This window comes from Phormidesmis sp. 146-33, from assembly GCF_052939515.1.
This window is the reverse complement of the sequence record NZ_JBJPHU010000020.1, coordinates 1-45,788: the sequence shown is the minus strand read 5'-3', so window position 1 is coordinate 45,788 and position 45,788 is coordinate 1. Positions and strand designations below refer to the sequence as shown.

37 protein-coding genes are annotated in these 45,788 nt (G+C 49.1%); 26 read left to right on the top strand and 11 right to left on the bottom strand.

All coding sequences use genetic code 11. From position 1 onward, the window contains the following. The 4 genes from ACJ2PR_RS10560 to ACJ2PR_RS10545 form a co-directional block, all read left to right on the top strand. A partial coding sequence (locus ACJ2PR_RS10560) for a hypothetical protein (protein ID WP_446876974.1) occupies nucleotides 1-261 on the top strand: 261 nt, incomplete at its 5' end. 107 nt (nucleotides 262-368) lie between these two features. Then, nucleotides 369-866, top strand: a complete 498-nt coding sequence (locus ACJ2PR_RS10555; RefSeq protein ID WP_446866052.1) for an N-acetyltransferase family protein — start codon at nucleotides 369-371, stop codon at nucleotides 864-866. Nucleotides 867-943: 77 nt separating this feature from the next. After that, a complete protein-coding gene (locus tag ACJ2PR_RS10550; RefSeq protein ID WP_446876973.1) occupies nucleotides 944-1,150 on the top strand; it encodes a glycogen debranching protein in 207 nt (68 codons plus the stop codon). 125 nt (nucleotides 1,151-1,275) lie between these two features. After that, entirely contained in the window at nucleotides 1,276-1,911 is a 636-nt protein-coding gene (locus tag ACJ2PR_RS10545) for a potassium channel family protein (RefSeq protein ID WP_446876972.1), read from the top strand. Nucleotides 1,912-2,040: 129 nt separating this feature from the next. Here ACJ2PR_RS10545 and ACJ2PR_RS10540 read toward each other — a convergent pair whose 3' ends face one another. Continuing rightward, complete coding sequence (locus ACJ2PR_RS10540; RefSeq protein ID WP_446876971.1) at nucleotides 2,041-3,630, bottom strand: cation:proton antiporter; 1,590 nt, start codon at nucleotides 3,628-3,630, stop codon at nucleotides 2,041-2,043. A 150-nt stretch (nucleotides 3,631-3,780) separates the two neighbouring features. On the opposite strand from ACJ2PR_RS10540, the gene ACJ2PR_RS10535 reads away from it, so the two are divergent. Both ACJ2PR_RS10535 and rpmB read left to right on the top strand, forming a co-directional pair. Next, entirely contained in the window at nucleotides 3,781-5,055 is a 1,275-nt protein-coding gene (locus ACJ2PR_RS10535) for an acetylornithine/succinylornithine family transaminase (protein WP_446876970.1), read from the top strand. 87 nt (nucleotides 5,056-5,142) lie between these two features. Further along, nucleotides 5,143-5,379, top strand: coding sequence for a 50S ribosomal protein L28 (gene rpmB, locus ACJ2PR_RS10530; RefSeq protein ID WP_446856624.1), 237 nt, complete (start codon nucleotides 5,143-5,145; stop codon nucleotides 5,377-5,379). A 431-nt stretch (nucleotides 5,380-5,810) separates the two neighbouring features. On the opposite strand, the gene ACJ2PR_RS10525 is transcribed toward rpmB, so the two are convergent. Beyond that, nucleotides 5,811-6,068: a hypothetical protein gene (locus ACJ2PR_RS10525; RefSeq protein WP_446866048.1), complete on the bottom strand. Its 258-nt coding sequence runs from the start codon at nucleotides 6,066-6,068 to the stop codon at nucleotides 5,811-5,813. Between the two features lie 66 nt (nucleotides 6,069-6,134). Between ACJ2PR_RS10525 and hpsA the strand changes: the two genes are divergently transcribed. From hpsA to ACJ2PR_RS10500, 5 genes are all read left to right on the top strand, one after another. Then, nucleotides 6,135-11,717: a hormogonium polysaccharide biosynthesis protein HpsA gene (gene hpsA, locus ACJ2PR_RS10520; protein ID WP_446876969.1), complete on the top strand. Its 5,583-nt coding sequence runs from the start codon at nucleotides 6,135-6,137 to the stop codon at nucleotides 11,715-11,717. Between the two features lie 31 nt (nucleotides 11,718-11,748). Further along, nucleotides 11,749-12,522 (top strand): type IV pilus modification PilV family protein, encoded by a 774-nt coding sequence (locus tag ACJ2PR_RS10515; RefSeq protein ID WP_446876968.1) that lies wholly within the window; start codon nucleotides 11,749-11,751, stop codon nucleotides 12,520-12,522. Continuing rightward, nucleotides 12,516-13,619: a PilW family protein gene (locus ACJ2PR_RS10510; protein ID WP_446876967.1), complete on the top strand. Its 1,104-nt coding sequence runs from the start codon at nucleotides 12,516-12,518 to the stop codon at nucleotides 13,617-13,619. Before ACJ2PR_RS10515 ends, ACJ2PR_RS10510 begins: the two co-directional genes overlap by 7 nt. Before the next feature lie 37 nt (nucleotides 13,620-13,656). Then, nucleotides 13,657-14,190 (top strand): prepilin-type N-terminal cleavage/methylation domain-containing protein, encoded by a 534-nt coding sequence (locus tag ACJ2PR_RS10505; protein ID WP_446866044.1) that lies wholly within the window; start codon nucleotides 13,657-13,659, stop codon nucleotides 14,188-14,190. A gap of 196 nt (nucleotides 14,191-14,386) precedes the next feature. Beyond that, nucleotides 14,387-14,974: a pilus assembly FimT family protein gene (locus ACJ2PR_RS10500; protein WP_446876966.1), complete on the top strand. Its 588-nt coding sequence runs from the start codon at nucleotides 14,387-14,389 to the stop codon at nucleotides 14,972-14,974. 5 nt (nucleotides 14,975-14,979) lie between these two features. Here ACJ2PR_RS10500 and glgB read toward each other — a convergent pair whose 3' ends face one another. Both glgB and ACJ2PR_RS10490 read right to left on the bottom strand, forming a co-directional pair. Then, complete coding sequence (glgB, locus tag ACJ2PR_RS10495; protein ID WP_446876965.1) at nucleotides 14,980-17,277, bottom strand: 1,4-alpha-glucan branching enzyme; 2,298 nt, start codon at nucleotides 17,275-17,277, stop codon at nucleotides 14,980-14,982. Nucleotides 17,278-17,599: 322 nt separating this feature from the next. Then, nucleotides 17,600-17,899: a 30S ribosomal protein PSRP-3 gene (locus ACJ2PR_RS10490; RefSeq protein WP_446856616.1), complete on the bottom strand. Its 300-nt coding sequence runs from the start codon at nucleotides 17,897-17,899 to the stop codon at nucleotides 17,600-17,602. Nucleotides 17,900-18,007: 108 nt separating this feature from the next. Between ACJ2PR_RS10490 and ACJ2PR_RS10485 the strand changes: the two genes are divergently transcribed. Then, a complete protein-coding gene (locus ACJ2PR_RS10485) occupies nucleotides 18,008-18,826 on the top strand; it encodes a TIGR01548 family HAD-type hydrolase (RefSeq protein WP_446876964.1) in 819 nt (272 codons plus the stop codon). Here the strand turns inward: ACJ2PR_RS10485 and ACJ2PR_RS10480 are convergent. Together ACJ2PR_RS10480 and ruvB are read right to left on the bottom strand one after the other, a co-directional pair. Next, nucleotides 18,816-19,676, bottom strand: a complete 861-nt coding sequence (locus ACJ2PR_RS10480) for a tetratricopeptide repeat protein (RefSeq protein WP_446876963.1) — start codon at nucleotides 19,674-19,676, stop codon at nucleotides 18,816-18,818. The genes ACJ2PR_RS10485 and ACJ2PR_RS10480 overlap by 11 nt on opposite strands. 15 nt (nucleotides 19,677-19,691) lie before the next feature. Further along, a complete protein-coding gene (gene ruvB / locus ACJ2PR_RS10475; protein ID WP_446876962.1) occupies nucleotides 19,692-20,879 on the bottom strand; it encodes a Holliday junction branch migration DNA helicase RuvB in 1,188 nt (395 codons plus the stop codon). Between ruvB and ACJ2PR_RS10470 the strand changes: the two genes are divergently transcribed. The 6 genes from ACJ2PR_RS10470 (at nucleotide 20,869) to ACJ2PR_RS10445 (ending at nucleotide 31,636) form a co-directional block, all read left to right on the top strand. Further along, nucleotides 20,869-21,453, top strand: a complete 585-nt coding sequence (locus ACJ2PR_RS10470) for a hypothetical protein (protein WP_446876961.1) — start codon at nucleotides 20,869-20,871, stop codon at nucleotides 21,451-21,453. The two genes, ruvB and ACJ2PR_RS10470, sit on opposite strands and share 11 nt — an antisense overlap. Before the next feature lie 132 nt (nucleotides 21,454-21,585). Then, nucleotides 21,586-22,434: an ABC transporter permease gene (locus ACJ2PR_RS10465; RefSeq protein WP_446876960.1), complete on the top strand. Its 849-nt coding sequence runs from the start codon at nucleotides 21,586-21,588 to the stop codon at nucleotides 22,432-22,434. Between the two features lie 232 nt (nucleotides 22,435-22,666). Then, entirely contained in the window at nucleotides 22,667-23,773 is a 1,107-nt protein-coding gene (locus tag ACJ2PR_RS10460) for a radical SAM/SPASM domain-containing protein (RefSeq protein ID WP_446876959.1), read from the top strand. Between the two features lie 153 nt (nucleotides 23,774-23,926). Beyond that, on the top strand, nucleotides 23,927-25,213 hold the full coding sequence (locus ACJ2PR_RS10455; RefSeq protein ID WP_446856609.1) for an ABC transporter ATP-binding protein: 1,287 nt from the start codon (nucleotides 23,927-23,929) through the stop codon (nucleotides 25,211-25,213). Continuing rightward, complete coding sequence (locus ACJ2PR_RS10450; protein ID WP_446876958.1) at nucleotides 25,206-27,074, top strand: methyltransferase domain-containing protein; 1,869 nt, start codon at nucleotides 25,206-25,208, stop codon at nucleotides 27,072-27,074. The genes ACJ2PR_RS10455 and ACJ2PR_RS10450 overlap by 8 nt, the downstream gene beginning before the upstream one ends. A 140-nt stretch (nucleotides 27,075-27,214) precedes the next feature. Then, nucleotides 27,215-31,636 carry a glycosyltransferase gene (locus ACJ2PR_RS10445; protein WP_446876957.1) on the top strand — a complete coding sequence of 1,474 codons (4,422 nt, stop codon included), beginning with the start codon at nucleotides 27,215-27,217 and terminating at the stop codon, nucleotides 31,634-31,636. Nucleotides 31,637-31,794: 158 nt separating this feature from the next. Here ACJ2PR_RS10445 and ACJ2PR_RS10440 read toward each other — a convergent pair whose 3' ends face one another. After that, on the bottom strand, nucleotides 31,795-33,096 hold the full coding sequence (locus tag ACJ2PR_RS10440) for a class I SAM-dependent methyltransferase (protein ID WP_446876956.1): 1,302 nt from the start codon (nucleotides 33,094-33,096) through the stop codon (nucleotides 31,795-31,797). Between the two features lie 308 nt (nucleotides 33,097-33,404). Here ACJ2PR_RS10440 and ACJ2PR_RS10435 point away from each other — a divergent pair, with 308 nt between their 5' ends. From ACJ2PR_RS10435 to ACJ2PR_RS10415, 5 genes are all read left to right on the top strand, one after another. After that, on the top strand, nucleotides 33,405-34,319 hold the full coding sequence (locus tag ACJ2PR_RS10435; RefSeq protein ID WP_446876955.1) for a DUF4214 domain-containing protein: 915 nt from the start codon (nucleotides 33,405-33,407) through the stop codon (nucleotides 34,317-34,319). Between the two features lie 149 nt (nucleotides 34,320-34,468). After that, the gene (locus ACJ2PR_RS10430) at nucleotides 34,469-35,440 is read left to right on the top strand and encodes a GDP-mannose 4,6-dehydratase (protein WP_446876954.1); all 972 of its coding nucleotides are present in this window, start codon (nucleotides 34,469-34,471) and stop codon (nucleotides 35,438-35,440) included. Between the two features lie 14 nt (nucleotides 35,441-35,454). Continuing rightward, on the top strand, nucleotides 35,455-36,600 hold the full coding sequence (locus tag ACJ2PR_RS10425) for a glycosyltransferase family 4 protein (RefSeq protein ID WP_446876953.1): 1,146 nt from the start codon (nucleotides 35,455-35,457) through the stop codon (nucleotides 36,598-36,600). A 15-nt stretch (nucleotides 36,601-36,615) separates the two neighbouring features. After that, complete coding sequence (locus ACJ2PR_RS10420) at nucleotides 36,616-37,683, top strand: glycosyltransferase family 4 protein (protein ID WP_446866029.1); 1,068 nt, start codon at nucleotides 36,616-36,618, stop codon at nucleotides 37,681-37,683. Between the two features lie 489 nt (nucleotides 37,684-38,172). Beyond that, the gene (locus tag ACJ2PR_RS10415) at nucleotides 38,173-38,529 is read left to right on the top strand and encodes a hypothetical protein (protein WP_446876952.1); all 357 of its coding nucleotides are present in this window, start codon (nucleotides 38,173-38,175) and stop codon (nucleotides 38,527-38,529) included. Here ACJ2PR_RS10415 and ACJ2PR_RS10410 read toward each other — a convergent pair. Next, nucleotides 38,526-38,849, bottom strand: coding sequence for a hypothetical protein (locus tag ACJ2PR_RS10410; RefSeq protein ID WP_446866027.1), 324 nt, complete (start codon nucleotides 38,847-38,849; stop codon nucleotides 38,526-38,528). The genes ACJ2PR_RS10415 and ACJ2PR_RS10410 overlap by 4 nt on opposite strands. Before the next feature lie 233 nt (nucleotides 38,850-39,082). After that, entirely contained in the window at nucleotides 39,083-39,367 is a 285-nt protein-coding gene (locus ACJ2PR_RS10405; RefSeq protein WP_446866026.1) for a DUF427 domain-containing protein, read from the bottom strand. A 338-nt stretch (nucleotides 39,368-39,705) separates the two neighbouring features. Here ACJ2PR_RS10405 and ACJ2PR_RS10400 point away from each other — a divergent pair, with 338 nt between their 5' ends. From ACJ2PR_RS10400 to ACJ2PR_RS10390, 3 genes are all read left to right on the top strand, one after another. Then, the gene (locus ACJ2PR_RS10400) at nucleotides 39,706-41,622 is read left to right on the top strand and encodes an AMP-dependent synthetase/ligase (RefSeq protein ID WP_446876951.1); all 1,917 of its coding nucleotides are present in this window, start codon (nucleotides 39,706-39,708) and stop codon (nucleotides 41,620-41,622) included. Between the two features lie 59 nt (nucleotides 41,623-41,681). After that, nucleotides 41,682-42,131 (top strand): YlqD family protein, encoded by a 450-nt coding sequence (locus ACJ2PR_RS10395; RefSeq protein ID WP_446856597.1) that lies wholly within the window; start codon nucleotides 41,682-41,684, stop codon nucleotides 42,129-42,131. A 434-nt stretch (nucleotides 42,132-42,565) separates the two neighbouring features. After that, nucleotides 42,566-43,849: a dihydrolipoamide acetyltransferase family protein gene (locus ACJ2PR_RS10390; RefSeq protein WP_446876950.1), complete on the top strand. Its 1,284-nt coding sequence runs from the start codon at nucleotides 42,566-42,568 to the stop codon at nucleotides 43,847-43,849. Nucleotides 43,850-43,934: 85 nt separating this feature from the next. On the opposite strand, the gene ACJ2PR_RS10385 is transcribed toward ACJ2PR_RS10390, so the two are convergent. Beyond that, a complete protein-coding gene (locus ACJ2PR_RS10385) occupies nucleotides 43,935-44,891 on the bottom strand; it encodes a fasciclin domain-containing protein (RefSeq protein WP_446876949.1) in 957 nt (318 codons plus the stop codon). A gap of 155 nt (nucleotides 44,892-45,046) precedes the next feature. Beyond that, on the bottom strand, nucleotides 45,047-45,634 hold the full coding sequence (locus tag ACJ2PR_RS10380) for a Uma2 family endonuclease (protein WP_446876948.1): 588 nt from the start codon (nucleotides 45,632-45,634) through the stop codon (nucleotides 45,047-45,049). Nucleotides 45,635-45,788 lie beyond the last annotated feature (154 nt).

Genomic DNA, 45,788 nt, shown 5'->3' with positions numbered 1-45,788 from the left:
ACAGAACCATTGCAGTTCAAAACTCGATCGTTGCGGTTCAAAACAGAACCATTGCAGTTCAGAACTCAATCGTTGCGGCTCAAAACAGAAACATTGCAGTTTAGAACTCGATCGTTGCGGTTCAAAACAGAACCATTGCAGTTCAAAACTCGATCGTTGCGGTTCAAAACAGAACCATTGCCGCTCAGAACTCGATCGTTCCGCTTTGTAAACTGTTCGTTCCATAATCGACTGACAACACTGACAACAATGGAGGCTTAAGCGCTGTATCAGTCAACCAGATTTTCTAAAGTACATTTAGAATTCAAAGCATTTCTGAAGTAATGTGAGCAGAGCGCTTTCGTTTTGGATTCAACTCAAAATTATTCATGTCAGACACAAGCTCTTTTACGATTCGATCGGCTAATTCTACCGATGTCCTTGCAATTTTCTCGCTGATTCGAGCGCTGGCAGACTACGAAAACCTGTCTGATGCGGTCACGGGCAGTTCTGAAATGCTGGCAGAACATTTATTTGGATCTCGACCTTGTGTAGAAGCGATCGTTGCCCAATCTTCGGAGCAAATTATTGGCTTTGCGCTGTTTTTTCCCAACTATTCCACGTTCTTGACAAAGCCGGGATTGTATCTAGAAGACCTGTTTGTTTTGCCAGACTATCGAGGCAAGGGAATTGGGAAAGCGCTGCTGTCTCATCTCGCTCAGTTAGCAATCTCTCGTGATTATGGGCGATTGGAATGGAGCGTCTTGGACTGGAACGAACCCTCGATCGCCTTCTATCAGCGCATGGGTGCCACAGTTCTTCCAGACTGGCGAATCTGTCGAGTCACAGGGGAAGCGATCGCCAAAATGGCCAACGAGAATCCTTAAGAGACTCCGACTAATTTAATTTTCAAGCCCCCTATCCTGTAGAACCAGAGAATCGGGAGTTTTGGGAGGAAGCGATCGTGGCAATTTGGATAAACGAACAAGTCGATCCGGGTGGACTGCTCTACGCATGTATTGCTTGCTGTGACGAAACTCAAGCCCAGCAGTGTCACCAATCTTTTGAAGAAAATCTGACCGACACACAAAAAGCGACAGGCTGGACGGCTCGAATTCGCATCGTCGAGTCCTGGGACGAAGTGCCCGTCAACGCCCTCAAATTAGATTGAGTCAAATCGATTGAGTCAAAAAATTCTCTCTGCGCCATTCTCTGAGATCTCTTAACTTATAGAGAAGTTTTCAGAGGATTTGTCATGTACGTACTCATCGGGGGCGCAGGCTTGATTGGCTGAGTTTGGCGCAAAAGCTAGTCGAGCTAGGACACACGATCGCCCTGATTGACATTGATCCCGCCGCCTGTCGGTATGCTCGCGAACAACTGGGCGTAATGGCATTTGAGGGCAGTGCCGTTTCAACCGAGGTGCTGATCGAGGCAGGAATTCGCAAAGCCGACGCGCTGGCCGCCGTGTTGCGAGACGATGCGCTCAATCTGGCAATGGTGACGCTTTCTAGACATTACGGAGTGCCTCACATTTTGGTGAGAATGCGCCATCGAGACTTTGCAGAGCCTTATCGCTTTGCAGGAGCGACCCATGTGATCAACGCGATCGACCTCGCCGTTTCCACAATGGTCAACGTCATCGAATATCCCGAAGTCGAGTCGATGATGCACTTTGAGCAAGGTCAGATCGAAGTCGTCAAACTTGCCATCTCCGCAAACTGCAATGTGGTCGGTCGCAGTCTCGCCGAAGTCGCCCAAGATCCCAAGTTTCCCACAGGTTCGCTAATCATCGGCTACCAACCCCAAGCGCACATGGACTTAATGATCCCCAACGGCAGCACAGTTTTAGACCCCGAATCGACGGTGCTAATCGCCACCAAACCAGGAGCCATGCACGAGATTATCGATTTCATTCAAAAATGCGTTTAGTGCGAAGCCGCCCTTCATCAAATTCACTTTTGCCTCAAAGCCTCTGTCTTAAAGTCCCCCAGAATTGGGGGGTTGGGGGGCAGAAGCTCTCACTACCGAAGCGAAAGAACTCCATTGAAGTGACATTATTCAATCGTCTTCTAGCGTCAAGAGTTGTTCATCGATCGCCTTCAACCTCGATCGCACCACTTCTTCTGAAAGAATTCGCTTGCGAAGGGCATCATTGAGCGCATTTTTCTCAGCGAGCAACAATCGACGGCGCACGGCTTCAAATCGAGTACTTGTCTCCAAATTGGAGAATTTATCCTCACGACGATTATAAAAGTCACGGAGCGATCGTTCTGCCGCCGCCACTTTGACCTGATAGCCTGATCGCATCTCTTCGTAAATCGACTTGGGCAAAACGCCGCCTTTGAGCAAGGTATCTAATTCTTCTTGCGCGGCTTTTGAGGTCATCAGTTGAGACTGCAATCCCTCGATCCACTGCTGAGACTCAGACGTGTGAGACAACTTTAATCGCTGTACCAGCCACGGCAAACTAACTCCCTGCCCGACCAGTGAGAGCAAAACAGTGCCAAAGACGATCGCGATCAAAAATTCACGTCCCACTAGAGAAGATGGCAAACTCAGAGCCAGCGCCATTGAGAGCGATCCTTTGATGTTGCCCAAAAACAAAACGTGCTGCCAGCGAAAGGGAATGGGGCGATCAAACTTTCCGACCACCGCCAACATCGAATACACCGAGAGAAACCGTCCCGTCTGATACGCAAGGACAGCCAAAAGAACCGCAGGCAGCGTTCTCCCCAGAGTCGGCAAATCGATTTCTAGCCCAATCAGCAAAAAGATAAAGGTATTGACCCCAAATCCGGCATACTCCCAGAAGCTCAAAACCGTCACTCGACTAGAGGCGGACACACTGCGAGACAGTTCCAAATTGCCGATCAGCAAGCCTGCAATCACGACCGCAACGACTCCAGACACCCCCAAAAATTGACCAATTTGAAAAGCACTCAACGCGATCGCCACTGTCAACAAAATGCTGCTTAAAGGGTCATCTTCTGACCGAACATACAGCCCAATTCCCAGATATCCGAGAACGATCCCCACGGCTAACCCACCAACAAGGACGATTGCCAGTTCCCTAAGTCCTTCGATCGCCGTGACGCTGCCCGTGTTGTTGAACTTAAGGATCAGCCCAAAAATCACTAGCGCAATCCCGTCGTTAAACAGACTTTCGCCTTCGACGATCGTGATCAACCGCGACGGCACCGACACTTCTTTAAAGACTGCAATTACAGAAACCGTGTCAGTAATCGCCAAAATCACCCCTACCAACAGCGCTGGAATCCACTCCAGACTCAGCCCATATTTCAGCCCGATCGCCGTCACCCCACAAGAAATCACGACACCGGGGCCAGCCAGCATCAAAATCGGCTTGAGAGTACTTCGCAAACGGCTGATGTCAGTGTTGATCGCCGCCTCAAACAACAGAATTGGCAGAAACAAATTGATGATCAGCGAAGAATCCAGTCCAATCCGCCGCGGGAGCCACTCAGCGATCGCCAGTCCCGCTACAACCAATCCTGTTACATAGGGCACCCGTAACCGTCGAGACAACAACGCCACGATCGTCGCCACCAGCAGCAACACAATCAGCACCGTCACCAACTCAGAAAATTGCCCCTGATCACTGCCGACGATCGCCATCACTTGTCTCATGCACCTCATCTCCCACCTAACGGTTCGGTCTCCCTGTCAAAGATCCCTAACACAGACCCCCTATTCTGCAATCCGTTTCTTAAACTAAACTGAGCAGAGGTTTACACATGACCTCTTGATCAGAATTCTTGCGCTTAAGGAATAAATTCAGTGAGTCCAGACCTCCTAACTCTCCCTACTGTTGCTCCAGTCGCTGCTTCCAGCCCTTTCTCTTCGGCTGAGTTTGATGAGTATGTGATGTCAACCTACGGACGCTTCTCACTGACTTTAGAGCGCGGGGCAGGCTGTCGCGTCTGGGACGATCAGGGGCGTGAATACCTCGATTTTGTCGCTGGGATCGCTACCTGTACGCTAGGTCATGCCCATCCTGCAATGGTTGCTGCGGTCACTCAGCAGATCCAAACGCTACACCACGTCTCAAACCTGTACTACATTCCTCAACAAGGAGCGCTGGCCAAGTGGCTGGTCGAGCATTCCTGCGCCGATCGTGCCTTTTTCTGCAATTCGGGAGCCGAAGCGAATGAAGGGGCGATCAAGCTGGCTCGTAAATATGCTCACACGGTTCTCAACATTGAGAATCCCATTATCCTAACGGCTCACGCCAGCTTCCACGGTCGCACCCTCGCCACCATCACCGCCACAGGTCAGCCCAAATATCAGCAAAACTTTAGTCCTCTGGTGCCCGGTTTCCAATATGTCCCCTACAACGACATTGCCGCGCTGGAAGCCACGATCGCGCAACTAGATCAGGGCGATCGTCAAGTCGCTGCCATCTTACTCGAAGGGCTTCAAGGAGAAGGTGGCGTGCGTCCGGGTGATCTCGACTACTTCAAGCGGATTCGCCAAATTTGTGACGAGACGGGCATTTTGCTCATCCTGGACGAGGTACAGGTCGGCATGGGTCGCACAGGGCAACTCTGGGGCTACGAAAATTTGGGCATTGAGCCAGATATTTTCACTGCGGCAAAAGGACTGGGTGGAGGAATCCCGATCGGGGCAATGCTCTGCAAATCTTTCTGTGATGTCTTTAAACCTGGAGATCACGCCAGCACCTTTGGGGGCAATCCGTTTGTCTGTGCTGTGGCGTTGTCGGTGTGTGAAACGATCGAACAAGAAAATCTGTTAAAGAACGCTGAGTATCGAGGCGGACAATTGCGTTTAGGATTGCAAAAGATCGCCAAAAAGTTTCCCACTCTGATTCAAGAAGTGCGCGGCTGGGGATTGATCAACGGGTTAGAACTGAGTGCGGATGCATCATTTACGTCGATCGAGGTGGTCAAAGCAGCGATGAATGAAGGCGTTCTTCTGGTTCCGGCGGGCCCCAAGGTGGTGCGATTTGTGCCTCCGTTGATTGTGACGGCTGAGGAGATTTATCTGGCGCTGAGATCGCTCGATCAAGCCTTCACCGCCCTGACCAAAGCCTGATTTTCTGCAATCCCTTTCACAGCGGGAAAGAACCTGTATAGAATAAGGGACTGTACCCAACCCATCCTACGAACTCGGAGCCAAACAATGTCACGCAAATGCCAACTGACGGGCAAGACTGCCAACAATGGAATGGCGGTTTCTCACTCTCACCGTCGCACCAAAAAGCTGCAAGAAGCCAATTTGCAGTCTAAGAGAGTCTGGTGGCAAGAAGGCAATCGCTGGGTCAAACTGCGCCTTTCGACCAAAGCCATCAAAACGCTTGAGCGCAAGAGTCTCAGTGCTTTTGCTAAAGAAGCCGGGATTGATTTGAGCCGTCTGTAGGGCTTGCAACAGTGCTTGCAACCATTTTATTTTCCTGACTCTGGGGTGGATGAAGTACGTCTGCCCCAGTTTTGATCTATCTATGGCGCTTGACGGGTAGGTTTAGGGCAAAGTCAACCTGTTTGCCTACCGTTCAAAGTAGTTATCTTGTCCAAAATCTATGATTTAACTCAGAAAACTCAATATAGTTAGGACTTCTGCTTAGGATTGGTCAAGATTTTGTTAAGTCAACCCAATTTCTACGGATTCCAAGCTTTTTTTCGTTCAGTTGATCGCTATTTCAAAGCACCTGGGTAATATTGTTCCAACAACCATAATCCGCTGATCGACTTAAAATAAAATTCAATCCGAGTATGATATTGGCGAGAGCGACTGCTTGATCATGAAAAATTCATCGATTTTGACCTCTTTTCTCCACATCCACTGATTATCTACTGACTGACAATTTCCGTAACTTGCCGGATAGTCAAGCTTTTCTCTAGCAGGTCGCTCACGTAAGTTCCCCGTTGACGATGAGGTTGAGTTATTAAGACAGTAAGAAGATAAGTCAACCAATGTAGAGTTTTGATGAACTCACCGATCGCCCCTTGACTAGATAGCGGGGCAATGTCTGACCATACTGACAGTGCGATCAAATTACTGATTGCTTTACTGATTACTGAATTTTTTTCCTTGACTGTGCGTGCCATCTACTGCTCCGTTCTAACGAGACTCTTTGCATCCGACCCTTTTTCTTTCTGCCACAACTAGCAGCTATGTCAAACCGTAAACTCGCTAAGGCAATCCAGGGGCCATTTCGCCAGATCTGGAAGCTCTACCAATCCCTCACCAAACGGGTGATCTTGGGATACATCCGCACCGCATTGATGACCCAACGTAGGACGCGATCGGCTGCGGGCTTTATTTTGCCAACGACTGTTTTGCTGATTTTGGTGGTGACGCTGACGGTGGGGGCCCTGACCCTTCGGGCTTTTAACCGCAATACCCAGGTGATCGGGCAAAGTCAACAGCGCGTGATCTACAACGCCGCCACGCCAGCGATCGATCGGGCCCGTGCCAAAATCGAGTTTCTGTTTGACCCTAGCAAAGACACACGCTATCCCGGTGGGGTGCCGTCCGAGTCCACGCTGTTGGGGATGATGCTCAATGATGGTCAGCCGCTGCCGGGGGGCGGTAGTGTGACTACTCTACGAGTTCGCCCAGTTGGGGGAGCAGTTACTGATGCTTTTGATCCTTACCAGTTGCCAGATGAGGAGCGAGTTGACATCAATCGCGACGGTAGAAATGACAACGCCTGGTCTTTCCGTACCGATACCAATGGAGACGGTAGGGCTGATGCGACGGTCATCTACTCAGTCATCTTTAGCAGTCCGACCGACACGGCAAACCAGGCTAACCCTGCGAGTCAAGCAGACCCCAACGAACTGCTGCTTCGTTTGAGTGACCAAGAAAAAGCTAGAAGCTTGTGGATTCGGCAGGGGCCACTCAGTAACGAAACAAGGGCGCAGAATTGCAACTTTAATACAGGCACCAAATCAGGTTTGCGAGGCTGGTTTGATGACAGGTCAAACACGTCAATCTTGAAGAAAAACTTTCAGGTTGATGCTTTTGTCGTCCCTGATAACCCTAATGCAACTGCTGTCACTTTAGAATTTCAGCAAGATCGCCAGCTAAACCGGGGCAACAAGTGGGGAGCTTGGTTCCGCAACGACTTGGAAGTTTATCCAGGTGCCCCCTTTAACTGGAATGGTGCAATGCACACCGAGGGGAGTCTGGTGATCGGTGGAGACAACAACTTCAACGCGCATCTCATTAGCTCTCCTGCATCTTGTTTATTTACGCCCGATGCATCTGAGATCACCGTCACCAACATTACTCCGACTGCGGAGCAACCAAATCGTGACTTCCTGGGGTTGGTGGCTTCTGGTCGCGTAACGGATACTGCTGGCAGCGGCAGTTCAACAGTTTATCTTCCTACTGCCAATCCGACTGGCGTAACGCTAAATACGGCATCAGATGGAGTGGGCAACGGAGTCGCTAGTCCCATCCAAATCTCGATCGACCCAGCGCTCATTCTGACTGAAGACGGCTATCAGGTCAGACCGGGGCAAGGCAGCAGAAACAATCGGGAAGGAAACCGCAACGACTGGGCAAGAGTTGAGGCAACGTTCCCGCAGCGACTTCGTACAGACCCGCAGGTTGCGCCCTATGTGGATGACTTGTATCGGGCAGACGATCGCTGGGGCCCTAAACCCAGATATGACTCAAAAGAAGAAAATAGGATTACTGCTCCTTTGAGGATGGGTGAGCCGATTGTTGGCAAGCCTGAGTTAACTTCGAGCGCTTCTTCAAATCCAAACCAACCTGCTGAAGGAGTCGGGCTGGATGGCTATTGGGAGCGGCGCGCCCGCAATGAAGGGATGCGTATCCTCGTCGGTGAGCGACTAGAGCTAGGCAACGTCAACACATGGGTCACTCCGCGATATGACGCTGCTGATAATGTAATTAATGCGGCTACCGAGCGAGAAGGTGATCCGCTGATTCCGCCAACTGTCATTCCTTACCCAGCGACACCCGCAACCGGAGCAAGTGGTGTCCGTCACATCGATTTGCAGCGTCGCACCTTGAGAGATAACGTGTCCGCTGTGCAAGCGACTGCTGTCTATCACTCAGATAGAACTTTGAATGAAGGGAATCCTGATTTCCCGATCGCTTGTCTTGCCAGCACGGTTCACCCCGGAACGCTGACGACGCTGCGCCAGTCGGTTAATTTCTTGCCCACATTGTTTGCGTCAGGCGCAACCGGAAGTACGATCGGCGGCGCAACCGACCCAATGCTAATGACCGACTTCTTTACGGGTCGGGGCACCAACGGCTGGGAGTTTCTGCCTCCTGGTTCAGCAAGTGACACTAGTACGTTAGGTCAAAGTGCTGCAACCTTTGTAAGAGATGTTAGTAATCCGAGCAGTGCTTTGAGAATCGCGCTGACCAACTTAGCAAACTTTGCGGGCGACCCCGATGGCGCTTACCCGCCCAAACAAGAGGCTGCTGGAAGTTCGATCATTCACCCCTACCCAGCCCTGACTATGTGGGGGAACTACTCTAATTTGCGGCGAGTTCTTCAGAGGCTTGAAGGCGGGACTACATACGCAGATTTAAGCATCGCTGACAAGACCTATTTGCAGACGGCTGCTTGTACGGTGGGCATGTTGGCCTACAACATTGAGCAGATTCGCAGATTTGACCCCGCTAACCGAGCCAACGACGTTAAGTACAACTTTGGCTTGACAGGAGTCACATCCGATGCCAGCAAGAACGTCATGTATGAGTTGGCAGAAACCATTGAAAATCTGATGCAGACCAGGGATGTCGCCAGATCTTTCATTGGCGTTTTGCCACGCGGTCAATTGGCATCTTATGGGTACAACCCTGCTGCGACAGACGCGCAGTTCAACCAAGATAATTGGAATGCAAAAGACTACTACAATGTCCCGCCAGAGGCTTGGGTCGGGGCAATCAGACAAGCTCGTCTAAGAGCAGGCATAGACATCACCAAAGATCCTGTGGTGCGGATGGCTGAACTGATCATGCTCAAGTATCAGATTCGCCGCGATCGTACCTTTGGGTTCCGACCATCACCCATATTTGGTGAATACATCTTCAACCGGACTGAAAATCCAATCAGTTCTAGTTCTACTAGCCTGTTCATGTTCCCATCCGCTTGTGACCCTGACGAATTTACTTTCGCCCTCACAAGTCGCGGCATTTCCTCATCCGCCCCATCCACACTAGAGACAGGAGGATTGCCAGCTAACCCTACACTGCCAGCTAACTCTGCTGGATACGCTCAAGGAGGACGACTGGGTAACTACAGATTCTTCCTGTCTCGCTTGTGTGGAGCAATCAACACTGAGAAGTACGTGCCTGGTAGCCCTGAAACGGCATCTGTCCTACCCAAGTTTCCGGCGCTCTACTACCTCTTCCCCGAACAAGACCACGAGCTTGCTGGCTCAATCAATGAGCCGCGACCCATCCCTCCACTAGCTGGTTCTCCTACGCCAGCGGTTCCCGATCCCGCCGCTAACTTTACTGCTGACAGACGCGGTGAGTATGACACTCGTCAGCCTGGAAGCATCACCGCCACTGCACAACAGCCACCCGCAGCCCTGGGCACCTTCAATGCCTTAGACAAAGAACCTTATGTCGTTGACACCTACATCAACACCACTATCCGTCCGGTAAACAGCGCTGGAGCCAGATTCCGTGTCGTGGATGCAACCGCTCCGACCAATCTCACCGAAAATCCCAGAGCGGATAATCCATCTACTTACTTCCCCAGATTGACTCCTGTCGATAGCATCGCTGCCAATAATGGGCGAGTCACACTGAGAGGCACTGTCACCACCGCCCCAAACCGCCACCCTGATGAAAATCTGACTCCTTTTCCTGTACCCGATCGCTCTGTGAATGCGGTTGCGCTGATTCCAAGAAGGGTAGACTTCTCAGACTGGAAATTGCCCTACGAGACAAACCCAGCGATATTAGCCGCGGCTCCGTCTACAGCCATTAGCGGTGGGCCCAACATCCCAACCAATTACATTCTCGCCCCCACCAGCGGCACCGACAGAGACAGCAAAATGACTCCCCGACCCGTTGCGTTGGGCTTCCTCGATCGCGCCTTTTTTGACGGTCGTCAACTGATGCTCACTCGCACAATGGACATCGATCTGGGGATGCTCCGCAGCAAGCAAGCTGGAACAGACATCTGGTTACCCAAGAGCGGTATTGTCTACGCCTTTAGAGAAGATGCAGTTCGAGAAGACGCGATCGCTCGTCCTGCTGGCACGGGTATGAATCTCACCAACCTGGCAGCCCAAATCGATCCAACGATTCCTCTGACTCCGACAAACCGAGGGGTTACGGATAAACCGATCGACCAGTTGCCCGATCCCGATCGTCGCGTTCACGGTTTCCGCCTTCGCAACGGTTCACAGGTCAAACGCAACAGCAGTTTTGAAGGCAACGTTATTTCAGGAGTCGGAAGCGATCAAAACGATCGAGGTCTTTCCTTCTTTAGTGACCAATCCGTCTACATTCAAGGAGACTTTAACCTTCACCAAAACGGAGCAGACACCGAAGCAGGCACAATTCTAGAAGAATTTAGAGACCTCCTCCCTCCTGACGCTGCCTATACCCCAGCCCAGTTTTACGGTCGGAGAAACATTGACGATCGCTTTGCCAACACCGACCCCAGCAGAGCAGCTACTGAGAAAGACCGTTGGCGACCCTCAGAAATCTTAGCTGACAGCATCACCGTCCTTTCTTACACCTTCTGTGACGGCAGTATCGCTGACTCTTTTGTCCGCCCCGCAGCAAGCATTCCAACACCCACAGCTACCTCTGGCACCACAGCCGCCTATCCATCACCGGACTTCGGTATTCTTGCCGATGCAGGAGCAGTAAATAATCCTGGGGGTAACTACACGCCTTACGGCAGACGAGAATTTGGCTTGTACGGCCCCGGTTGCATTAATGGAAACAGCAACTACGGCACCTCATTCCATAATCAAAATCGCCCTAGCCAACCGATCGCCGCTACCGCCGACTGGGTGAGAGAAAACTCTTCTCCCTCAACGCTGCCTCAACGGAGTTCTAACTATCATGTTGACTTCACTTCACCGATTAAAATCTCGCGCCTCGGCTTGCCTCTGACCGAAGCCTCACGAACAACTGCGGCAACACCAGCGGAAGTGACGGCTGGCACCAAGCCCCCATTACCTCTCCCTACTCTCTACAACAGAGACAGTTACTTCCCAATTGGACAGACCCTTGACGTAGGGAGACAGTTCACTCTACCCGCAAATACTAGGGTCAACACGATCATCGTCGGTGGCATCAATCCTTCTCGCTTAAACCAGGGCTATGGTGGATTGCACAACTTCCCTCGCTTTTTAGAACGATGGGGAGCCGGAAACAACAGAAGACTCAACTTTTCGGGGTCATTCCTGCAACTCAGCTTTACCAATTACGCAACCGCACCTTACGAATCAGAAGCCTGGGAGCCTGGACAAACCCCTGAAACTGGCAGCAACAGCTATAGATACTATGAACCGCCCACTCGGATTTGGGGTTATGACGTAGCGCTCCAGTTTAATCCTGCCAGCCCCGCAGCCTCTCGATTTGTAACTGCCAGCAAAAACCGCAACGAATACTACACTGAGCCACCCGCCAACGACCCCTACATCAATAATCTCTGTGAGACCGTTGCGCTCCCAGCAAATCGTCAGCGCCTTGGGGTGCCAGCCGATGCCAGAATCAACTGTCCCAGACCGTCTTAAGGAGACTGAGATGTTACAAGGTTCAAGTTCTATGACCTCAAAATCACGGTCTCCCCGTTTGGCAATGCGGTTTGCTCTGAGTCTCACCCGCCAACTAAGCGCAAATCGCCGCCACTCAGACCGGGGGCTAACTCTCATCGAAGGACTCGTAGCCATCATCGTGATCACCGTCACCCTGGTTAGCATCCTCCCGCCCATCTTCTGGGCCACGGGCACACGAGTCCAAAACCGCAAAGCCGAGCAAGCCTCCCAACTCGCTCAAGGCGAAGTCGATCGAGTTCGTACACTCGTCGAACGGGGAGGATATACCCTTGCTCAACTCCCTCCAGCCACCGCCACAAACGCAACCATTCGTGGAGACGGTACGGTGCCTGCCCCAACGATTTCCAGTGGTACTGTATTGTCCTCAAACTCAACCTGCAACACTTATACAGGCACTCCACTTCCCGTGGCGCAGTATCTCCCCCTAGACACCGAAGGCGATTGTAGACCCGAATTTCTAATGCAGACTTTTCGCAGCCCTGGTGTTGATGCAAACGGAGAACTTACCCCAGTTGGTACTGCTGTCCCCGATGGATTCGTGGTAGGCGTTCGGGTCTATGCCAGCGTAGCGGAGGATGCGCTAAGAGCGGGCCGCGGTCAAACCCAGCAAGCCACCTTAAAAGGCACCTCTGGATTGGGTGCTCAACGTATCCGCCCGCTAGCAGTGCAATACACCACGATCGTTAAAAGTGGTGCCAGCCAAAACTTGCAAATTTTCCGTACGCTCTGCCCAGCAAGCGCCAGGACGACTGGACAATGCTAAAAGGCATTCCCTCACCCGATGAATCAGGACGATCGAATCAGGAAAGAATGATGGCTAAACAACAAAAATCGCACCCTCTTCGGCTCTGGTTCTATCAGAAAAAGGGCAACCTCAAAGGGTTCACCCTGATCGAGCTTCTGGTTGCCCTATTCATCGGAGGAATCATTGTCACGCTGCTGCTCTTTACCGTAGTACAGCTTCTTCAAACCAACCAGCGAGAAGCCTCCCGAAGCGACACCCAGCGCGAAATGCAAATGGCGATCGACTATATCTCCCGTGATTTACGTGAGGCGGTCTTCGTTTATGACGGCAGATGTTTGACACCATCAGGTGATCCGACCTGCCCAGGACTAACGAATGCTCTTCCGACCGAAATTGCTGGAAGCGGAAACACGGAAAATATTCCCGTTCTGGCGTTCTGGAGAGTTGACCCCTTACCTGACCCTCTGATTGCAGCTTGTTCGGCAAATGCACGGGCGATCGCCACGACTGCAAACAATGCCAACTTGCCCCCAGCAATTGTTGGGGTTCCCTGTATTTCTCGTCAGATGTACACGTTAGTTGTCTACTCACTGAGTGGACGGGCTGAAAACAACTGGAGAGGTAAAGCTAGAATCAAGCGCTATCAGCTTCCACAATTTACCTTTACGCCCACCGCTAGTGCAGGTGGCAGCCCTCAACCAACTCCTGGCTGGTATTATCCCGCAGGTCAAGATACTACGTTTTCTCGTTGGCCACTCGGTTCTAACGGAGTTCCTTTAGTAGCCAGACCTGGGATGAGTGTCAATACACCCAACCAAGTCCTTGTCGATTTTGTTGATCTCAGTGGCAGTCAAGCCACCCCTACTTGCCCGGCACCCACTACAGATTACGTACTCACCCCAACTACCGCGCCGACCAATCCGTTGACCAATACGCCTGCAAGAGGGTTTTACGTCTGCGTCAAAGGAGCAGTCAGCAATGGCACCCTCAACCAGGAAGTTGTTGTGCGGATTCAAGGCAACGCCGCAGGGAGACCTGGAATTCCCCTTAGAGGCAGTGTTCCGATTCCGATGGAGACGCGAGTGTTGGTTCGTGGCGTGTTGAATAAGATTTAGAGGGCTGTGATTTGCTGTGCTTTTACTGGAGAAGAAGATGAGAAGGCGAAAATCAAAGAACTCGATCGCAGGCTTCACCCTGATCGAACTATTAGTTGTGATTTTGTTGATCGCCGTCCTGTTTGCGATCGCCTCTCCGAGTTGGATCGCTTTTGTCAACAATCAACGGGTCGGTGCGGCGAGAGGTCAAGTTTTTGAAGTGCTGCGATCGGCCCAAGCCGAAGCAAAACGCACCAAACTCAGTCGAGAAGTCTGCTTTGACAACAACGGCAACGACCCACGAGTAGCAACCGTTCAATACACCACAAACACCGTCACCTGTGCAAACCGGACGATCAACACCTGGCAGTCGATCGGCAACCTCAAGCCCGGAACGATTCGACTCAGTGCAACTCCTGCCACATCCAGAGTCATCTTCGACACAGACGGCAACTTGATTCCAACTTCTGCTGCGGTTGGCTATACCATCACGATTCGACCTGGAGCTGCCCCAAATCCGCGGCGGTGTGTGACTATCAGAACGCTCTTAGGAGCGATGATCGACGGATCTGGAGACGACTGTCCGGTTTAGCGACACTTGTCATCGTTAAGAATGAAGCGTTGAAAATGAAGCCCGGTGCCTGAAACTTTTGTAAGGACTGGGCTTTGTGCTATTCAAGTGCTGTCTGACCGCATCTCATGCAGAAAGCTTGCGTGGTAGATCAAGCAGGCTCGATTTTTAGGGAATTCTGATCTGTGAAATACTCTCAGCATCAGGGCGATCGAACATGCATCTGCACCCTTCAAGTTTCCAAAAAATTGGAGTAAGATTCAAACCTGACTCAAAGCTACAGTTTGGCCCATCTCGAAATCAAGGATTTACGCTAATTGAAAGTCTGGTTGTGGTGCTGCTGATTGGAGTCCTGGTCGCGATCGCTGCCCCAAGCTGGTTAGCCTTCTTGAACACCCAAAAATTGAACATTGCCCAGGGTCAAGTGTTTGAAATCCTGCGGAAAGCGCAAAGTACCGCCAAGCTCAAACGTATCAACCAGCAGGTCAATTTTAGACAAAAAGATGGTCGAGTTCAGTGGGTGATTCAATCCACAGCCCCAATCACTGACCCCGATCGCCTTTCCTGGAGCAGCCTAGAGAATGGCATCCAGCTAAACTCAGATGAAACAAAACCCCAAGCCGACAAATTGGGCATCCACAAGATCCAATTCAACCACTACGGTGAAGTGAACGGTAACCTGGGGAGAGTTGTCTTGTCTGCCCCCAGCAGTTCTGCCAAGCGATGCGTTATTGTTTCGACACTGATCGGAGCCATGCGAACCGGGCAGAACCGTCCGACGCGGCTAGACAATCCCTGTGATTGAATGAGCTACTCGCTGTCTTTGAGAGCAGCTTGAGTTTTGGCACGATCGAGCTTCAAGATCAGCGTCGCTAATGGAGGGAGACAGAGGTCGATCGAGTAAGGACGATTTTGATAAGCCCACTCATCCGTCCATTTACCGCCCAGATTACCCATATTGCTGCCGCCATAATCACGGGCATCACTGTTCAAAAGCTCCGTGTAAAATCCTGGCTCTGGTACGCCAACGCGGTAGTGACTGTGAGGTTGAGGCGTGAAATTACAAACAACAATCACCGACTCATCAGAATCTTTGTCACGACGAATAAAAGACGCAACACTGTGACGGTTGTCGCTACAGTCGATCCATTCAAACCCTTCTTGGGCAAAGTCTTGAGTGTAGAGGGCAGGTTCGCGACGGTAGAGCGTGTTGAGCGCCTTCATAAAGTCCTGTAGCTTTTGGTGTGGCTCAAACTGCAATAGATGCCATTCCAAATCGCCCCAGACATTCCACTCGCTCCACTGCCCAAACTCCATACTCATAAACAGCGTTTTCTTACCTGGATGGGCAAACATGTAGGCGTACAAGCAGCGCAAACTCGCAAATTTTTGCCATTCGTCTCCCGGAATTTTGCCAATCATGTTGCTCTTGCCATGCACCACTTCGTCGTGGGAGAGCGCCAGCATAAAGTTTTCGCTGTGATTGTACCAGATGCTAAAGGTAATGTTGTTTTGGTGAAACTGGCGAAACCACGGGTCCATGTGGAAGTAATCGAGCATGTCGTGCATCCAGCCCATATTCCACTTGAGATTGAATCCCAGTCCCCCGACATAGGTTGGCCAGGACACCATCGGCCAGGACGTGGATTCCTCGGCGATCGACAGCACCCCCGGAAAATAGCTGTAGACCACATGGTTCATTTGACGCAGAAACTCAGCCGCCTCAATGTTTTCTCGACCGCCATACTGGTTAGTCACCCATTCGCCTTCTTTGCGGCAGTAGTCTAGATAGAGCATTGAGGCAACCGCATCGACGCGAATTCCATCAATGTGGTACTTGTCAAACCAGAAGACTGCGTTAGAAACCAGGTAGTTGCGAACTTCGTTACGAGCGTAGTTAAAAACGAGGGTGCCCCATTCTTTGTGTTCGCCTTTACGGGGGTCAGCGTGTTCATAAAGATGAGTGCCATCAAAAAACGCCAGACCGTGACCATCTTTGGGAAAATGACCCGGCACCCAATCAACGATCACCCCAATGCCGTTGGCGTGACACTGATCGACAAAGTACATAAAATCTTGAGGCGTGCCATAGCGAGACGTGCAGGCATAGTGCCCCACCACCTGATAGCCCCACGAGCCATCAAAGGGATGTTCAGCGATCGGCAACAATTCAATATGAGTAAATCCCAGTTCCTTCACATAGGGAATCAGCGTGGCAGCCAATTCTCGATAGGTCAGAAATCTGGCTCCTGGCTTAAGTTCGGAGACGACGACAACAGGTTCAGTTTCCCCGCTGGGCAACTTGGCAGGCTCGGCAGAAGAAGCATGTAGCCACGAGCCAATGTGAACTTCATAGACGGAAACAGGCTTAGTTAAAGGCTCGGTATGACGGCGCTGCTCCATCCAATCCTGGTCTTGCCACTGGTAGGAGTCGAGATCAGCGACGATCGAGGCTGTTTTGGGTCGCGCTTCCTGCTGAAATCCGTAGGGATCGGACTTTTCGTAGATGTGCCCGTCCTGGTTTTTGATTTCGTACTTATAGTGAGTTCCGACCCCTAAGCCAGGAACAAACAGTTCCCACACGCCCGTCGAACCCCTCCGCATCTGGTGTTTGCGCCCATCCCAATAATTAAAATCTCCAATCACTGAGACGTTGCGGGCGTTGGGTGCCCAAACTGCAAAGTAGACCCCCTCAACTCCATTCTGCTTGGTGAAATGTGCCCCCAGCTTTTCGTAGATGCGGTGGTGGTTGCCTTCAGAAAAAAGATGGGTATCAAAATCCGTCAAGAAGGGAAACTGGAAGGCGTAGGGATCATAAATGACGCGATCGTGCTCTCCTTCCTTGACCCGTAGCTGATAGTTGGCAAGTTCGGGGGTGTCGATCGTGCATTCAAAAAAGTGAGGATGGTAAACCGACTGCATCGGATATTCGGCCCGCTGCTCAGGAATCACCACCCAGGCAGCGTCTGCGTTGGGCTGATAGGCTCGCACCACCCAGACTGTTTTGCCATCGCGCTCGATCGGATGGGGCCCCAGCACCTCAAACGGATCGTGATGTTGGTTCCAAATAATCCGTTCAATTTGATCGGGAGCGATGGTCATCGACATGAGCTACCTGCCTTAAATAAAATTGGCTAAAGAAATCTAGAGAAGAAAAAATTTAACGTTCTGTCATAAACCGTATCAAATCATTGTAAAAGTCTCAAATTCTTGACGTAATTTTGTGACTATTTGGGAGTTGAGGAATCTCGGCAGCTTTTTGGATCTTTAGCAGTAAGGACTTCTTAGATAAGTTAAACCGATGAAAGATATAAACAAAAATGATGCCATTTGTAGACTACACCACCAGGGTATAAAACAAGCCCCAACTCGCTAAGATTGCAAGTTAAGGGCTGTTCTGACCGATTCAAAAATTGATCTCAGTCAATCCTCAAGCGCTACCTGTAAAGGTGACTTCAGGAAATTTTGCCTGAGCTTCTGTCATAGGACGACGTTTGCCCTCTTCTTGCCAGTAGTTGATCACCTCAGTCGCTTTATTGAGCAACTCAACGCGATCGGCTTCGGTAATCCAATGTTTCTTTTCGAGTTCAGTTTTTAGCTGTTCCCATGCGTCGTTGCGCGGCCAAAAAAAGTAAGAAGTCAAAGGACTCGTGCCCTTGCCAACCACCTGATCCACCGCCAGTGCCACGTTCTCATCTAGCCAGAGAACCTTTAGAATAAACTTCGTCAATCCAACCTCCAGCGCAGTCCCAAGCTTTGATTACAATCAGCTATTCTACCGTACTGTTCTGGTCTGGGGGTGAAGATTGAGAGATTGAGTGTTAGAGAGGAGGATTTAGTGAGTCAAGCAGTGAATTTGAAGGGAGCGATCGTCATTTTTGACATTGATGGCGTGGTGAGGGATGTCAGCGGATCTTACCGTCGCGCTCTGGCTGATACAGTGGAAAAATTTACTCAAGGAGCCTATCGTCCCTCATCGCAGGAAATTGATGCGCTCAAGGCAGAAGGCGTTTGGAACAACGATTGGGAAGCGTCGCAGGAGTTGACGTATCGCTACTTTGAAGCTCAAGGCACGTCGCGAAGTTCGCTCAATCTCGACTATTCAGAGCTGGTGGCGTTTTTCCAGTCTCGCTACCGGGGAACTGATCCTGACAATTGGACGGGCTATATCTGTCAAGAACCGTTGCTAATGCAGCCCAAATATTTAGACAGTCTGACCGAGGCAGGCATTCACTGGGGCTTTTTTAGTGGGGCAACCAGAGCCTCCGCAAATTATATATTGGAGAAAAGACTGGGGCTGCGATCGCCTCTCTTAGTCGCGATGGAGGATGCGCCCGGTAAGCCTGACCCCACGGGACTATTTGCCAGCGTCCAATCCTTTGCTGAGAATGCTTCGCTTCCTGTGATCTACGTCGGCGACACCGTTGCAGATATGTACACAGTGGAACGGGCCCGTCAGATTCAGCCCGATCGCCGTTGGATAGGCGTGGGAGTTTTGCCACCTCACGTTCAGGAAACGAGCGACCCCTTGCGGGTATCTCAAGGAGATCGCCAATCGGCCTATGCAGAATCTCTGCGACAAGCCGGAGCCGAAATCGTGTTTGCCAACGTGCAGGAACTAACGGCGATCGCCATTCAGCAATTGGTCAGGACTTGAGGCTCAAGAATTTCTCTAAAGAAGCAGTGATGGCGGGGGGCCAGCGACGAATCGTTTTTACCCATTTCAGGTCTTTGTAGCGGCGATCGAGTCCCACCGCAGACACCCACTGGCTTTCCGCTTCGCCTTGTTTGCCCTGTACCCAGAGCGCCGCCGTCAACGCAGCCCGCATATCAGCAAATTTGGGATACTTACGAACCAGGTTTTTCATGGTACGAATGGCTTCATCGGTTTCGCCCAGTTGGTATTTAATCAGCGCGTAGTTGGCACGGGCAAAGGCGTACTCAGGAGCCATGTCAGCCGCTTTTTTAAAGTCAACCGCCGCGATTTCCCATTGTTCTAGTCCAGCCTCGGCGTTCCCGCGATTGTTGTAGGCGGCCGGGTCTTTGGGATCAAGTTCTAGAACGTGGTTATAGTCAGCGATCGCGGCTTCCCACTTACCCAATCCTTCGAGTGCAGTGCCTCGGTTGAGATAGGGATCAGGAGCCGTCGGAGCCAGTTCGATCGCTTTGTTGAAATCGGCGATCGCGTCTTCAAGTTTGTTCTGACTGACTCTGGCATTGCCACGATTACTCCAAGCAGCCCCACTATCGGGCAGTTGTTTGATCATTTCAGTCCAGTAGCCCTCAGCCGTCTTAAAGTCTCCTTTATTGGTAGCTTCAAAGGCTTTCTGCCTCAACTCCCCGACTTGAGAAAACATATCCAGCGCAGTCGGTTGGGCAGGCACGTCTTCAACCGTCGGCACAGGTGTAGAGACAGGAGCCTCCTCCGCTAAGACAGGCAGGGTAGAAAATTCGACGATCATCACCAGCAAAAAAGCCAGCAAAGATTTCAGCAACAAGCGACTCATACGACAACTCCAGATTTAGGACAAAAATGACATTTGGCTGTCGGGTGGCTGGTAGCCAAGATGTTTCCAAGCGGCGGCGGTGGCGATTCTTCCCCGTGGGGTGCGGCTGAGATAGCCAATTTGCATCAGGTAGGGTTCGTAGACTTCCTCGATCGTTTGGGCATCTTCTCCCGTGGAGGCGGCGATCGTTTCCAACCCAACTGGGCCGCCGTTGTGCCGCTCGATCATAAAACTTAACATGCGTCGATCCGTCCAGTCCAATCCGCAGGGGTCTACGTTGAATAGCTCCAGCGCCTCTGCTGCCACGTCTTGAGTCACTTTGCCCGAAGATTTGACCTGAACATAATCTCGAACCCGCTTTAACAGTCGGTTAGCAATCCGGGGCGTTCCGCGAGAGCGACGGGCAATTTCGCTGGCTCCATCAGAATTAATGGACGTATTCAGCAGACTCGCCGTGCGGAGAATAATTTCTGTCAGTTCATCTAATTCGTAAAAGCGCAGACGTTGAATCAGCCCAAAGCGATCGCGCAACGGAGAAGTCAAAGCTCCTACCCTCGTCGTCGCGCCCACCAGCGTAAAGGGAGGTAAGGGCAGCGATCGGGTTCGAGCACTTTGACCTTTGCCGATCGTCACGTCGAGTCGAAAATCCTCCATCGCGGAATAAAGCAGTTCTTCTGTAATTCTTGGCAGACGGTGAATTTCGTCAATAAACAGCACGTCGCCGGCCTGCAAATTCATCAACAGTCCAGCAATATCGCGGGGACGCTCTAAAGAAGGCGCACTGGTGATTTTGCAATTGACCCCCATCTCAGAAGCGAGAATCAGCGACATCGTGGTTTTGCCCAGTCCAGGCGGGCCATAGAGCAGCAGGTGATCCATTGATTCCTGTCGGGCTTTGGCGGCTCGAATGGCAATATCTAAAACGTCTTTGAGATCTTTTTGTCCCACGTAGTCCTGCAAGCTTTGGGGACGCAGGTGATCTTCTTGCTTGCCGTGTTCTTCGGGTTCTGACTCTGGTTGGAGCAGTTCTTTAGCCGCTTTTTTGTCGCGATCGTCTGGCTCTGGTTGTAGGGCGACCTTGGGAGGCTTTTTGGGAGGCTGGCCGCCGCCATGCGAATCGGACACCGAGAGGGGAAGCTGTCCCACTGGTGTATCTAGATCTTCTGGCTCAAGCGCCTGTTTTTTGGAGGAGATGATCGCCATAATTGAGTACAATCATACCCATGAACGCCAAAAAAGTATGACGATTGACCCGACTTTCATCGTCCCTGACTCCATTTCTTTTGAGGAGGCGATCGCCCTCACTCAATCTTTGCTGTCTAAAATTGAGCAAGAGGGCCTGTCTGAGTCAGATGCCGCAACCGTTGCCAGCTTAGTCGCGACTGAAAATGGCGCACGAGGATTTTTTGTCACCTATCTAACCGACGCTCGTCCATTGGCGGATCGACCTTCTGAAGAAGTGGTGGCAGCGCTGCGATCGTCCCCCTCAATCGTGTCCGAACTGCTGGTCAAAAATCTGGCCATGTCCACCGCCATGATCTTGGCTCACACACGCAGTCAGAAGCTTGATTTAGCTAAGGGTTCAGAACGGGTACAGCGACGCACGACTAATCTAATTCAACAAACTCAACTGGCAGAGGTGCAAACCAAAATTCACAGTTTGTTAGAGAGCATCGCATCCGGCACAGGGCAGTATCAAAGCTTTCTAGAACGCTGGGGCTATGATGCCGAACAAAAACAAGCGATCGCTCAGGCTTTACAGCAAGTCGTCACCTGATATCCTGTCTACCAGCGAGAACATGAGCGGATCTGCTTTCTCATCGTTGCAATCGATGTTGCAATCGACTCAGCGTTTGACAGTTGTCTCTTCCTCAGATCTCGCAAACATTTAGCGAAGGGGAACGATCGCTTGTTAAAACCAGTCAAGGCAGTTGCCCGCAAAGTTATCCAAAAGCTGCCGACTCATCATCCGTGGTGGACAAAGTTGGATCTGCTAAAAACGCTTGTCCAGAGAGATTTGGAGGCACGTTATAAAGGATCAGTTTTAGGCAACCTCTGGTCACTAATTAACCAACTCGCTCAACTGCTGGTCTATACCTATCTGTTTTCGATCGTCCTTCAGGTCAAACTCAAACTGCCTGGTCTTCCCGCCAATAATTTCACTTATGGTCTCTGGCTTTTTGCGGGGCTGGTGCCCTGGACAGCTTTTACAACAGGCTTGGTGCAGTCCTCTGTGTCGGTGATCGGGCAGCCCAACTTAGTCAAAAAGGTTGTTTTTCCACTGACCTTACTGCCGTTGGTGCCCGTTTTGTCCGCCTTTGTTGAAAGTTCGTTAGGCTTGATGGCTCTGATTTTGTTTGTAGCATTTACCAGCAATACTATTCACAGTACACTTTGGCTGCTGCCGCTGGTTTGGGTTCCTCAATTGCTTTTAACCGCGGGATTGGGCTACTTGATGGCAGGGTTGACCGTCTTTTTGAGAGACATTCCTCAGACGATTGGGGTTCTGGTCAATCTTCTGTTTTATGTGACCCCGATCGTTTATCCCGTCTCAATTATTCCAACCCAAATCAAACCCTTGGTATTTTGGCTAAACCCTTTGGCAGTCTTGGTCGAAGTTAACCGCGATCTGATCCTGGTTGGCGAAGTGCATCTGTGGACGGAATGGGGAGCTACGTCGGTCGTCTCCCTGGTTATTTTTTGCGGGGGATTATGGATTTACAAGCGTCTCCGTCCTGCATTTGCAGACGTTCTCTAATCGAGTGATCCCTTAAATTCCCCTGAATCATTTCAGGTAAAAAAGGAAACTTTAAAGACATTTCTTTTCCTCCCAAAGGGGGTTAAGGGGATCTCCAAGAGTTTGGAAGTATACCTGGAATAGAGAGCCGACCTCAGGTCTTTAGAGTTTGGGCGATCGCTTAACAAAACGATGCAAGATTAGCAGGTTATCCTGAGTGCTATGTGTGTGAGTCAATTGCGGAGAAGTAGCCATGTCTTTGGTGTCAACGTTGAGAAGATATGTTGAAAAGTTGTTGCCCGTGCTGGAAGAAGACAGTTTGAGTGTCTCAGAAAGTGTCTCAGACAGCGTTTCAGGGCGTGTCCTGCCTTCAGTCGAGGTCAGTCCACTCCAGAGCTACCCAGAGCCATCCCCAGAGCCATCTTTAGATGACGAAACGGATGAGCTGCCCTTTCTCGAACCTTCTGCTCAAAACCGCCCTCTGACAGTCACCTATCCCTTTACGATCTTTAATATTGAGTTGACCAACCGCTGCCCGTTTAAGTGCGTCATGTGTGCCAGAACGAATAACATGACCCGCGCTCAAGGACTAATGGAGTTTGATCTGTTTCAGCGCGCGATCGATGAGTTTGTCATGGCGAATCCCAAAGCCGCCAGAGAGTCGGAAGTTTGGCTACATGGATTTGGTGAAAGCTTGGTGCATCCAGAGTTTGCCAGGTTTATGCGCTACGCCAGCGATCGGGGGCTTCAAACGGCTCTGTCGATCAATCCTTTCATGCTGACCGAGCGAGTGGCGCACGACTTATTAGAAGCGCATCCGGCTCACCTGTACTGCTCACTAGACGGACACGACAACGCCTCTTTTGAGCAAATCAGAGGAGTCAAAAACGCCTACGATCTCTCTAAACAAAGACTGCTTGATTTTCTTAAGCGCAAAGTTGAAGGCGGCTATCAAACGCGGATTACCTTGTCGATGATCAACTTTCCGCTCAACGAAGGCAGCATTCAGCAATTGGGTGACTATTGGCGATCGATTCCTGGGATCGATGAATTTCTCTCCAAGTCCTTTATCAATTGGGATGGCAATGCTCAAGATGTGAACGTTCTGGCAGCTTCTCAAACCCTACAAAAACCTTATGTGACCTGTGACTTTCCCTGGCGGCGCATGACGATTAAATGGGATGGCGATGTAGTGCCTTGCTGTCTGGATTACGACAAGCGCTATGTACTAGGAAATCTAAATCATCAAACCCTGGCAGACATCTGGAATGGCGCTCCCATGCAGGCGCTGCGTCAGGAATTTATCAGTAACGAGGTGACCAATCCCCTATGCCGAAACTGTGAACAACTGCGCGCTTAAGTGAGATATCAACCGCATTCTCTAACCAGTTTTTTTAGAGCGCAGACTGACTGGGTGCATACACACAGAATCGATAAAGTTTAGTGGTATTCTTTAGTGGGTTTTGGGGTGTTGTCTGGGTGTGAGGCAGTTGTTAGTTGGCAGTATCAGATTATGGGTGAGGTTGCAATTTCACTAAAAAACGTCTCCAAATGTTTTAAGCGCTACGCACGACCCGTCGATCGCCTCAAAGAAATTTTGCTGCCTCGCAAGCAATTGGCAGACGAGTTTTGGGCGCTCAAAGACGTAAACTTGCAGGTTTTGAAAGGGGAAACGCTAGGCATTATTGGGCAAAACGGAGCGGGCAAAAGTACACTCCTGCAAGTGATCGCGGGGACATTGACTCCCTCTGCGGGCGAAGTGAACGTCAACGGGCGCGTCTCAGCATTATTAGAGCTTGGAAGTGGCTTTAATCCAGAGTTTACAGGGCGACAGAATGTGTTTTTTAATGGACGCATTTTGGGATTAAGCCAGCGACAAATCGAACACAAAGTCGAAGAGATAGCCGAGTTTGCTGACATTGGAGACTTCATTGATCAGCCTGTCAAAACCTATTCGAGCGGCATGTTTGTTCGTCTAGCTTTTGCGGTCGCTGTCAGTACTGAGCCTGATATTTTAATTGTCGATGAAGCGCTGGCCGTCGGGGATGTTTTCTTTCAACAAAAGTGTTTTGAACGCATTAGAAAGCTCAGAGATGGAGGCACCACGCTCCTGTTTGTCTCTCACGATTCTGGATCTGTTTATTCGCTATGTAAACAAGCTGTTTTATTTGAGGCAGGCAGGCTAGTTTTGAGAGCCGATGCCAAACAGGTGATTGATTTATACGAAGTCAAACTGCTCAAACAAAACGATCGCGAACTAGAAACGGTAGCGATTCAAGCGCCTTCTGAGACAGGCTCACCTCAAACTAACTTCTCTAGCAGCGGATCTGATGTCGTTGCAGTTGTTTCACCAGAGCTAAAAGTTTACTCCGTTCAACTATTGGATGAAGACAACCAGAAAACAGAGTTTGTAATCAGTGGTCGATCGCTGCAAATTGTCATCGGTGTGGAATTTTTGGAAGCATTTGATGACCCCGTAGTGGGCTTTATGATTCGCGATCGCACGGGCTTTACAGTTTTTGTCAATCATACCTACGGACTTGATCAACCAATTGGGTCAGTGAATCAAGGCACCACGATCGAGACTTGTTTTCGGGTCAACGTCCCGCTTGCAGAAGGGGATTACACGATTACGATCGGCGTTTCAGACGGAGGCAGAGAAGGATACTTTGAGCGCAATATTGCTCGTGTCCACAATGCCGCTTCTTTCAAAGTTTTGCGAGACAAAGAAACCAGGGGTTGGGGAGGAATTGTCAACCTTTACCCAACTGTCGAGACCCACAGGAAAGCTCATGTTTGAATCGATTATTCAGCAGTTTAAACACTCTCAATATGACTTTAGAGAGACTGCAAATCCTGACGATCCTCTGATTGATTTATTTGATGACTGGGTTGATTACTATCGATTGAAATGGGCGATCGCGCACACGCTAAAGCCGACTTCTATTTTAGAAATTGGGGTGCGGTTTGGCTATTCTGCTGCGGCATTTCTCAAGGGCAGCCCTGACGCGCAGTATGTGGGAATTGATATCGATTCAGATCAGTTTGGCGGTGTCAAAGGCGCTATCAACTGGGCTAAAGAAATCACGCGATCGTTCAAGGCTGATTTTTTGATAGAAGATACCCAGACGATGCAGCAGTTTCCGGGTGATATCTATGACTTAATTCATGTGGATGGACAACAAGATGGAAATGGCTCTTTTCATGATTTAGAGATTGCTTTTCAACAGGGGCGATTTGTCTTAGTGGATGGTTATTTTTGGACGCAGTACAACTTTTCATCCGTCAGTGAGTTTCTGCTGCGATATGCAGATCTGGTGGAATGGTATGGCGTGATTCCAGGATATGCAGGCGAACTTTTGATCAAAGTTTCCGAATCCTATTTAGCGCAAATGAGGCAACGCCGAGCGACTTCGCAGTTATCACAAGGGTCACTTTTGGCGGACTCATCCGTTCAGCCTCATACGCTTGACTACTGCACTAGAGACTTTAGTGGTTATAAATCCTACCGAAAATACAACGGCAAAAAGTTAGAAGATCCCAGACTACAAGCGATCGTCGCAATCGCCAGCACAAAACACTCTGGCAGTCTTCTTGATCTGGGCTGTGGGCGAGGCGAACTCAGCTATTTCTACGCTCAAAGAGGGTTTGAAGTGAGTGCAATTGACAAATCTGAAGCCGCGATCGCACAGACCAAAAAGTGGTTTGAAGACGACCCAGCCCTGCAAGAAAAAGTACAGCAAAAAAAAGTACATTTCCACTGCGATAACATCTGTACCGTTGAGTTACCTAAAAGAACCTATGATTTAGCGATCGCTGCTAATGTGATTGAGCAATTATTAGTCGAGGACGTTGACACCCTGTATCGGCGAGTTTCTCAACAACTCAAGTCAGATGGGCTATTGATCATTCACACATCTCCCAACCTCTGGTATTACCAATATGACTACGCACGCAGACGGAGGCTTGCTGCTTCTATAGGAGCTTATCTCCCGGCACAACCCCGAACATCTAATGAAGTGTTGATGCATATCAACGAGCAATCTCCACGGGTGCTAAAACGTCAACTTAGTCAGCATTTTGAGCATGTGTTGATTTGGTTTGCCACTCAGAGCGATCTGGGAGGCAGTTTATTGAGAAAATTTTCTAAACAGGACGTGCGATCGGCTCCCAGTTTGTTTGCGATCGCATCTCACCAACCGATCAATCCCACTCAAATTGCAACCCATCTACACATGCCTCCGCTGCCAGAGATTCCCGTTGATAAGATTAAACTAAAAGCGAGGCAAGTCCCGACTGAACTCACAACTAATAGAAAATTTTCTATCTCAGTGGAGTTGACAAACAGCAGCGATTTTGTGTTGAACAGCTATTCTCCAAATCCTGTTCATCTCTCTTATCACTGGATGAATGAACAAACCACCCAAAGAATTGTCTATGGCGGAGAACGGACAAAACTGCTGCCTCCACTGACACAAGCATCCGGTATACTCTCATTTAATCGACAGGTAGCAACGACCTATCAAATGCAACTTCAGGCACCTACCCAATCGGGCCGCTATGTGCTCAGATTGACCCTGGTGCAAGAAGCAATTCGCTGGTTTGATGATCCGCCGACCTACTTAGCAGAAGATTTTATCGTGACGATTTATGAGCCTTAAATCTGGCTTTTTGAGCGTCATTCAAGATAGAAAAATTGGATGCGTGGATCGGAAGTACAAGCTCATTGTAATGAACAGTCTAACCTTTAAAAACAAACGTAATCTGAGTAGACCCTTGTTGCAGGCTTAGGAGAAGGCGGATGAGTTTGAGATATGTGCAGGTATTAGATGCGTTAGATTTTGGCGATGCAGTTTCTAATCAAGTTATCCGGCTCCATCAAATGCTTTTAGAGCGGGGAGAAAACGCTCAAATTTTTAGTAAGTATGCAGACCATCGGGTAGAAGCCTATCGCCGCCCTTTCTCTGAGTTTCAGATGGATGAAGATGTGGTTTTGATCCATCACTTTTCGGGCTACTCAGAACTTGCACCCGAAATCGTGGAGTTGAGAGGGTACAAGATTCTTGCTTACCACAACATCACGCCGCATACCTTTTTTGAGCGGGGCGATCGCCTCTACGAATTCTGCAAAAAAGGGAGATCTCAACTTCAAAAAATCATTCATCACTATCATCTCGCGATCGGAGATTCTCCTTATAACTGTCAAGAAATTGCAGCTTTAGGCTTCAACTCAGTTCAAGAATTGCCGATCGCGGTGCCAGTGCCACCCAAGACTTCTCCTGCTGAGCGATTAATCGCTGATTTGAGAGGGGATGCCGATAAAGTTTGGCTATTTGTAAGTAGAATTGCTCCCAACAAACGACAAGATCTCCTGGTTGATATTTTTGCTCATTATGTAACCCAGCATCCTGACCAAACGCCCCATTTGTATCTAGTCGGTCGGTACTCAGAAGAAGATACTTACTACAGTAAAATTGTCTCCAAAATTCAGCAATATGGGTTGAGCGATCGCATTACGCTCTCCGGAAAAGTCGAAGATGAGGCCCTGCCTGCTTATTACAAAGCGGCTGATTTATTTCTGTGCGCGAGTGAGCATGAAGGATTTTGTGTGCCGATCGTCGAGGCGTTTAACTATCAGATTCCTGTGGTTGCTTATGCCTCAACTGCGGTACAAACCACCTTGGGAAGTAGTCCTGGTGCATTAGATAGCCTGGATGTTAAAAAAGCCGTCGATCGCATTCATTCTATCTTTAGCAATGAGCGACTGAGACAAGACACCATTCATCATGGACTGCGGCAGGCCAATCGGTTTAGTCCATCCACGGTCAAACAAAGTTTATATGCAATCTTAGATGAAATAGAACGCTCAAATGCTCAAAAAGAGCCGCTCAAAGTTTCAGTCGTCATTTGTACTTGCAACCGTAGTGATTATCTGTTGAGATGTCTCAATTATCTAAAAGATCAGCACTATCCCCATTTTGAAGTCATCGTGGTCAACGGCCCTTCTAAAGACGACACGATGCAGGTTCTCGCCGATCGCAAAGAAGTCAAAATTGCTCAAAACTCCCTGAGAAACCTGTCGATCTCACGGAATTTAGGCATCGAACAAGCGTCTGGTGACATTGTTGCCTTCATTGATGACGACGCGCTGCCTTACGACAATTGGCTCACAGAAATTGTCAACCGCTATCAAGAGATTCTCCCCGGTGTCGTAGGAATCGGCGGACGCACCTTTTTTGCAAATAACTTTTTCTTTCAGTTTGAGGCAGGCATTACCGATTTGTTTGGAACCGCTGCCCACGTACACCACACCGATCCCCGCGTAACAGATACTAAGTTTTATCGCTATCTGATGGGGACAAATTCAACCTTTTTTAGAGAAGCGCTGGTCGCCGTCAATGGCTTTGATGAACAATATGACTACTACTTAGACGAAACGGATTTAGCCGTAAGATTGCAGCAGGCAGGCGGTCTACTCGCAAACGCCAATCAAGCTTATGTTAGACATGAGTTTGCTCAAAGCCACAACCGTTTAGGAAAATACAACTTTAACTGGAAAGTTATTTCCAAAAACACAGTTTACTTTGGTATGAAGAATGCCAATAAAACCACTTCTATCGTCAAAAGAGTGGCAGTTACCGCAAAAAATATTCTTAAGCAACGATGTCTAGAATTTATTCGAGCCTGGTATGGCGGCGACCTGGGGCTAAAAGAGGCGCTCTATCACTGTAGTTGCGCGATCGCAGGGGCTTTGCGCGGTTATTATGATGCCTGCTTTCCTCGAAAATTTTCTCGATCGCTCACGGCTCCAACCCTGCCGTTTCTGCCTTACTTAGAGGTTGTCGAAACGCATTCCCCCGCTAACCCTTTGCCGCAAAAAATGCACATTCTGATCATCTCTCAAGAATTTCCGCCGCACGCTTTTGGAGGCATTGGCGCATACAATCAAACCCTTGCTAGAGAATTGATTCAGCTAGGGCATGAAGTGACGGTGATCAGTCGTGGCGTTCAAGATGCGACGATTGTCGTCGGCCCGTTTACTCATATTCAAGTGGCCGTGGTGGAGTATGCAGACTGTTTGCCTGAATATCCAATTTTGTCTAAAAATCTGGCCTGGTCTAGAAAGGTCGCCAAACTGACTGAAACGATTCACCACGATCGCCCCATTAGCGTCATTGAATCGGCGGTCTGGGATTTTGAAAGTATTGGCGTTTTGGCGTACCGTTCTCAACTCAAGGTGCCTTTGATGGTTCGATTGGTCACGCCGCTCTTAGTCTCAATGGAGATCAACGGCTGGCAAATGAATCAAGACCTGAAACTCTGTGCAGAAATGGAACAGGCGTTGGTGAGTCATGCAGATGCGGTGGTCGCCATTAGTCAGAGCGTCAAAGACTCTTTTGTGTCGGCTTATCAAGTAGAACCGGACGATCGCTGGTCGGTGCAGCTACTCGGCGTACAGCCCTGGCCTGCCTACAGCAATTTTACAAACTACGGCGAGCTACCCAAAGATCTTCAGCGTGGAGAAATTCAAATTCTCTTTATCGGGCGATTAGAGTCTCGCAAAGGCATTGATATCTTTCTCAAAGCGCTCAAAATCGTCATGCCTCAAGATTCGCGCATTTCAGTCTGGATTGCGGGCAAAGACATCGAAGGTTGGCAAGAAAAGGTCGGCTCGATTCTAAACCGCACCCTGCAAACTCGCGTACAGTTTCTCGGCATGGTCACCGAAGAGCGGCGAGAATTGCTCTATGCCAACTGTGACTTTATGGTGTTTCCTTCGCGCTATGAATCGTTTGGGCTGGTGGCGCTCGAAGCGATGGTTCACCAAAAGCCTGTAATCGGGGCGAGAGCCGGGGCAATTCCTGAAGTCGTGACCGACGGCGAATCGGGGCTTTTGTTTGAGCCTGACAATCCTAAAGACTTGGCACAAAAAATTCTCAAGCTCGTCACGGATGATCACCTCAGACAGCGGCTAGGCGTTGGAGCAAAGCAGAGAGTTGAGGGGCTGTCTGCCAGAAATATGGCTAAGGCCAGCGTCAATGGGTATGCGGCGTTGATTGATTCTGCGATTTCAGTCAAGCCCTTTAGCCACCCCACGATCGAGCAGTTTGAACAAGAAGTCGTCAAGCGAGAAAGAGAGCTTCAAAAGATGGAACATGCCACCGATGCCAACGTGTCTACTCCTTTAGATGGAGCCAATCCTGCTGATCTGCGGGCAGACTGGGAAGTTACCAAACCCAAGATCATCGGCTGGGGCGTATTGAACTCGATCGCCAACCGGGTGATCGTTCCCAAGGCGGCAAAATTCATTCATTCAGTGCTCTACAACTCCATGCAGATGCAGACGCTGATCAACCGCACGCTGGTCGCCGAAAACCATCAACTAAAATCTGAACTAGAACGATCGCGCCAGAGCTTCGAGAATAAGCTAGAACAGGTTGAAAGGCGAATCGAAGATAGGCAAGAAATTATGGACACTGAGTTATTAACTATTAAGACAGAGCTATTCAATTTAATTTCTAGTGTGAAAGTTGACATTAGAGAAAGGGCTGAAGAAACCACGCAAGAGATTAAACAAGAAATTAGTGATCTGAGAGAAGATCTGCGAGATTTAAAGCGACTGCTGGATGAGACCAGAATTCAAGTCATTATTGAAGGGGAAGTGATCAGAAGCGAGCTTTCTTATCAAACAAAAACGCAATCTGCACCCTCGATTCTCAACCCAGCCAAACTTGACCAGTGTTTTGATCTGCGACTCAATCTCGGCTGTGGAACAAAAGTCATGGAGGACTACATCAATGTAGATGAGAGAAGTCTTCCTGGCGTGGATGTGATTGCAGATGTGAGTCAATTACCCTTTGAGAAAGGCAGCGTCTCAGAAATCTATGCGGCTCACCTGGTTGAACATATGCCGGAATATGAGCTTAAGACTCACGTTTTACCCTACTGGTATGATCTGCTCAAAGAAAACGGCAAGCTTGTGATTATTTGCCCTGACGCAGAACATATGCTGATGGAGTATTCAAAAGGGAATTTCTCCTGGGATGCTTTGAGAAAAATTACCTACGGGGCCCAGGATTACGGCGGCAACTTTCACTACAACATGTTTAGCGCTCAGTCGCTATCGGCTATTGTTGCAAGCTGTGGATTTAGAGAGGTCACCTGCACCAACGCCCTGCTTGTCAATGGCTTTTACGAGATGCAAGTTCAAGCGATTAAATAGATTGCTTCTGCCTCCTAACCTTCTATCTTGGGACTTTAAACTAGCGTTGTCTTAAAGTCCCCCACGGGTGATGCGGATTCCGCAGTGATAACGTCTTGCAAATTAACTCGAAGCGACTAGCTTTATCGAATTCACGCCAATCTTTAATACTTAAATCTTTAATACTTAAAAGTGGGACGATCGCTTCCCTGTAAAGCAGCCTTCCATTTTGCATGAGTTTCGCCAGGCTTAATTCCCCAAAACGCCACAGCGCTGGCGATCGGCTTCAAGGACTCGTAGTTAGTTTGTCGATCGACTTTGCGTAAAATTCTCATCAGAAGGTTGCGCTCTAACTTAGACAACTGACCACCCCCACAACAGTCCAAATACCACTGCACACTGCCCGACAATGCACCAAACCATTCAGTCATCTCAGCCGTCAATCCAGCGTCGGTAAATAGCTCCTCAATGCCCCAGGGTGTTGTATTAAAGAAATGATAGGGAACTGCATGGAGCGGCTGCATAAACGCTGATTCGACATAAACCAATCCTCCGGGTTTTAGCACTCGTGCAATTTCGCGGGCTGCTAGATAGGGGTCTCGCATATGTTCCATGACGGCTTGACTAAAGACCACATCAAACACTTCATTGGCAAAGGGTAGCGCATGACCATCGCCAAAGACATCCGGTAGCTCAAACGACATATACTCAAACCCGACAAAGCGCGAATCTTTAAAGCAGCGATCGCCCGATCCACAGTCTAAAACAAATGCGTCTTCTGCCAGCTTTGGCAACACCCACTCATACATTGGTGGAAAGCTGTTACCTCGATTAACCTCCGATCGAGTAAGTGAATCTGCACCTTGTTTTTGGTTAAAGCAGGCATCATACCCTGAGAAGAAAACTTGATTACCGTGGGGAGATTTGTGAGTATCCGCAGGGCGAATTTTTACAGTTTTAGATCCACTCAGGTCTTGAAAAATTGGGTAGCGTTTAATATCGCCCTTATGTTCGTCATAGAGATCGATGTATTTTTCATCTTGTCCATTAACGGTGACATAAATCGCGCCACTCCAGCTATGAGACAGACAACGAATGCCTAAATCTGTCGCATTGGTTTCAATGATAATTTCCCAATCTGTTTTATCATCTGCAAATAAAACGCCTGCAAATCCTTCGGGAGTCCAGCCCAAATCATATCTAGACATGCCTGACGATCGAATGCTTGCATCGTGCCAGGGAACCCGCTTGTAAGTAAAATCTTCGCAGATGTGAGGCACTGATTCTGACTGAGACACGATCGCATCCGACACCCGCAGAAAATCTAGTTTGCCAAAGCTGACCTGACCCACGGGTCGATCGCAGGACTCGCAAACCAGTGCGCCAAACTTCATCCGACCCTGAGTTGTCTCTGAAGCATTAACTTTTTTGAGCGGTGACTTACAGGTTGGACAATTAAAATGTTGAGGAACTTTTAACATGGCTGGATCAATGACTAGATGAGGACTGTCGTAAAAGGCTTATTATGCAATATCTTGCTGGGCAAATGACTCAGAAACTGTTTGTCACTATAATCTGTAAATGAATGTTAGTGACTTAAAAGCAGCGTCTACTCCACGAGTTTTCAAAAGAAATGGCTTTCATTAGAATCAACTTGACTAAACAGTGACTTGAGAGAGTCTTTCAGCCACGATCGCTCAATTTTGTGAGTCTAATTTTGACAGAATCGGACTGTAGTATAATCTCCCCACAGCAACGCTCAAAAATAGGTTAGGAGGCTGCAAAAGCAATGATCAAGAATAAAGCATTGAGCAAACTGTCTAACCTGTTCACGCCCAAAAGCTCTAATCGAGACTTTTTAGAAAACCTCTATCAAATTATCTTAGAAAGGAAAATCGATCCCGTGGGTCTGGTGAATTGGTCAAAACTGCTAGAGCAAGGGGTCTCTCGGCACAATTTGGTGAGAGCTATTTTAGAGTCAAATGAGTTTTCTCAAAAGGTGATGACCAGCTATCCACCAGAGTTTTGGGGTGCCGTCCACAAAGCGAGATGTGAAATGGTGCAAACCTTGCTGCCACCTGCTAAAACGATTCTAGACCTCGGTGGTGCAAACCCAGGTGACCCGATCGGGGCGCTGCTCAGTTTTGGGTATCCCTACTCGCCCGAAAAGCTCACGATCATTGATTTGCCGCCCGATCAGCGCATCATTCCTTCGGTGGAGACGGAGACTAAATTCAATCACAACGGCTGTGAGATTGAATATATTTACACGCAGATGTCTGATTTAGGATCGTTTGCAGAAGGTTCGTTTGATCTGGTGTGGTCAGGAGAATCGATCGAGCATGTCAGCCGAGAAGATGCTCACTTGATCTTTTCGCAAGTTTACAAGCTGTTAAAGCCGGATGGAGTCTTTGCGCTAGACACCCCCAATCGCAGAATCACTCAACTTCAAAATCCCTACGGATTTATTCATCCTGAGCATAAATTGGAATATTACTATGATGATTTGATCGAAATGCTAGAACAGCATCACTTCAAGATTATTCAAACCAAAGGCATTGCTGAATTTTCTAAATCTGCTCAAGCCGAACGGTTTATTTCGGAAGAAATCTTTGCCGAATCGGGTCTTAACGATAATCCACGCAATTCTTATCTGTACTACGTCGCCTGTACGCGCCAAGAAAATGAGCGAATTGAGGACTAAGGAACGTTTGGATTTTGATTACACGATCTTCAAAAACAACCAGAGTTGGCGAAACCTTCTTTCTCAACTGTCAATTTGGCGACTCATGGCTGCATCTGAATCTAAGATTGAACAAATTCACTCTACTGTAAGAATGGCAGTCTTGATACATGCATAAAAGAGCACTCGTTACAGGATTGACAGGGCAGGACGGTTCTTATCTTGCCGAACTTCTGCTTTCTAAGGGTTACGAAGTTTTTGGTCTGGTGCGTCGATCGAGTTCTGGCAATGTCGATCGCATCAGTCATCTTTCGGGCGAGGTGAAGATTCTCTCTGGCGATCTGCTCGACCAGTGTTCACTCATGGACGCGATCATGCAGGCCCAACCAAACGAAATCTATAACTTAGCCTCTCAAAGCTACGTGCCTCTATCGTGGACTCAACCCGCACTCACGGCTGAATACACTGCTTTGGGCGTGTCTCGACTCTTAGAATCGATTCGCCGCTGTTATCCAAACGCTCGGTTTTATCAAGCGTCGAGCAGTGAGGTGTTTGGGCAACCCGATGAGTCGCCTCAGACCGAGCGCACGGCCTTTCGACCACGAAATCCCTATGGGGTTGCTAAAGCTTACGCGCACTGGATGACGATCAACTATCGCCAACAATACGGGCTGTATACCTGCTGCGGTATTACGTACACCCATGAGTCGCCTCGACGCGGTACGGAGTTTGTGTTTCGCAAGATCACCCGTGGAGCTGCTCTGATTAAGTTGGGGTTGGCCAATGAGTTAAAGTTAGGCAATCTCGATGCCCAGCGCGATTGGTGCTATGCCAAAGATGCCGTCAGCGCCATGTGGCTGATGCTGCAACAAGACCAACCGGACGACTACATCATCGCCAGTGGGGAAACGCATTCGGTGCGCGAGTTGGTTGAGTGTGCGTTCAAATCGGTGGGGCTGACGTGGCAAGATTATGTGTCGGTTGACCCGTCGTTTTATCGCCCGGATGAATCGGTGCAGCTTGTTGGCTCGATCGACAAGATTCGCAAGCAGCTAGACTGGCAACCTGAATATTCGTTTGAACAATTAGTCGAACTGTTGGTTGACCACGATCTGAAAGAACTGAGCGATCGCAAGCCCTAAATTGAGACGTTGGAATGTTGAAAATTGCGATCGATGCGACTCCCATTTTGCCCAAACCCAGCGGCATTGGCTTGTATGTGGCTAACTTGGTTGAGGCATTGGGTGAGCTACGATCGCAAGACTCTTTTGAGTTAACTCTTATCCATCAACCAGGGTTAAAGAATTGGCTACGAGGAAATTTGTCGTTTCCGGAGTATTTGCAGCAGTATTCAAATCTGCGATCGTTTCCAATTCCGGTTCGGTTGTCTAATCTATTGATTCAGTTTCCTGGGTTGTTTTTGCCTCAAGTTGAACGATCTTTTGGCGCTTTAGATATTGTGCATGGTACGAACTATACGGTGTTTCCATTTCGGTATTCTCGAAAAGTAATGACGATCTATGATCTGACATTTGTTCGGTATCCGGAGTATGCAAATTCAACCGTTAAAGCGTATGCAAATCGGGTGCAGCGCTGTCTACAGTGGACTGATTTAGTTTTAACGATTTCTGAAAGTTCTAAACAAGATATTGTTCGATTTTTGGGTGTCAAGCCTGAGAAAGTTGTCGTGACTCCTTTAGCCAGCCGATACCGTTCAGACACAGTTGTTGAATCTGAGAAGTTTGTTGAATACGACTTTTCAAAACCCTATATTTTGTTCGTCAGTACGATCGAGCCGCGCAAAAATATTATTAATCTGATTGCAGCGTTTGATCAGTTAAAGAAAAAACATCGACTTGATCATCAGCTTGTCTTGATTGGTCAAAAAGGCTGGCTATATGAAGAAATCTTTGAGCGAATTGCTCGATCGCCCTACCAAAACTCGATTCATCATCTCAGCTATTTGTCCGATCGCTCAGTGGCTTTGTTTTATTCTAGGGCAGATGTTTTTGTGTATCCCTCTCACTATGAAGGGTTTGGGTTACCTGTGTTAGAAGCGATGACGTTGGGTGCGCCTGTGGTTGCGGCGAATGCGTCCTCGTTGCCAGAAGTTGCGGGGGATGCGGCGATTTTGATCAATCCTGAAGATGTAAGTGAGCTTGCCGAAGCGATTTTGCAAGTCGTTAGTAATCCTCAACTGCGCGATCGCTTGATTCAAAAAGGTAAGGTGCAATCGCAGCAATACTCCTGGGAAAATACTGCAAAAGCGACTCTGAATGCTTATAAACTTCTAATGTCGTGATGGTTTACAAGAATTTTGTCTAGTCAGTTACTCATCAACTTATCTTTTTTGGCGACCAAGCCCACAGGTCACACAATCTATGCAAAAAATTTGGTTTCTCAGCTTCAATCTTTAGAGCCGACGTTGTTAAGTCCGCAGCAGTTTTCTGGATTTAAGCATTACTCAATTCCGGGGAATATGACTCCTGATCAAGGCAGCAAAGGTCACTTTTCTCGATTGGTTTGGACTCAATTTCAACTCCCCAAACTTTATCAAAAACTTCAGGGAAATCTATTATTTTCTCCGATTCCTGAAGCGCCTTTGTTTTCAAACTGTCGATCGATTGTTACGCTTCACGATTTAATTCCTCTAAAGTTTCCTCGGTGGTCTTCTCCGCTAACCCCTTATTTCAAATACTATATTCCTCAAGTTTTGGGTCAGGCAAAACAGATTATCTGTGACTCAGAAGCGACGGCAAATGATGCTGCACATTATTATAAAATTCCGGTTCAAAAAATGACGATCGTGCCTTTAGCGTACGATTCCAGTCACTTTCAATGTCTCAATTTGCCGATTCAAAATTACTTCTTATATATCGGTCGTCACGACGCTTATAAAAATTTGCAGCGAGTCATTCAAGCCTTTTCAACGCTGCAAACAGACGCTCAGATGTGGATTGCTGGGCCCAGCGATCGCCGCCATACACCCGTTCTCACGGCTCAAATTGAAGCATTGGGTTTGACCGATCGCGTTAAATTCTTGAGTTATGTTCCTTATGCTGAGTTGCCGACGGTGATCAATCAGGCGATCGCGCTCGTGTTTCCCAGTTTGTGTGAAGGGTTTGGCTTGCCAATTCTCGAAGCGATGGCTTGCGGAACTCCGGTGATTACGTCTAATTTGTCCTCAATGCCAGAAGTGGCGGGGGATGCAGCTTTGCTAGTTAATCCTTATGACGTGGGCGCAATTGGGGAAGCAATGGAGGCGATCGCTTCGGACTCCTCTTTGAGAAGCTGTTTGCGTCAACTGAGTCTTACCAGAGCCAGTGAGTTTAGTTGGACAAAAACAGCAGAATCTACAGCGAATGTTCTGAAACAATATCTGTAACAACATCTGTAACAATCGTCAGAAAATTTAGCTTCAATATGACTTTTGGCACAGCATGAATCTGTATTAAAAAGTTAGCCTGAGAGTATGTAGCAATCCGATTTGAGTTGCGAGATCTCGGAAAGCCCACTAAATTTCCCATTCTGGAGGACTTTAAGATGGAAAAATTCCCCAATTTTAACGTGGATTCGATGAAGTTTTTTTGCTTCGTTCTTCAGCGCTTCTGCCCCCCAACCCCCCAAAATTGGGGGACTTTAAGACAAGATTTTGGGTTCAAAGTCCCCCAATTTTGGGGGATTTAGGGGGCTGCCTGGATTAACAACCGCAGCGAAAGATTTCATCGAATTCACGTAATTTTAAGAATGATTTACGGTTCAAAGTCACCCAAACTAAAGTCCCCCAAATTTAGGGGATCTAGAGGGCGCAATCAACGTTGCATTTCACGACTAATTTAGGACTGCTATATAAAAAGCTTTGAGGTAAACTGAAATGCAATTATCCATTCAGAACGATCGCTTACACATTGATCTCAGTCTGTGGGAGCGGATTTGCGCTTTTTTCTTCAATCAAACGCTCGAGATTCCACTCGATCATATTCGACAAGTGACGATCGCAAAGCCTGACAGCAATTGGCTCGATTTGCGGATGCCAGGCACATTTTTGCCAGGTGTAATCAGAGCGGGAACTTATTACAGCGATCGCGGGCGAGAATTTTGGTATGTGCAGGAGAGCGATCACTTTCTAACCCTCGAACTTGAGGACGAATTCTACAAAAAAATTGTCTTAACGGTACGAGATAATCAGGTTTGGGCTGAGAGAATTCAACATCACTTGACTCCGGTCTAACCCCCGTTTGCCTGCTTGATTAAATACATCCGGTCGTTGCTCCACTCAGACAAGGCTTGTTTCATCAGCGCTTGATGAGCTGACACCGCATCAATGCCTCGATTGGACAGCCAGCGTCGAAACCGTCTTGGGTGGGACTGGGCAATCTTTGCTCGGCTCTTGACAGACACCCCAAACCCATTGAGATGCCCGCTCTGGCTTTGCACGATGCTAATCATCATCCAACACAAAGTCGGCAGGTGACGCGCATCTTTCCACTCATTCTCGCCTTGACTCAGAAATTGCGACAGCGCATCATAGAGGCGGAAAGTCAGTGACATTGTTTTGACTGATTTGTTTTGACTGATTTGTGTGGTTACTTCTCAGCTTAAATCATGCACTACTTCCCTCCTAGCTTCCTTTCTCGCTTTCCTGAGTTTTGTCGGTCAAGCAGGGGATGAGGGAGAACTTTGATGATCTGTTCCCCCTTTTGGGTAATCCGCTGCGCGAGGAGGGATGAAAGGATGAATTCAAATTGTTCGCTTTGCAAGTTTTACGCCTCACTCCTCACCCTCTACTTCTCTACCTTTACCCCCTTCCAAAATGCAATGTATCCGGTGATGTTTTTGGCAGCATCTTTGGGCGTGGGGTAATACCAGGCAGCATCTTTGTTTTCTTGTCCATCGACTTCTACGGTGTAGTAGCTGGCGACTCCTTTCCAGGGACAGGTGGTATGAGTGCTGCTGTCTTTGAAGTATTCACGCTTGATCGAGTCAGCCGGAAAATATTGATTGCCTTCCACGACTTCACAACGATCGCTTTCAGCAATGACGGTTCCGTTCCAAATAGCTTTTGGCATGTTGATGTGCTGTTTTCTAAAGTGATTCACTCAAAGCCTAGCGAAGAATCGCGACTCTCAGCAAGTTCGTGAGTGGGATCGACTGTTCTCATGCTTAGTTTTCAGGGGCGATCAATTCAAGTCCTCAACTCGTTTTTGAACAGAACCCCGCTCAACTATCAAGCTCAACCGATGCGTCAAATCGTTAAGAGACGATCGCTCAAATAGCCTGACTGAGACACAATGGATTCTGTCCTCAAAAGTCTCGCAACAAAAAATCTCAACGATACTGTTAAGCAAAGCGCATCGTTTACGCGATTTTACGGTCAGCTTCAAACGTTCTTTTAGGAGTTAACGCGATGAGTGCTCATTCTAGTCAGCCAGCCGTCGATTATCATGCAGTGCAATCTCTGCCAGAAGTTTGGACGATCGCCGCTCGCAACTTTGCCCAGATTCCTGCTGTCCACAACCCCCACAGCAAGCCCGCCGTCACGCTCACCTATGCCGAGCTATATCAACGGATGCAGCAGTTTGCGGCTGGGTTACAGTCATTGGGCATTTCAGCCGTCTCTTCAGAATCGATTCCGCCTCGCATTGCGCTGTTTGCGGATAACAGCCCTAACTGGCTAGTGGCTGACCAGGGAATCATGCGATCGGGCGCGGCCAATGTGGTGCGAGGCGCTCAGGCTGACCCCGATGAATTGCTATTTATTTTGAGAGATAGCGGCGCGATCGGGCTAGTGGTCGAAAATCAAGACTTGCTCAAGAAACTGCAACATGGCCTAAATGATCTGCCGATTCAGTTTGTGATTTTGCTGTCTGATGAATCCGTCGTCACCGAAGACTCGCTCAAGATGCTCACGTTTTCTCAGGTGATGGCGCTGGGCAAAACGTTTGAACTGCAACCCGTCCACCAAACTCGTCAAACCTTAGCGACCTTGATGTACACCTCTGGCACGTCAGGAATGCCCAAAGGGGTGATGCTCAGTCACGGAAATTTGCTCCATCAGATCACAGGCGCCTATGCGGTCGCCCAGCCTCAACCTGGAGAGCGCGTTCTTAGCATCCTTCCGATCTGGCACGCTTATGAGCGATCGTTTGAATATTTCGTTCTCGCCTACGGAGTCACCCAAACCTACACCAACATTCGCAGCGTCAAAAAAGATATCAAAGACTGTAGACCTCACTATATGGTCGGTGTGCCGCGCTTGTGGGAGTCGATTTACGAAGGCATTCAAAAACAGTTTCGCGACCAGCCTGCCAGCAAACAAAAGCTAGTTAAGTTCTTTCTCGACATCAGTCATCAGTATGTTGAAGCCAACCGAGTCGCCCAAAATCTGTCGCTCAAAAACCTGAATCCGTCTGCGCTTGATCGCCTGATTGCTCGGATCAAAGCGGCATCACTGTGGGTCTTTCACAAGCTGGGAGACAAACTGGTTTATCAAAAAGTGAGAGCCGGAACGGGCGGACAGATCAAGTTTTGGGTGAGTGGGGGCGGCTCGATCGCCGATCACTTAGAAGACTTTTTTGAAATCGTGGGCATTCCTCTCATCGGTGGCTATGGCTTGACCGAAACTTCCCCGATTACTCACGCCCGTCGTCCGTGGCGAAATGTCAGAGGAGCCGATGGCGAGCCGCTTCCCGATACAGAAACCCGCATCGTCGATCCCGAAACCTTCAAACCCTTGCCGACAGGAAAACGGGGGCTAGTATTACTGCGCGGGCCACAAATCATGCAGGGCTACTACAACAATCCCGAAGCGACGGCAAAAGCGATCGACCCTCAAGGCTGGTTCAACTCCGGCGATTTGGGCATGGTGACCGCTGCCAACGATCTGATCATTACGGGACGCGCCAAAGATACGATCGTCCTCACCAACGGCGAAAACATTGAACCGCAACCGATCGAGAATGCTTGTCTGCGAAGTCCCTATATTGATCAAGTGATGCTTGTCGGTCAAGACCAAAAAGTTCTGGGAGCGCTGATTGTTCCCAATGCAGAAGCCCTTGAAAAATGGGCGATCGAGCAAGGCCTCACCGACACTCATCTTTCTTCTCTAATCGCTCAGTCATCCGTCCAGGAACTCTTTCGTCTAGAAGTGAATCGATTGGTCAAAGAGCGTCCAGGCTACCGACCCGACGATCGCATCGGGCCCATGCGCTTAATTGCTGAACCGTTTACGATCGAAAATGGTCTACTCACCCAAACCTTGAAAATTCGTCGAAATGTTGTGATGGATCGCTACCAAGGTATCATTGACGAGATGTTTGTTTGACAGACGGGATCGTTCTTCGACAGCAAGATTTCTTTACTCACGCTTAACTTACAGTATCTATGGATGTCTCAAAGTCTCATCTGCTCTTGCAGCGAAACGTCAACGTCAAGGCGATCGTCACGCCCCGTTGGAAGGATGAAGCCCAACAACAACTCCAGACACAACTCAATCAAATTGATACTCAGTTGCAGCAGTTAGAGATGCAGTTGCAGCAGGTTGTCTCTGAGATTCAACGGCAAACCATTCAACCGCCTGGCCCCGAAACGATTCAGCAGATCGAAAATATTAAGGTGCAGTTTAATCAAAGAAAAAGTGAGCTTTTGGAGCAAAAGAATCAGATTCTTCAGCAGCTTCAGCAAGTTCAAATGCTCGACTTAGATCAAGAAGTTAGCCAGGGACAGGTCAACAGCATTTTTCGCATCGAAGCAGGCGACAATTTGATCGAAAAAATGAACGTTGAAATTTTGCTGCGCGATGGCATCGTCGAAGAAATTCGCGGCGACGTTTAGAATCATAAATTAAATAAATCGTGATCTGTAGGGTGTGTTGAGCCTTGAAACGCACTGCCACCGATCGAGTTTGGTGCGTCTCGCGATCGCCCGATATACCCCACAGATCTTTGGTTTTGTTCAATCCACAGCCCCTAGCGTTTCAATAGAGTGCTGTGAAGGGCGTAAAATTCGTTGAGCCAGGGTGTGTTACAACGCACGGTTTTTGAGGGGCAAAATGCTTTACGCTGGCACGCAACCCTGGCCAGTCAATGCGCCCCCTTGCAGATATCTCGAAGAGGTCGTGGTTTCTAGTTTCAAGAACGGTTCAAAACCCACAAGCCTCAAAAATACCCAAGGTGTCCCCAATCCGATAAAATTTAATCTGCAAGTTTGTGTGTAAGCCCCCACTCCCCCCAGCGAGTCGCTAACCCCTCTGACCCGGACACCCCGCAATGATTAACGAAATCTTCATGCCTGCGCTCAGTTCTACGATGACCGAAGGAAAAATTGTTTCCTGGGTCAAATCTCCCGGCGACAAAATCGAGAAAGGCGAAACGGTCGTCGTGGTCGAGTCTGACAAAGCAGATATGGATGTGGAGTCTTTTTATGAAGGCTACCTGGCTGTCATCGTCACACCTGCGGGTGAATCAGCCCCGGTGGGAATGGCGATCGCGCTGATTGCAGAAACCGAAGCCGAAATCGAAACCGCCCAACAGCAAGCCGAAAGCCCCGCCGCTGTCTCTGCCCCTGCGGCCGCCACGACTCAAGCGAGACAAGAAGCCGTCGCTGTCTCATCCGCCCCCACTGCCACAAATGGCAACAGCCCGATTCGCGAAAACGGTCGGATCGTCGCGTCGCCTCGCGCCAAGAAGTTAGCTAAGGATTTGAAGGTAGACTTGACGACGCTGAGAGGCAGCGGCCCCCACGGTCGGATCGTCGCCGAAGATGTCGAAGCGGCCGTTGGCAAGGTTGCGCCTGCTCCGACGGTTGTCCCGACTGCTGCACCCGTCGCACCTGCGGTCAAAAAAGCGCCTGTTGCGCCTGCTCCAATTCCCCTCCAGCCCGGACAAACCACACCGATGACCACGCTGCAAAATGCGGTTGTGCGATCGATGTTGAGCAGTCTGGAGGTGCCGACTTTTCATGTGGGATACACGATCACGACGGATGGACTGGACAAACTCTACAAACAACTTAAGTCAAAGGGCGTGACGATGACGGCCCTGTTGGCGAAAGCAGTCGCGGTCACGTTGCAAAAGCATCCGTTGCTCTATGCGAGTTACGTTGATCAGGGCATTCGTCAAAATGGTGCAATTAACGTTGCGGTTGCCGTTTCAATGGATGATGGCGGACTGATCACGCCCGTGTTGCAAAACGCCGACCAGATGGATATTTATTCGCTGTCTCGCACCTGGAAAGATCTGGTCGATCGCGCCCGTTCTAAGCAGCTACAGCCTGATGAATACAGTTCTGGAACCTTTACGCTGTCTAATTTAGGGATGTTTGGCGTGAGTTCTTTTGATGCAATCTTGCCACCGGGACAGGGGTCGATTTTGGCGATCGGGGCTTCTCGTCCTCAAGTCGTCGCTACCGAAGATGGGCTATTAGGAGTTAAGCGCCAAATGCAGGTGAATATTACCTGCGATCATCGAATTATCTATGGAGCCAATGCGGCCGCCTTTCTCCAGGATTTGTCAAAGCTGATTGAATCAAATTCGCAGTCTTTGACGATGTAGCTTGATTAAATGTAGTCTTGACTAAATGTAGTTTGATCAGGGAACCGATCGCTTGATTCAATCGATTCCCCATTTTGCCTAACTTTTAGCGAATCGTTGAGCCAGAGATGGGTTGAGGAACTAGACCCACCAGACGCGACTGCACATCAGCGGGAAGAATCACGCCGTTGATCGCATGAATCACACCATTGCTGGTTTGAATGTCGGCACCCACAACAGGAGCACTTGTGAGGGCGATCGGTTCACCGATGAGCGATCGTAGTTCTCGTGACCCGACTTCATTAGACAGCACTTTGCCGCGCACGATGTGGTTTTCGAGAATTCTCACCAAGAGATCGCGGTTTTCGGGCTGCACGAGTGCCTTAAAAGTGCCTTGAGGTAAGGCCGCCAACGCTTCATCAGTTGGGGCAAAGACAGTGTAGCTACTGCTGCCATTCAATACAGTACTCAAAGCACCATTCTGATCAGCCACTCTCAACAGGGCGTTAAATAGCTCAAAAGAAGGGCTTTGACGAACGATCGCATCCAACGTCTGAGACGAAGACGACGAGGGAACTACTATGCCCTGAGATGAGCCTCGTGAAGGTACAGGTCTTTGGACAGGGCTTTCAGGAGTCGTGTTATTGGGAGTCGTGTTGGTAGGAGCATCCAGTCCGCCGGGAGCCTGGGGACGGTTTGCAGGTGTGTTGATGCCACCCGGATTGGTTTGGTCGCTGGAGCTACCAGGCGTTGTGTTGTTGGGAGTCGTGTTGGTAGGAGCATCTAGCCCACCGGGAGCTTGGGGACGATTTGCAGGCGTGTTGATGCCACCCGGATTGGTTTGGTCGTTAGGAACGTTGGGTTGAGGACGCGCTGCTGGGGCTTCGCTGCCGCTGGATGGGTTGAGTTGGGAGGGTTCGTCAGGTGTTGAGTTGACGTTAGAATCTCTTCCAGTCGAGCCGCTTGACGGAGAAGCAGATTGTGCAAACGTGGGTAGGGCAACCGCAAGGCTAAATCCCAATACCCCGATCGTGCTTGCTAGCTTTTTGAATGAGTTCTTCATCACAACTAATTATTATTCAGAACTCCTAAGACTATGACAGGGACGATCGCTCTACCTCCCTCAGCCGAGATAGTCCTAAAGTAAGGCTTTGGGACGGGACGATCGAGTCACTTGAGAAAGGCTAGAATTGACTGTTTGCTAGATCAAACCTCCAATCAAGCTGGGTTGGGTTCCTGAAAAGAGATTCCTTCGTAGATTTCGGCGACGGTCATCGCGATCTCAACTGAGGCAAATTTCACAACTTCTTCAGGTGATTCATACACGCGATAGATCCATGAATTGTGATCTGATTTGGTATATTGCTGAACCTCTAATTCATATTGATTGATCAATACATATTCTTGAAGTTGGGGAAGCGATCGAGAGTATCTAAACTTATCGCCTTTATCATAATCTTCCGTTGACTTGGATAACACTTCGATGATTAAGCAAGGATTCTCAACGGTATCGGTACGGTTTTGATAAAGGACAGGCTCACCTTGAATCACCATCACATCGGGATACGTGAACTTGCGATGCTTGGGAATCCACAACCGGACATCGCTAGAGAAGAATCGATAGCCCTTGCCCCGTAGCTTAGACTTCAAGATCCATAAATTGGTGATAATCTCATTGTGATTGAGTGAGCCGCCTGTCATGGGAATGATTTCTCCGTCTTGATACTCACTTTTGTATTCAGCCTGTTCTTCACGAGAGAGATACTCTTCTGGGCTGTAGCGTTTTTCGACTTCTGTGGCTTGCATAAGATCTACCAACGATCGATTTCCTAAATAATAAGCGAGATGCAATTGCTCACACCTCGCTGAATTGGTAATGGGTTAATTAGACCTCCTACGCGAATCTGGAAACGCCCCCTAAATCCCCCACAAGTGAGGGACTTTGAGCCAAGACTTGCGG

Excerpts from the sequence above, each read along its gene's own strand:
- ACJ2PR_RS10460 (WP_446876959.1), top strand. The coding sequence starts at position 22,667 with ATGTCTTTGGTGTCAACGTTGAGAAGATATGTTGAAAAGTTGTTGCCC.
- hpsA (WP_446876969.1), top strand. The coding sequence starts at position 6,135 with ATGTCAAACCGTAAACTCGCTAAGGCAATCCAGGGGCCATTTCGCCAG.
- ACJ2PR_RS10540 (WP_446876971.1), bottom strand. The coding sequence starts at position 3,630 with ATGAGACAAGTGATGGCGATCGTCGGCAGTGATCAGGGGCAATTTTCT.
- ACJ2PR_RS10510 (WP_446876967.1), top strand. The coding sequence starts at position 12,516 with ATGCTAAAAGGCATTCCCTCACCCGATGAATCAGGACGATCGAATCAG.
- ACJ2PR_RS10440 (WP_446876956.1), bottom strand. The coding sequence starts at position 33,096 with ATGTTAAAAGTTCCTCAACATTTTAATTGTCCAACCTGTAAGTCACCG.
- ACJ2PR_RS10395 (WP_446856597.1), top strand. The coding sequence starts at position 41,682 with ATGGATGTCTCAAAGTCTCATCTGCTCTTGCAGCGAAACGTCAACGTC.
- ACJ2PR_RS10410 (WP_446866027.1), bottom strand. The coding sequence starts at position 38,849 with ATGTCACTGACTTTCCGCCTCTATGATGCGCTGTCGCAATTTCTGAGT.
- ACJ2PR_RS10470 (WP_446876961.1), top strand. The coding sequence starts at position 20,869 with ATGATCGCCATAATTGAGTACAATCATACCCATGAACGCCAAAAAAGT.
- ACJ2PR_RS10450 (WP_446876958.1), top strand. The coding sequence starts at position 25,206 with ATGTTTGAATCGATTATTCAGCAGTTTAAACACTCTCAATATGACTTT.
- rpmB (WP_446856624.1), top strand. The coding sequence starts at position 5,143 with ATGTCACGCAAATGCCAACTGACGGGCAAGACTGCCAACAATGGAATG.
- ACJ2PR_RS10385 (WP_446876949.1), bottom strand. The coding sequence starts at position 44,891 with ATGAAGAACTCATTCAAAAAGCTAGCAAGCACGATCGGGGTATTGGGA.
- ACJ2PR_RS10430 (WP_446876954.1), top strand. The coding sequence starts at position 34,469 with ATGCATAAAAGAGCACTCGTTACAGGATTGACAGGGCAGGACGGTTCT.
- ACJ2PR_RS10390 (WP_446876950.1), top strand. The coding sequence starts at position 42,566 with ATGATTAACGAAATCTTCATGCCTGCGCTCAGTTCTACGATGACCGAA.
- ACJ2PR_RS10435 (WP_446876955.1), top strand. The coding sequence starts at position 33,405 with ATGATCAAGAATAAAGCATTGAGCAAACTGTCTAACCTGTTCACGCCC.
- ACJ2PR_RS10480 (WP_446876963.1), bottom strand. The coding sequence starts at position 19,676 with ATGAGTCGCTTGTTGCTGAAATCTTTGCTGGCTTTTTTGCTGGTGATG.
- ACJ2PR_RS10415 (WP_446876952.1), top strand. The coding sequence starts at position 38,173 with ATGCAATTATCCATTCAGAACGATCGCTTACACATTGATCTCAGTCTG.
- ACJ2PR_RS10455 (WP_446856609.1), top strand. The coding sequence starts at position 23,927 with ATGGGTGAGGTTGCAATTTCACTAAAAAACGTCTCCAAATGTTTTAAG.
- ACJ2PR_RS10445 (WP_446876957.1), top strand. The coding sequence starts at position 27,215 with ATGAGTTTGAGATATGTGCAGGTATTAGATGCGTTAGATTTTGGCGAT.
- ruvB (WP_446876962.1), bottom strand. The coding sequence starts at position 20,879 with ATGGCGATCATCTCCTCCAAAAAACAGGCGCTTGAGCCAGAAGATCTA.
- glgB (WP_446876965.1), bottom strand. The coding sequence starts at position 17,277 with ATGTCGATGACCATCGCTCCCGATCAAATTGAACGGATTATTTGGAAC.
- ACJ2PR_RS10555 (WP_446866052.1), top strand. The coding sequence starts at position 369 with ATGTCAGACACAAGCTCTTTTACGATTCGATCGGCTAATTCTACCGAT.
- ACJ2PR_RS10405 (WP_446866026.1), bottom strand. The coding sequence starts at position 39,367 with ATGCCAAAAGCTATTTGGAACGGAACCGTCATTGCTGAAAGCGATCGT.
- ACJ2PR_RS10515 (WP_446876968.1), top strand. The coding sequence starts at position 11,749 with ATGACCTCAAAATCACGGTCTCCCCGTTTGGCAATGCGGTTTGCTCTG.
- ACJ2PR_RS10525 (WP_446866048.1), bottom strand. The coding sequence starts at position 6,068 with ATGGCACGCACAGTCAAGGAAAAAAATTCAGTAATCAGTAAAGCAATC.
- ACJ2PR_RS10505 (WP_446866044.1), top strand. The coding sequence starts at position 13,657 with ATGAGAAGGCGAAAATCAAAGAACTCGATCGCAGGCTTCACCCTGATC.
- ACJ2PR_RS10400 (WP_446876951.1), top strand. The coding sequence starts at position 39,706 with ATGAGTGCTCATTCTAGTCAGCCAGCCGTCGATTATCATGCAGTGCAA.
- ACJ2PR_RS10380 (WP_446876948.1), bottom strand. The coding sequence starts at position 45,634 with ATGCAAGCCACAGAAGTCGAAAAACGCTACAGCCCAGAAGAGTATCTC.
- ACJ2PR_RS10500 (WP_446876966.1), top strand. The coding sequence starts at position 14,387 with ATGCATCTGCACCCTTCAAGTTTCCAAAAAATTGGAGTAAGATTCAAA.
- ACJ2PR_RS10425 (WP_446876953.1), top strand. The coding sequence starts at position 35,455 with ATGTTGAAAATTGCGATCGATGCGACTCCCATTTTGCCCAAACCCAGC.